This window comes from Dysgonomonas termitidis (genome assembly GCF_042654545.1).
In the GTDB taxonomy this organism is placed as follows: Bacteria; Bacteroidota; Bacteroidia; order Bacteroidales; family Dysgonomonadaceae; genus Dysgonomonas; species Dysgonomonas termitidis.
The window spans coordinates 1-57,671 of record NZ_JBHSGN010000045.1 but is presented as its reverse complement, the minus strand read 5'-3'; the positions used below and the strand labels follow the sequence as shown (position 1 = coordinate 57,671).

Below are 57,671 nucleotides of genomic sequence, written 5' to 3'. Positions count from 1 at the left end.
TACAAACAATGAAACCGTCTATACCTACCGGGTGACCGGACTGACCGGATTCGATGAGACAGGGCCTTGTAGTGAAGAAGTCAGCGGAAAAGGAGAAAAAGCTTTAAGTTGTATCCCTTATATTTACAGTGGGGATTTCATAGGAAAAGACCGCGCGAAGATTTATTGGGAATTTGAATGTGAGGACAGCAGCCTGATCGATAAGTTCAGCCTGTCGGTATCAAAAGATATAGACGGGGAATACCAGTCTCTATTAGACAATATCCCGTTGGATAAAAGGGAACTGGATTTTCCGTTAACCGATGCCAGATCGTATGTTAAGTTACAGGTAAAAGCCAATGATGGGCGTAAAACGGAGTCTTTCCCGTTTTTGCTGAGGCAGGTAGATTCCATTCCTCCTGCTGTCCCGACAGGATTGAAAGTCGGGATAGACTCTACGGGAGTTGCCCGTTTATCCTGGGTTGAGAATCAGGAACCGGACTTATTGGGTTACCGCATCCTGCGTTCTTTTACGGAAAACGAGGAGAAATCATCCGTAACACCGGAATTTATTCCCCGAAACCATTATGCCGATACGCTTTCCCTTGATTTGGGTAATAGCTATGTCTATTATAGCTTGACAGCTATCGATGAGCGCTATAATGAATCGGCGCCATGTATGCCGGTCAAAGCCGTCAAGCCCAATAATAAGACCCCGGACGAGCCTGTTATTACCGGGTATAAATTATTGCCGGATAATAAAGTTGCTATTGAATGGACCCCAAACCCCGGACATCCGGATATAACCTATAAACTGATCCGGACGAATTTTGACAACCCGGAATATACCAGGACAGTATTTTCAGGTGATTATAATACAACGTCTTACTCGGATGAAATCCCTGTAGCGGGAAAATACCGTTACAGTCTGGTCGCTTATGGCGCTGACGGGAAGAAATCTTTTTCTCCGCAGCCCCTTGAAATTGAAATCAAGTCGAATACAGCATCCAATGAAGTCTCAGGATTGACCTATTATGCTGATTCCAATAAAGGTTATATCGAATTATCATGGAAAAAACATGAAAAAGCAAAATTGTACAGGATATACAAAGCTACCGAAGATGAAAAGATGGCTTTATGGAAAGAATTGGAGCCGGATGAAACACGGGTTACGGATGAGAATGTGTCCGCAGGGAATAATTATACTTATACGATTCTATATATTACCGATGAGGGCAGGCCATCGAAAACAAAGACAATTGTTGTAAATTATTAAAACCTTAAAAACCTGACACAAAATATATGAAAAAGATAATATTCTTTCTCTTTTTTCTGACTTCGGCTTTTCTCAGGGGGCAAGTAGGTACTTATGAAATTAAATTCTATATAAGCCAACTTGATGTTTATGCGAGCATATCAGGTAATTGCGGAAGCTATGTGCATACAAAATTGCGGTTCAGCAACGGTTCCGAAGAAGAATATTTTAACCAGCCGGTAGGAGATGGAGAAAACCTTCCACGGACATGGACAAAGACTTTTACCGCAGACAAGCGCTTGTCAAGCATTTGGGTAAATTCGCAACCGAGGAAGTGGAACGGCAGTCTGTTTGGAGGAAAATGTGAGAATAATCAGGGATATACAGGATATGTTTATATTTCTTATGGCTATTATACGAGTAGTACCGGTACGCGGTTTTGTCAGAACTTTGGTTTTAACGGATATCGTAGCATACTTCCAAGATTAACAATTATTCAAGAGACCAATTATCTTCCAACGGAAGACAGGATTACGATTAAATCCCATACTAATTTCAGATATGAAGAATATAACTGGCAATACCGTATAAGCGGTTCAGGCTGGACTCCCCTGCCTCAATACGATGGGCAATCATCTATTTTAGCTAATGCCAAAGATATATTGGGTAACAATGCAGATAATTATGCCGGACAATATGTCGATTTTCGGCAGGTTGCTTATAATAATAATTCTGTTTCGAATATTGTATCCTATAATATCCGTAAATCCTCTCCCCGTATTCTGAGTACTACAGCTACAGATAAGATTTGTTATGGAGCGGCAAACGGGAAATTGAAAGTACAGTTGGACAGAGCCTTGTTATCCGGTGAACGGTTGATCATAGATTATAAGAATCTTACAACCTTATCTATCGGTAATATTCCAGATCCGGTAGTAGGTAGCGATAATAGTTTTTACCTTGAAAACCTTGATGCAGGCAACTATGAGATCCAGGTATCCGGTTTTTATAATGGCCTTACGACTTACTCAAATAGCCCGGATCATAAAAAAACGGGGAAGATAGAAAGCTTCCTGCCTCTTACCTATTCCACTGCTGGCAAAACAGATATCGCTTGTTTTGGAGCTGATAACGGCTCGATTACCGTCGCGGCTTCCGGCGGTGATGGCAGTTATACCCTTCACTGGCGCGCACAGGGCGGGAGCTATACGGCAACAGCTTTTACTTCTTCCACCCAAACCATCCTGTCCAATCTGCAACCCGGAACTTACGAATACTATGTCACAGACAGTCATAACTGCGAACTTCGTGATATAGACGGCATCATTATCCGGACAGTAACCCTTACCCAGCCAGCTAAGGCGCTGGATTTTGTTTTCCAGGCTTCCACGGAACCTTCAGGTTATAGCAGGAGCGACGGCTCGGTGACACTGGAAGGCGATGGGGGAACACCTTTATCCGGCAATACTTATACCGTTATCTGGAAAAATAAACAAACAAACCAAACAGTTACAAGTGTAGAGAACGATCCTTCGGGAGCGAAATTCCGGACAATAGCGAAAAACCTCCCAGCCGGGACGTATACGGTGGAAATCAAAGACGCCAACAATTGTACATTTACGGATGAGATAACAATCGGCCAGCCCGAAGAATTGGTTGTAACCATTGAAAATACGCAGCAGATACTATGCAATGGTAATACAAACGGAGAATTAGTTGCCCACGCCCGCGGGGGAGTACTGGAACCCGGACAGGTTTATACCTACCAATGGTATAAAAAGACCGGAACCGCATACCAAACCATACCTGTGACCGACAGCATTGCCCCGAACCTGGGTACAGGAGACTATAAGGTCGAAGTCAAAGACCGTAGCCGGATTGTAAATATAGCCGGAAAAGAGTTTATCCTAAACGAACCGGCAGTGTTAACCACTACTCTGGCAAAACAGGATGTGACATGCTTCGGAGACAATAACGGATCGATCCGTATTGAAGTATCCGGTGGTGCCGGAGGATATAAGCTCTATTATAAATTGAAAAACGACGCGGCCTATGGCCAGCCGTTAAACCCGCAAGGAAGCGTATTTACCCTGAATAGCCTTACGGCTAACGAATATTGGATATACATTACCGATGCAAATGGGTGCATTGCTCCGGTAGGAGGAAACGACGTTGCGCAAATCACCATCAGCCAGCCCCCACAGGCTTTGGAGATAAGCAATGCTGTAGTAAAACCTGTCAGCGGTTTCAGCCGTTCTGACGGAAGCATCACGATAAAAGTAAAAGGAGGAACGCCGAATCCGGGAAATCCTGCTTATATTGTAACATGGAAAAATGCTTCGGGAACAACGATAGCAAGCAGTGAATCGACAGGGACGGACAATATCTTCGCCTCGAAGATAGAAAACCTAACCAATGGCATTTATACGGTAGAAATAAAAGACAGGAATTACACAGGTGTGACCAATGCCTGTTATGTAACTGCAGGTTTTACGGTTATCCAACCGGAAGCATTGACTTTACAGTTGGAAAATACAAATGGAGTCTATTGTTTTGGAGAAGAAACGGGGAAGCTCGTGGCTCATGTAAGAGGCGGCGTATCCGGAAGTTTCTCAGGCATGCCCTATAACTATAAATGGTATAAGGTCACAAGCGGAAATGCTACGCTTATCCCGAATCAGAATGACAGCATCCTGTCAAACCGTCCCGCCGGGTTTTACAAGGTAAGGATCGAGGATGCCAGCAGCCCGGCCAATACAATCGAGTCGGCAGTTTTTGAAATCACACAACCCGTATTGCTTACCACAACGCTTACAACCCGGAATATAGGGTGTTATGGCGAAAACACAGGTTTTATCCGGATAAGTGTATCCGGAGGGACGGGAGACTATAAACTTTTCTGTAAAAAGGAAGGGACAGATGCCACATACAGGGAATATCCGGTTAATACGGGAGATAATACGTTTTATCTTGATAACCTCTATTATGGGAAATATAATGTATATATTCTTGATGCAAATAATTGCTATGCAAAAATAAATGGAAATAATGTCCATGAAATTATATTGACCCAGCCAATGACTCCTTTATCCATTACAGAAACAAACCAGACCAATGTATCCGGATTTGGACGTTCTGATGGAGAAATAGCAATCAAAGTATCCGGAGGAACGATGAATGCCTCCGCACCGTACTACGATATTGTCTGGAAAAATAGCTCAGGTACAGTAATAACAAGCACTGACACTTTTGATGCCTACGGCGTATTTACCTCAAAGATACAAAACCAACCCAAAGGAACATACACCGTAGAGATCAGGGACAACAATTATGGAAGTACGGCTAATACCTGCTATGCGACAGCTACTTATATCCTTACCCAGCCCGATCCCCTGCTTGTACAACTGATACAGGCAGACAGCATCTACTGTCACGGAGAAACTACAGGAACGCTGGTTGCCCATGCAAAAGGGGGAGTGCCTAACCTCCAGACAATCTACCCATATACCTATAAATGGTACAAAATAGAAAACGGTAACGCAGCGCTTATCCCGAATGAAACAGACAGCATTTTAGAACAGCGTCCGGCAGGATTCTATAAGGTAAGGATCGAAGACTTCAGCCGCACCGCCAATACCATCGAATCCGGAATTTTTGAAATTTCCCAGCCAACATTGCTGACCACCGTATTAACCACACGGGATATTTCCTGCCACGGACTGAACGACGGCTTTATCAGGATAGAGGTAGCAGGCGGAACAGGAAGTTACAGGCTCTTCTGTAAAAAGGCGGGAACAGATACCAACTATATAGAATACCCAGTCAATCCGGATCATAAGACCTTCCTGATAGACAACCTTTATTCCGGAACCTATAGTGTCTATATACAGGATGCCAACGGATGTTATGCTCAGATAAAGTCGGAAGACATACACGAAATCACCTTGGCTCAACCTGCCATACCATTAGCGATCTCAGGCATGTCTAAAACCGATGCTTCGGGCTTCGGCCGCTCCGACGGGAATATAAAGATTACAATAGAAGGAGGTGCGCCAAATGTGGACAACACTTATAATGTGGATTGGAAGAATAATACAGGTCAAACCTTGTCTGCAACAGGTTCCATTGAAAATGGTAAATATGTTTCATTGCTGAATAATATACCGAAAGGAAACTATACTGTAGAAGTAAAAGACAAGAATTATGCGGGAGCCTATCCGGAGGCCAATGCTACCTGTATAGTTACGGAGCTATATATCATCTCCGAACCCGATAAGTTGCTGGCAGGCGTGGAAGAATCCCATTTTATATCCTGCCACGGCATGTTCGACGGGCAGCTTACTGTTCACGCCACAGGAGGCATCCAAAATCCGGTAGCTGGACGCCTGCCTTATATCTATAAATGGTATAAGGAAGAACCGGGAACAGGATATGCCCTGCTTGCCAACGAACGGGACAGCATCCTCTCCAATATATCCACAGGTAATTACAAAGTTGAAATAGAAGACTACAGCCGCACTGTAAATACTGTTTCGGTTGATTATAACCTTAGCCAGCCGGAATTGTTACAAGCTTCAGCAACCGATATACAAATAATATGCGGGCAGACTGCTGAAATTTCCGTCAGCGTCACAGGCGGTACAGCCCCATACAGCTACCAGTGGAGCACCGGGGATAAGATTGCGTCAGTTAATAATATTACTCCGGGCCGCTATTTTGTCTTTGTTACCGACAGCAGGGGATGTGAAACCACAGCTATCGCAAAAGTTTCGACACCGGCAGATTTACAGGTTACTGCCGTAACAACAAACCCTGTATGCTACGGGGCAGATAACGGAAGTATTAAGCTACAGGTAACGGGCGGTACGGCTCCATATACTTATAAATGGAATAACGGAGCGGTAACCAAAGACCTGGACAATATCAAGGCAGGATCATATACTGTACTTGTTACCGATAAGGACGGATGTACATATACCGATAACTTTATCTTGTCCGATCCTGAGCCGTTAACGGTATATCTGGGAGAAGACCGTACTTTGTGTAACGGGCAGAGCCTTACTTTAACTTCCGCTGTTGCTGATACGAAAACAAAATTCAGTTGGACCGGCCCGAATTCATTCAATGCTGTTTCGTCTGAAATTACAGTCGATAAAGCGGGAACTTATAAACTTACAATAACCGATAGTAAAGGATGTCAGGCTACGGATGAAATAAAAATCAACGTAAAGGATGTAGACATCAGCTCCGAGATATTTGTAGCTACAGAAGTCTTTGCGGGGGATACGATAGTAATAGCCAATATCAGCAATCCGAACCCTGACAGTGTGGAATGGCTGATTGAAGACTCCGACTCGCTAAAAGTCGTTGAGATGGATGAACATTATGCCAGGGTTCTGTTTTCTGAAACAGGATATTACAAGATCGGCTTCAGGGCACATAAAGGGGATTGTTTCCAGGAGATATTCAAGACAATTACTGTTGTAGACAGGGACGGCACAGGGGATGATTCGTTCGGGGAGTCTATTATTGAAAAATATTATGTATATCCTAACCCGAACGACGGCAATTTTAATGTAAAGATCACATTGAATAAGACCAGTGCCATCCGCCTGCGTATAATCAATATTGGTACGGGCAATACTGTCAGTGATAAAAAGTATGCAGGACAGAAGGAATACGACATTCCTTACAATAAGTCTATTGCTCCGGGAGCCTATGTCATTATACTGGAAACGACATCCGGGCATATGAACCTTAAAATGATTGTCAGGTAAGAACCCGAAAGAATAAGTGATAATAACAGGAATAGCAAATAATAAAACAAAAATACAGATGAACCGGCAGTGTAATAGGCAACAGATTATAAACAGCGTATTCCTTCGTTGTATGTATATCCTGATCATGTGTCTGGTAAGTGTGGGAATATACGGACAGCAGCAGACCTATCCGGTACAGGTGTACACCCAGCTGGCGCCCCCATACACACCTCATATACCGGCTTACTATACCGGGACGCAGGCAAAGCTGAAAGTGATGCTTATCAATACCGATATGCAGCAGCCGACGGTCAATGTCTATTTGAGGATGAAGATACTTTCTTCTTCGTTTTCAGCGGTTACCCCGCCGGAGGTCTATACTCCGCAAATAGAGCTTCAGGCAGGTATGCTTGTAACCTTGTCGCTGAATGACCTGGAACCTTATTTCAAAAAGGAGAACCTGCGTGTGAGCGGAGGGCAGAGTGAGTTTTACCGGACACAGATGCTCCCCGATAATTTTTACCGGTTTCATTTTGAAGTCTATGAGGTAGGGACAAACCGCCTCGTCAGCAATACGAAAACGGGCTTTGCCCAGGCTATGATTGCTTCGGGGGAACCGCCCATACTGAACCTCCCGCAAAAAGGCTCGGTAATAAAAGAAAGCAATATCCCGTCCATTATGTTCTCATGGACGCCTAAGCATATGAACTCCATAGCGGCAGCTTACGGGACGGAATACGATATATCGCTGGTCGAAATCTATGACAAACAGGTCGCGCCTGAAGCTGCCTTTGATTATTCGAGGGTTCTTTATACCGAAACCACCAAATCCACATCCTTTATACATACCGTTGCGCAACCATTATTGATTCCGGGCATGCGTTATGCCTGGAGGGTACAGGCCAAAGCCCGTGAAGGCGTAGATGAGATAAGTGTTTTTAAAAATAATGGTTATAGTCCGGTATCCTGGTTTGATTACACCGCCGACTGCAAAACCGTGCAAAGCTGCGGGGCTATTTATGAGAACGGGCATGTCGATATCAGCTGGCAGGATGCCGGGGCGATGGAATATACTGTCGAATACCGTAAAAAGGGAACAAGTAGATGGTATACCGGAACTATAAATAAACCATTGTTAAGCCAACTGTATAACTTGCAGGCGGGAAAAGATTATGAATACCGCATCGGATCGCGTTGTGTGGCAGGAGATGCCTTCCAGTATAATGATCTTCAGGCTTTCCATATACCCGACAGACAGGAAAACGGGCCTAATTGCGGGCTGATGCCGGATATCAGCCTGACCAACCGGACCCCTGCGCGCGAACTGCAATCAGGCATGCCTGTATTGGTGGGCGATTTCCCTGTGTTTATCACAAAGGTAAGCGGTTCGGGACGGTTCACCGGCGAGGGGTATGTGGGCATTCCGTACTTACAGGGAGCTCAGATAGCGGTAACTTTCAAAGATATTGTTGTCAATACCGATAACCGGCTGGTAGAAGGTTTCTTCGAAACGAAAAACGACACGAAGAACAATAACCTGCTGTTCGATGCCGACCAGTACCAGACAGGCGGCAAAGGCGTGGGCGATATCCGCAGCGGTGAAGAACAGGCGGCCTTTAAGGTAGACTATACAATCAATCCGGACATTAAAGCCCTGCCGTTAAAAGCAGATGGGACAAAGGATGAAATAAAAGAAGGAACCGACTATACTATATCTAAGGGCGAGAACGGCAAATACACCTTTATCCTGACCGACAGCGAAGGTAAGGAGCATAAGGTAGAAGCGGATACCATGCCAGCTACTATCGAGGATAAGGAAGGCAATACCTACGAAGTAAACGAAAAGGGAGAGGTTAAACCTGTATCCAAAGTTTCGGATATCAAGCTTGACTCTTCAACAAAAGACACGCAAAGCAAGCTCGGCACACTATCATTCAAGGCAACCAAAAACACAAAATATGCTTTGGACGAGTATAATAGCATTTATGAAAAGGTAACTGAGTATAACGACCAGTATAAGCCGGAAGGCACAGCCATAACAGCCTCTGCCAAGTTTATGCTGCCGGGTGCGAGTGATGAAATAGCCGTATATATTAAAGAAAATAAGGATAATAAGCTTATTCCTGAGAAAGTACGCTTTGTAACGGGTAAAGGCAGGGAATATCCGGCAACATATGATAACCAAACCAAAGAATGGACGCTGACCATCGTCGGCGGACAGGCTAACGACGGGCAGGAACTGTATGCCGTACAGGACACAGGCGACGATAAATATGAGACACTGGGCAAGCTGAATATCTTTACCTATGAACCGTTCAACCGCAGTGTAACCCTTGTTCCTGTCAACGGGGCAATGAATGGTTTGGATAAACAGACCGTGCAAAACGGCCTGAATGAAATATACGGCAAGGTGGGTATTCACTGGACGGTGAATGTGCTGGAGAAACCGTTCAGCTATACACCAAAGAATGGCTCGACCTTTAATGTGACGGGTAGCGGATTGTTGTCGATGTTTACCGATGATATGAAGGCTATTAACGAAGCCTTTAAGCAGTCGGGAGAGTATCAGGAAGATGGTTTGTATCTATTTGTAATAGGAGATAAAGCCAGTGAAAGCGGAACAGAAGGCGATATGCCGCTGGGTTCGCAGTTTGGCTACCTGTTCCCGAATGCGTCAATACGGACTATTGCCCATGAAGTCGGTCACGGTGCATTCAATCTGGAGCATCCGTTCGACAGGCCGGTACGGAACAGTTTCCCTCAAAAGGGTATGCTGGAATATAACCTGATGGATTATCCAACCAAAGATGCTGAAAAGTGGACGGAGTTGGTGAAACTGCAATGGGATCAGACACGGGCTCCGGGACATGTGATAGGGTTGTTCCAGAAGGATAAGAGCGGGATGAGTATGGGAATGCTTGCACAAGAAACAGAGTCAAGCCAACAGATCGATAACCCGGGAGATGAAATAAGTTTCTACATCGGAAACAAAAAATACACCTTCATATTCAGGGACAAGATACAGAACCTGACAAATTCCCAGTTCAACTCAAATAATAAGATATTTGTTGTTGCAAGTTACGTAAAGGACGGGACTTTTGCCGGTTTTTATGAAAAATCAGAGTATCAGAAGTTGCAAGACAAAGATGGTAAAGTTGACCTGTCATCGAATACCATAAAATCACTTCAACAGTTCAAGGCTTATGAACTTAAAGATGTAGAAGAGCTATCAAGCCGGAGTGTGGAGTTAAAAGATGCACTGATTGAAAACAATAACTACGGGAAAGTCAAAGCCATTATCGTATTAAGCCAGGCTATAAGCAATGATGAATATCAAAGTGTATTCAGCGCCGCAAGCAGGGATAATGACTGCCGGATAGAACTGGGTACGAAAAAAGCATATGCGGATGCCTGTCTCGACAAATATATAGATGCTTTGGTTGGTGCCTTGAACAAAGAAGTCGAATATTTTGATCGCAATTGTAATTGTATTGTAAAAAGATCAGGTAGTGAACTGCTTGGTAACTCCGATCCTGATTTCCAGAAATGGTTTACCGATTCTATCGGTGGAGCAGATGCTATAAGAATTTTAGAGAATAGGATATATGAGGCGAATATAGCGCGGTATACGGATAACATAGCCAAGGGTATTTACGGTGCAGATAAATACGGAACAGTTAATATCCCCCAAAGTATAAAGGAAAAAGTAAGAAGGGAAGCTCGTGAAAGTGCATTTCCTGCCATCAAGGCCATGTGGGCAATCGAACGCTCCGGAGCAGATCCTGACGGCTTGTTCTTCAATTTTAGTTCGGTATCGTTCGAGAGGTTTAGCTACTATTATTACCGCGCGCTGACAACTACATCGAATGAAGATGCCAAAGAGATTCTAACCGATGTAGGTTTGCAGGTTGCCATACAATGGGCTTTTGAAGTAATCCCGGCTGTTAAAACAGCAAAAGGCAACCTTGCCAAATGGACGGAAGCAAAGGTTAAGCCTGCTGACCTGATTTCCGAAATAGAGGGCAAAGGCTATTATATCATAGATGGGAACGAAGAAGCCATTATCCTTAAAAATGGCTCGAATCAGGAAGGAAAGGTATCTATTACTGCACGGAATCTGGATAATGTGCAATGGCTAAATATTACCGATGACCTTTTATCTCAAATGAAAGTGAAAGGTTATTCCCTGTTTGATGAAGTAGACGGATTTATTATATTTAAGGATGCAAGTGGACAAGTAGGAAAGATTTCAAGCAAGGCCGCAAATCTGGATGGAATAACTTGGTTTAAGCCGAAGGCTGGTAATACTTGGCAAATTCATGAGGAAAATGTAACAAACTATTTGAAGTTTAAATATGGTAATAAGGTCTCTACACAAGTAAAAGTACAGATATATCATAAAAACGGACAGGCCGTGGAGGGTTACTTAGATGATTTGGTAGAAACATCTAATAAAGATTTGTTGATTATTGATGCCAAACACAGTCAAAAGGCAGCTATTGTTGATGGAAAAATACCAGGATATACAGCAGGACAGAAGCAATCATATCAGTGGATTACAGATGGAGATGTTGTGAAAATTGAAATCATTGGGGATGGAGCTAATAATATACCTGGTTTAGGACGAAAAATTGATATTTTACCTCGTTTAAAAGGAAAGGTTGGTATAATCACTAATGATGCAAGTGGTCAACTAGTAGAGATATCTGTATATAAAACAACAAAATAAATATATTTAAGATTGATATGAAAAAAGCTGAGATTAGAAATCCATTTTTAAAGATGATTGAATATCATCTCCTACCAGTAGGTTTTGAAAAGAAGAAAACAAATGAAGGTTCTGAATACTTATTAAAAACAAAATCGGGATTTAATTGTGTAACACCCATAATAAATCAGTATGGTAGTGTATTTTATATCTCAATGGCATTTGCAATAAGAATAGATGAAGTTTCAGTAATTCTTTCTTTTATTAATAATATTCACGATGAATTTGAGGAATTTCCAACTATAAATTGTGGATTTTCTCATTTAATAACATATGACGATAATCGTATTAGAGTGGAGAATGAGGAAGAGTTTAATGAGGCACTCAAAATGTTGAGTCATATTCTAGAAAATGAAGCTTTGGATTTTTTTGAAAAATACAAAACAACTGCCGATATAGATAAGGATATGAATAGATTTAATCGTCCTAAAGATGCCTTTTATAATGATAACAGAGAACTTATAGGACTAATTTCTGCTGTTTTAAATAAAAATCCACAAGCAAAATATTGGGAAAACTATTACCGTGAAAGCATACAAAAGATGAATCAATACACAAAAGATCAATATGAAAAATTAGTTAGTTATTTGAAAGAAAATTATCCGGGAGTTTTATAGTAGAAATGTCTGCATCCCGCTTACCACTATGGTTACGGTTATTAACTATAAAAAGTATAAAATTATGACACGTGATGAATTAATAAAGCTTGTAAATGAAATTATAAATGTACAAGGAAAATCAGAAGAACAAATTGATGAATTAATTGATATTTTGATAAAAAATGTACCACATCCTGCTGTGACAGATTTAATTTATTGGAACAATTTGACAGCAGAAGAAATAGTAGATAAAGCATTATCATACAAGCCGATTCAGTTATGATGACCTGCTCGCGCGGACTTCTAGTCCGTGTGTTGCGCAGCAAAAATAGATTATAACTATTATGAGTAGAAGATATAAATTTCATAATCCGGATGGGCTTTACTTTATCAGCTTTGCTGTTAAAGATTGGGTTGATGTTTTTTCTCCGCTACCGAACGGGGGGATTCTACCCTCGTCCATTCAAATACATAGCGGATTATAAATCCTGAAAATAAAAGAATAACAATAAATGAAAAAACTAATATACCTGCTAACACTGATACAATTCTACTCCTGCCACACCGAGCAGACTATCCCTGTTGAGATAGACGTTGCTTTACATATCAAGGATGGCAATCACACTTCGCCCCTGTCCGTAACTATAGAGAACAGAACAAAAAGCGCGAGTAGTTTTCAGTGGACTTTTGAAGGCGGCGAACCTGCTACTTCTACAAAGGAAAATCCGGGAACAGTTGTATTTACGGAACCCGGAGAACACTCCATTACATTAGAAGCCTGGAATGATGGTAATCGTACATCGAAAGGATATACTGTAAGAGTCGACAGTACTGTAACGGCGGGATTTAAGACTGAGGCAGATATAAACAATTACGCTCCTGCGATATACAAAATAACTAACCTTTCAGCAGGTGGAAGTACATATCACTGGACATTTGAGGGAGGCGAACCATCCTCCTATGACGGGCAAAATCCACCGGACATTACTTACGCCAACCAGGGAACATACACTATCCGCCTGACCGTCGGTAACGGCAGCGCCACTTTTACATCGGAACAGGAGATCTCTGTCCGCGAACCGTTGGATGCCTCTTTCAGCATCATCCCTTCCTTTGAGGATATAGACGATATGGAAGCCCCTTTACGTGCAACTTTTGAGTCACAGTTACAAGGCGTTGAAACCCTTTGGTGGGAATGCGCCGATGCTACCATTACAAATAATACTTCAGCCGAAGCCGGTATCCATTTCCCTATGGCAGGTCAATATACTGTTTACCTGAATATGTCTAATGGAAAATATACCAAGCGGGTGTCACAGGATATCACAGTAAAAGCAAATACAAACCTGAGAACCCATAAGGATATAAAGTTGGGTATTAACACGGCCCTGGAAACCATAGGCTTCCTTTACTCAACCAGACTAAGGCGCATCATCAAGACTTCCGAAGTCAACAACAGCAACGGGACATTGATCGATATTGCCTTTTTCGGGCTGAACGCTGATTTTACCTATAACCGGTTTGTTTCACCGGATAAGCTGGATGAAACGCCATTACCCGGAGTCCCGGGTGCAAAACCCACTAAATTCATCAATAAAACAGAATTAGGCTCCGTATCCCTTACTCCCAACCAGTTTAATATAATGACAACAGATGCTTTACTTAAAAACCTACAGATCTCAACAGCAAGCTATGGGGACGAATTCTTCGCCGCTACCCCGTTGCCGCGCGTCGTGTTGTTTGAAACTTCGGATGGCCGTAAAGGTGCGATTTTAATAAAGGCATTGATAAACTCAGGTAAAGAAAGCTCATATATACTAACAGATATCAAAATCCAGAAAAATGATTAGACGCCTCTTTATACCCTTAACGGCTTTATTTATAATAACTACAACAAACTTACAAGCACAGAGCTTTCGTATTGAGGATATGAAAAACCTGTTCGGAAAAGGCAATCCGTTGAAACTGACAGGCGGTTTCTCTGCAAATTCCGTTGTCAATGCAGGGAATGGAGCATCAGGGCGTGACCCTTGGGCCTATTACCTGAATGGTAATGTCAATCTGAATATATACGGGCAGGTCAATCTTCCGTTTTCATTCAGCCTGACCAATTCCGGCAGCAGTTACAAACTGCCGTCAAGCCCCAACCGTTTAAGTATCCATCCTTCGTATAAATGGATTACAGGGCATATCGGGGATGTATCCATGTCCTTTTCGCCTTATACCCTAAACGGGCATATCTTTACCGGGGCCGGAGTGGAACTTACACCCGACGGCTGGGAATTTTCGGCTATGTACGGACGTTTTCAGAAAGCAGTAGAATTTGATGACTCCAATCCGGCTTTCCTTCCAACCTATAAGCGCATGGGTTACGGATTCAAAGCAGGCAGGGTAAGGGAAAAATATCAAGTATCGATCAATGTATTCAGTGCAAAGGATAAAATATCTTCATTGGCTATTCCCCCTGACAGCCTCGGTATAACGCCAATGGAAAATCTGGCCGGAAGCATATCATTCCTGTACAAACCAGTCAATTTTATCGAAGTCAGTGGAGAATACGGATTAAGCATGCTAACTACAGATATGCGCTCAGCAGATGATGATATGGACGGTATGTTAGGTCTATGGGCGGGTAGCAATATGTCTTCAGCAGTTTACCATGCGTTCAAGGCGCAGTTAAGTTATATAGGAGAGACAAACCGTTTCGGTGTAGCTTATGAGCGTATCGATCCGAATTACCGCACATTGGGAGCTTATTACTTTACGAATGATATAGAGAATATAACAGTCAATGCCTGGCAGTCTTTCTGGGAAAATAAGATGAGCGTCAGCCTGAGTGTGGGTTATGAGCATGACGACCTGAAAAAAAGCAAGGCCAGCGCATCTTCGAGGGTTGTGGCTTCCGGAAATATAACAGCCTCTTTCAGTGAAAGAGTGAATGCAAACCTTTCCTATACCAACTTCCAAACTTATACCAATGTTCGTTCCAACTTCGAGCTGATCAATCAGGAGAATAACCTGGACAGGCTGGATACGTTGAATTTTGTACAGCTCAGCCAGTCGGCGAATTTGAATATGAATGTTATTACCAAAAAGAATGAAGTTCAGTTGCATAACCTGAATATCAACCTGTCCTATCAGGATGCCGCCAATAAACAGGGAGGGGTTTATCATCCGGGAAGTGTAACAGAGATGATAAATGCCGGTACTTCTTACTCCTGGACTTTTCTGAAATCAGGTTTATCCCTGAATGGCGCCCTTAATTTTAACAATAGTAGAATACTGAATGGCAGTACCCTGACTTGGGGGCCGACATTGGGAATTTCGAGCCGTTTGTTTAAAAAGAAAGTCAATCTGGCCGGATCATTATCCTATAATACAGGTAGTCTGGAAGGGACAAAACAAAATGAAGTTTTTATGTGCCGTATCAACAGTTCCTATTCACCTATACAGCGGCATTCAATCACCTTAGCCTATAACTTCCAATGGCGGTCAGCCGTGAACCGGCCGGCAACGAATAATTCTTTGGCGACCATAGGATATTCCTGTAGTTTTTGACTCGCAGCAAATAAGGGAACAGACAAAATATAAACTTATATAAAATATAAATTCGCTCACTTAATTATTAATTTAAAACAAAAGAAAATGAAAGAAAGATTAAAAGTTTTATCAATTATGTCGATGGTATTATTCCTGTCATTAACTGTAGTTTCTTGTTCTAATGATGACGAGGAAAAAGAGAATAATTCCATTGTCGGGACATGGAAATTCAAATCCGTGGCAGCCGGAGAAATCAAAACCAATAGTACAGTTAATGATGAAAAAATAAAACCGGAAATCATTGCAGCAGCGACAGATGATTTCAAAGAAACCACGATTACCCTTAAAAGTGATGGAACCTTTATAGAAGAAGATAAGGATGAACCTGAACCAAGTACCGGTACCTATACTTTTTCTGATGGAGTATTAACTTTAATAAATAAGAGTAGTGAATCCTATTCGATGAAGGCATCGGTTGAAAATGGGATATTGACCATTGAACAAGACTATACATTCTATTGCAATGGATTGCAACTGGATAAATTGATTGAACTGGGTATTAGTGATCCTGTGAATTTTCAGGCGACAAAAGCCATTGCAAAAATCAGTTTCAACAGACAGTAAAGAAAGAAATCTTTTTAGATATAAGTCCCTCCAAATACTTCTCTTAAAATGGGATATTTGGAGGGATTTTTTATGAGTATTCCGATAACTGCTTGTTATGGAATACGTAATTTTTGTATTACATATTCAATCTCAGATAACGGCAAAATATTCCATCGGATATGGGTCATATAATATGTCTGATATGGAAAAATATATGGAAGACGCTAAATTTGCCCTTATTATGGAGAATTATTTCCAAGTGTACTTTTTGCAGGAATAAAACTCGGAGAGGAAATCAATCCTGAAAATGATTTGCTAAAAGGAAAAAATCAAAACTTTAATGATACGAGCTTTTCTATATTACCTCAGATTGGGATTCAGTACGATATCATTTCATATACCGGGATATTCTGTTCCGGAGGTTATGATATTGATCTAAGTTCTGAAGTGAAAGAGCTTAATAACAATAAGGTCGATTGGTCAGGATTTGGAATTAGCGGAGGGATTAGTTTGAGTGCGTGGAAGAATTAGTACGAGGCACAAATGGATATAGCCAGGAGTAAAAATTGCCCTTTAACCATATTGTATCAATAAATATATGCTCATAAAAACATTAGTACGGTAAGTTACACATATTTTCTATTTTATCGGTTCCAAACAAATTATATTTGCAGATATAAATTCGATAAAGTATATACATAATACCAATGAAAAATTCAATCTTATTCTTATCTGTACTATCTTTAGTCGGGTGTACCGGTCGGCCTGAAAAAAAACCTAATATCATTGTTATTTTGGCAGACGATCTGGGCTTTGGAGATGTCAGCGCTTATGGGTCTGCAACGATTCACACTCCCAATATTGACAGGCTTGCTCATGGAGGCGTTTGCTTTACCAACGGATATGCTACTTCGGCAACTTCGACACCAAGCCGCTATGCATTAATGACGGGAATGTATCCATGGAAGAATAAAGAAGCTAAAATCCTTCCGGGTGATGCGCCTCTTATTATAGATGAAAACCAGTATACACTTCCTAAAATGATGCAAAACTGTGGTTATGCGACAGGAGCTATCGGTAAATGGCATTTAGGAATGGGTAATGGCAATGTAGATTGGAATAAAACAGTAAAACCGGGAGCAAAAGAGACCGGCTTCGATTATTCATGTCTGATTGCAGCAACAAATGACAGAGTACCCACAGTATATGTTGAAAACGGGGATGTCGTAAGCTTAGATCCTGCTGATCCAATAGAAGTTAGTTATGAAAAAAACTTTGAAGGCGAACCTACGGCTATATCCGATCCGGAAATGCTGAAAATGGGATGGGCACACGGGCACAACAATTCCATCGTTAACGGTATACCGCGAATTGGCTATATGAAAGGAGGAGAAAAAGCCCGTTGGAAAGATGAAGATATGGCCGATTATTTTATTGACAAAGTTAAAGGTTATATAACCGGACACAAAGATAAACCTTTCTTCTTATATTACGGCCTGCACGAACCTCATGTTCCTCGCGTACCTCATAAGCGTTTTGCCGGGAAAACAACGATGGGTCCCCGGGGTGATGCAATTATGGAAGCGGACTGGTGTGTAGGGGAATTATTGTCTCATTTGGAAAAAGAAGGACTTTTGGAAAATACCATCGTCATCTTTTCAAGCGACAACGGTCCGGTTCTGAATGATGGATATAATGACGGAGCAGCCGAACTGGTAGGGACACATTCTCCAAGCGGAGGACTTCGCGGGGGCAAATATAGCTTATTTGATGGAGGAACCCATGTACCTCTGTTTGTATACTGGAAGGGCAAAATCCAACCGGTAAAGTCTGACGCATTAATTTGTCAAATGGACATTCTGGCATCCTTTGGGAATCTGTTGGGTGCATCACTTCCCGAAGGTCTGGATAGCCGTAACTATTTAAGTGCTTTCCTTGGAAAAGAAATCCAGGCTCGCGAAAACCTTGTTGTCGAAGCTCAGGGACGGCTGGCATATCGTTCTGCAGACTGGATTATGATCCCTCCGTATAAAGGTTCTCAAAGAAACCTGACAGGGAACGAACTGGGAAACATAGACGAATTTGGTTTGTTCAATGTAAGATCGGACAAGGGGCAACAGACGAATGTAGCCGCACAGCATCCGGATATTCTTGAAAGATTGAAGCGGGAATTTTTTACACAAGTTGATGGCTTTTACACAAGCGAGGTAGAAGAAGAACCCCTAAAATAAAGTGAGTTATCTTTAGTCGCGATAAATAAAATTTTGTTTTAAACCGTAGATCAGAGAAAGTTCAACTCTGTGTTTACAACATATCCGGATATCATGACCGATTTCCCCACTAAGATATTGAATATAAAAAACACTTATGGAAATATATAATTAAACAATAAAAACATGAAAGCATCTATAGAACTATTACTTGTATTTATCATTCTGGTGTGTGTGAGTTGCAATACAACAAAAGAAAACAAAATATCTATACAACAGAATGAAATAGCGTTTGCCGACCCGACTATATTTGTCGAAAATAACAGATATTACCTTACAGGTACACGAAATGGGATTCCTCAGGGTTTTTCGATGTTGGAATCAACCGATCTGAAGGAGTGGAAAACCGCTAACGGAGATACACTTCAGTTGGTTTTACGCGAAGGCGCCTCTGCGTTTGGAGAGAGAGGTTTTTGGGCACCTCAGGTATTTAAGGAGGGCAGTAAATATTATATGACATATACCGCAAGTGAACACACGGCATTGGCATCTTCGAATTCGATATACGGCCCTTTCCAACAGGAAGAAGTTCGTCCGATCGATGAGAGTGCAAAAAATATAGATTCGTTTCTGTTTAAAGATTCTGATGGAAAATATTATCTCTACCACGTGCGCTTCAATAAAGGTAATTATCTGTGGGTAGCTGAATTCGATTTGCCAAATGGACGTATCAAAGCCGAAACGCTAAAAAAATGCTTTGACAATACCGAGCCTTGGGAAGCGACTCCTAATTATAAATCGGCCCCTGTGATGGAGGGACCTACTGTTGTTAAAATGGATGGAGTCTATTATCTGTTTTATTCTGCGAATCATTTCAAAAATATAGACTATGCAGTTGGCTATGCAACATCCAGATCTCCTTACGGGCCATGGGAGAAATATGCAGGCAATCCTATTATTCATCGAAGCATTGTCAACGAAAACGGCTCAGGACATGGTGATCTGTTCAAGGGCCTGAATGACCGCTATTATTATGTGTACCATGTACATAATTCCGACAGTGTAGTTCAACCCCGTAAAACACGCATTGTCCCTCTTATTATGAAAAAGAACCCCGAGAGAGGGATATATGATATATCTGTTGACCAATTAAATATTATTACTCCTAGAACCAATTAATTATTTTATCAGATTATTATGAGGAAAAACATAATTCTACCTTTAGCATTGGGGGGAGCGGTCTCTCCGCTGGCCACTACATACGCGCAGCAAACAACAGATAAGCCAAATATCGTACTGATTCTATTGGATGATGTCGGTTACTCGGATTTTGGATGCTATGGTTCCGAAATTGAAACTCCTAATATCGATAGGCTGGCTGAAAATGGAATTCGGTTACGTCATTTCTATAATCAGGCTCGCAGCGCACCTACCCGGGCTTCATTGATGACAGGATTATATCCACATCAGGTCGGGAATGGTGCCCTGGGCAAGATTCCGGGCTATAGTGCATATCAGGGGCATCCTAACGAAGAAAATGTGTTTATACCCGAAGTACTGAAATCTGCCGGATATTTTAATGTAATGACAGGTAAATGGCATCTGGGGCATTATCAGGGAGTAACGCCGATAAAACGTGGTTTCGACCGTTCATTAAATGCACCTTTCGGCGGTTTTTACTTCTCTACGGACGTTAAGAACCCCAAAAAGGCTAACGGAAATACTTTATTCCTGAATGATGAAAGGGTGGCTTTCGATGATCCACGCCTTCCCCCAAAGTGGTATTCTACGCATTTATGGACTAAATTCGGACTGGAGTTCATAGATGAAGCGATCGATAAGAAACAACCTTTCTTTTGGTATATGGCGCACAATGGCGCGCACTTCCCATTACAAGCTCCACAAAAAACTATTGATAAATATAAAGGGAAATATATGAAAGGTTGGGAAGAAATACGCAATGTACGCTTCAGAAAACAATTGGAAATGGGATTGTTTGAGCGACCTGACCAACTAACACCACGTAACCCAAAAGTCCCTGACTGGGAATCTTTGACACTGGAAGAAAAAGAACGCTATGATTTACAGATGGCCATTTATGCAGCTGTAATAGAAGAAGTAGACCGAAGTATCGGGGATGTGGTTAACCACCTGAAGAAGAAAGGCGTATTAGAAAATACATTGATCATTCTGCTCTCCGATAATGGAGGGAATGGAGAACCGGGTATAGAAGGTCGTTTTGCAGGCAAAAAGCCAGGTGCAGTGAATAGTACCGTTTTTCTTGGCGCTGCCTGGGCGGATGTCGCCAATACACCTTTTTTCCTCTATAAACATCACGGACATGAGGGTGGTTGTAATACTCCGTATATTATTTCCTATCCGAAGGGAATCGATAAAAGTTTGAACAATACCATCCGGAAAGATAGTTACGGTCATGTTATCGATATAATGCCTACGCTGGTCGAACTAACCCGTGCTGTTTACCCTGCTTCACGAGACGGACATAAAGTCCCACCGATGGAAGGTGAATCATTATTGCCTCTATTAAAAGGGCAGCAAGTAAATCAACTCAAACCGGTTATCGTCGAGCATGAAGGCAACAAAATGCTCCGTGAAGGTGACTGGAAGATCGTACAGGAATACAAAGAGCCTGATTGGAGATTATACAATCTGAAAAACGATCCTACTGAAATGAAGGACCTTGCAGAAAAAGAACCGGACATTCTGAGACAAATGGTCGGTAATTACACTAAAATGGCAAAACATATCGGAGTCGAAAGTGAAATTGAATTCAAAATCGGCAAATGGTATACTCCTGTAGAAGAATATCTAAAATAAAAACTATCACAATCTTTAATTTATAATATATGAAAAATAAGTATCACAAACTAGTTATTACAATACTCGCTGCTGCATGTTTTATGGGATGTCAGCAAGAAGATATAGTATATCCCGAGCCGAACGCGGAAATGGCTGCGACTTATCTGAATCTTGATGAACTGAGCCAATCGGCAATCGTTGTGCAAGGAACAGAAGGCGGCCATATATTGAAAGTGAAATCCGATGAGAAATGGGCGCTATCCAGTTCTCAGGCATGGTGTAGCCTTTCAGATACAGAGGGCTTCATGTATTCTCAGATATCCCTGTCATTTTCCGAAAATCCGTGGAACGAAGCCCGTACGACTACATTAACTTTCATCATCAATGAGACTCAGGTTCAAAAGAAAGTAACGATAGAGCAAAAAGCCAGTGAAATCACCCTTGCTACGGATGTTCCGGACCTGCAATATAACATAGGAGGAAGTGAGAAAAATATTGAATTGCAAACTAATGCCGTAGAGTGGACGGCGGAAATAATAGATGAAGCCACTAATGCTCCGGCTACATGGGGTTCTGTAACTCCTGCAACGGGAAAAGGCAAAACAACCCTAAAAGTTACTACCGAAAGTAATGGGACAAATACATTACGCAAGGCTAAACTTGTTTTTACAGCTGCCGATAAAACTTTAAGTATTCCAATTGTACAGGTTGAAAAGTTAGAAGCACCTGCCATTGCTCTCGAAGATAATGATGCATTCCTGCTTTCATGGGGTGAAATAACCGGCGTGGACGGCTATAAATTGAAATATACAACAAGCCTGGGTGAAAATACAATAGGCATCCCTTCAGGAACTACATCTTATGATCTCAGCCTCATCGACTGGAACGGATATGTAGGAATGGTTTCCGTGCAATTATTCTCTTATGCAGATGTAGGGGGAGGATCAATATCCCAGATGGGAAGCGAAATAATGGAAGTACACAACTTATTCGACGAGACCAGCGGAAATGGAGAAAAGGGTTCTGAATATATTATTACAAAACCCCGGCACTTGAAGAATGTTAGTAAGTATCTTGATAAACATTACAAACAGACGGCGGATATCGACTTGGCAGGCGTGGATTTTTCCCCTATTAGTGCCGACTTGGCAGCAAATGTCTATGCAGGCAATTTTACCGGAGTATATGATGCGGGTAAAGGTAATATAGTAGACACTGACACAAAACGTTCTTCCGGACAATATAAGATTAAGAACTGGACATTCAACAAGGGTGCTAATACTAATTGCGGTTTATTCGCTTCTATCGGGGCAGAAGGTATTGTACGTAATGTAAGTATTGAGAATCCGGTTATCACGGGAAAAGCAAAAGTCGGCGCTGTAGCAGGGAACTGTTTAGGTAAAGTTATATCCTGCCATACTACAGGCAGTACCGGGCGTCTTAATACAGCAGCAACTGCCGAAGCCGAAGTTCACCTTGGAGGAGTAGTCGGATATCTTTCCGAGAAAGGAGAAGTTTCTTTTTGTTCCAATACAGCGACGATCGAAGGTTCAGCCGGTTGTGTTGCGGGAGTTGTGGGAATGGTGATGCGTGATTCGAATAATGCCCCCTTCATCTCATATTGTATTAACAATGGCAATGTCATTTGCAACAGTAAATCGCCATTAGGAGGTGTTGTCGGCTCCATGGCCGGGACAGTAGGTGCAGAGTTGGTCAAAGTAACCGGTTGTATAAATAATGGAAATGTTTCCGGAAGCCAGGCTAATAACCAGGTCGGCGGCATTGTCGGCCGTTCAACTACCGATACTGAAATATCGCTATCTTACAATACCGGGTCTATTACCGCAGCAGGTTCGGCTGGAGGTATTATCGGCCGTATGGGCGGAACTAATGGGGGAACGATCAGGGATTGCTATAACACAGGCACGATTAAGAGTACGGGCACGGTTACGAATGGTAATAGTAATGCAGCAGGTATTCTTGCCACATGCACCCTGGCTGCAGGAGGAAATATGACTATCGAAAATTGCCATAATACAGGAACTATGCAGACCGCGAGCGGTATTTCCCAATATAACGGATTGTTCCATCGCACTGATGGCAAGCTTTCTCAGATAACGATGACGAGCTGCTATGCATTGAATGAGGAATCCAAACTTCAGAGCAACAGTAGTGATTCATTCCTCTCAGGAGGCGCTTCCGGCTATAAGAACCTGTCGGCAAACGAGATGAAAAACACTTCTTTGTTCACAGGTTGGAATTTCACTGCGGTTTGGAAAATGGGAAATGATTATCCGATATTACAGGCGTTATCAAAATAGAGATTAATAATCAATGAATATAATATTATGAAACAAAAGAATCGATTTAGATTGATAGGTAGGTATTTGGCCTTGTTGATCTGTTTAATAGGGTATGTATCGGCCGCATCAGCACAATCTCATAAAATAACAGGTGTGGTCGTTGATGAAGGGAACATACCTATTATCGGAGCTACGGTTCAAGTTAGAGGAACAACTAACGGGACCATTACAGACCTGGATGGGAATTTCACGTTGGAAGTAAAAAATTCAAAAGCTGTTCTGCAAGTATCATATATCGGATTTACTAATGTAGCTGTCCCGGTACTGTTGAATGAAAAGATGGTAATCACAATGGTAGAAAGTGCCCGCGACCTGAACGAAGTTGTCGTTATTGGTTATGGTACTGTTCGTAAATCGGATCTCTCCGGGTCGGTAAGTGCGATCAGTATGAAAGATGAGGCGGAAATTCTACCTATAACAAGCGTCGACCAGTTTTTACAGGGGCGCGTGTCCGGGGTCAATATTTCGTCCAATAGCGGCGCTCCCGGTGCAGGTATGAACATTCAGATCCGCGGAACTTCGACATTATCGGGTAACACGGCTCCGCTATATGTAGTTGACGGTTTCCCTATCGAAGCTGCTACAGCAAGTGTGAACGGCAGTACCTCCGAATTGAGCCAGCAACCGGCGATGAACCCGTTGGCTGCTATCAACCCAAATGATATTGAATCAATCCAGATTTTGAAAGACGCTTCAGCAACAGCCATTTATGGTTCACGTGCTACAAATGGAGTCATTCTTATTACCACTAAACAGGGGAAAACAGGGAAAATTAATATAAGCTATAATGTACGTCTCGATATTTCCTCTGTTGCCAAGCGCTACAACCTGTTGAACGCATATGAATATGGCCTTTATGAAAATGAACTGGATAGGACTTTTGAAGGATATGATATGCAGGGAAATGTTATTCCGGGCACAAAAGTTCCCAGACATACTGATGATATGCTGGAAAGATACAGGACATATTCAACCGATTGGCAGGATTTAATGTACGAAACTGCATTAACTCACGATCATCAGTTGGTGGTCAATGGAGGCAGTAATACAACCCAGTATAATATTACGGCCGGCTATACCAATCAGGAGGGGATTATAATGAATACCGGACTGGAACGTTATTCTTTCCGTCTCAATCTGAAATCTGAACTTGCCAAACGTTTGGTGTTGCAGGTGAATACAAGCTACTCTCAAACAGATCAGAAACAAACGTCGCATTCTCAGTCAGCCAGTATGAACCAGATGGTACGGCGTATTCTTACTACAAAACCGACATTAATGCCCGGTGATGTTGTTTATGAAGATGAGAATGTAGAATATGTTGCTGTCGACAACCCTTATATAATGGCTACTGAACTAAAGGACATCCTGAAACAAAACTTCTTCATTTTGAACGCATCTTTAAACTATAATCTAGGCAATGGGCTTTCCGCTAAGGCTGCAGGGAGTTTTAACCGTACAGACGGCGCGCGCTCAACCTATTATCCGATAGGTACCAATGCCGGAAACAGTGCCCACGGCCTGGCTTTCAGGGGGCAGGACGATCGACAGAATATTGTAATGGAAACTACTGTTAATTATGATCGCAAGTTCCAACAAAAACACCATATAAATGCTGTTGCGGGATATACCCATGAGAACCGCAAAAGAAATACTTTGGGAATTCAGGTAGGCGATTTTGCCAGCAATGACTTGCTATACCATGCTATAGGGGAAGGAACCAATACTATGGACAAATCCAGTTCTGTGATCCAGAGCAAACTTTCTTCTTTCTTGGGACGTGTGAATTATACATTGTATGACCGCTATATATTTACTGCCACTGGGCGCTACGACGGTTCTTCCCTGTTGGCAAGCGGAAATCAGTGGAGCTTTTTCCCCTCCTTTGCGGCTGCCTGGCGCGTCAATCAGGAAAGTTTCCTGAAAGATATAGAGCCAATTTCTAATATTAAATTCCGCCTGAGTTATGGTGTTACAGGTAATCAAAGTATTGCATATGCAGCTCCTCTGGCGATCATGGACCATGTCCGCTCATATTCGGGAGGTGCGGTAAATCATGGAATGGTAAACGGGAAACTTGAAAACCCCGATTTAGGTTGGGAAAATACGACCACTTATAATGGTGGAATAGACTTTGGTTTTGTAGACAACAGGTTCAGGATCACCGTGGATGCCTATAAACGCGTTACTAAAGATATGTTGATGAACTTCGGCCTGCCTTTGTCTTCCGGATATGGTTCTATACCATATAATATGGGACAAATGACAAACAAAGGTTTTGAATTGGAGGTAAGCGCCGATATCCTGACCGGCCCCGTAAAATGGACACTCGGAGGAAACATATATCTGAACCGCAATAAAGTGGATGAAGTAGGTGGGAATGAATTGTTAGGAACTTCTTATTTGGCAGGAGGCGGAGTATTCAGTCAAAGTATACATATTACCAAGGCGGGTTATCCGGTAGGTAGTTTCTATGGCTATGTAGTAGACGGTGTTTATCAGAATGAAGCGGAGGCAGAATTAGCCCCGTTCGATACTCCTCAGGCTACTCCCGGATCTTTACGATTCAAAGATATTAGCGGTCCTGATGGTCTGCCTGACGGAAAAATAACTTCCGATGATATGACGATTATTGGAAATGCGGAACCAAAGTTCAACTACGGCATTACTTCCGAATTAGCATGGAAGGGACTGTCTTTATCCATGATCTTCACTGGCCGCGCAGGGGGTGATATTGCCAATCTGAACCGTTATTTTCTTGATTCCTACACAGACAGTAGCGACAATATCCGTGCCGAGGCATGGAATGGCAGATGGCAAGGCGAAGGTACAAGCAATTTCTATCCGGCGGTAAACGGTTCGCAGGGCAGTTCTTATTTCAACAAGCGTTTTTCTACTTTCCTGCTGGAAGACGGTTCATATTTCCGCTTAAAAAATCTGACTCTTGCCTATCAGTTTAATGTGAAAAAACTGCAATGGCTACGCAATATACGTGTATTCGGAACCGCTACCAATGTATTTACAATCACCAATTATAGCGGTTATGATCCGGAAGTGAGTATAACCTCAGGGGCAATGTCGCCAAATGTCGATTATGCTGCTTATCCTTCCAGTCGGACTTATTCTTTTGGTGTAAATTTTGCCTTTTAACAATGAAATATTGAAAATATGAAGAAATATATATTATCCTTACTGATAGCGATACTTGCTTTTCCGAGCTGTCTGGACGTAGATATGGTAGACCGTATAGATAAAGAAGACGGTTTCTTCAAAACTGAAGATCACGCTTTGATGGCTATAAATGGAGTATATTCCACATTATATCAGTTCGCTTATCACAAAACGAACTGGCCTCTCATCCTCCCTACTTTCGAAGATGCGATGTTTTCCACAGGAACCGCAGTGCCGGCTACTGCTTCCAACAATACGCATAGTTCCGGTTCTGCCCCGGTCGTAAATTTTTGGGGAACACTTTACGATGGCATTAAAAATGCGAATGAAGTGATAGCAAAAGTTCCTTCTATAGAGTTTAAGAATCAAAATGATAAGAACCGCATTATAGCAGAAGCACATTTTCTGAGAGCACTCTATCATTACGATTTGATGCGCATGTTTGGTGGAGTCAACGGGATTCCTGTTGTTACCCAACCGGTGACCGGGATCGATAATGCCTATATCCCGCAGTCTCCTGCCGATAAGGTTTACGAATCGATTATAAATGATTTCAAATACGCAGCGGGAATGAACGACGATGACACGCCGCGCCTTCCTAAACGTTTAGATTCCGGCTATACAGTCGGACGTGTAACCAATGGAGCAGCCCATGCATTTCTGGCAGAAATATACCTGACTTTGGGAAAATGGAGAGATGCAGCCAATGAAGCACAAATAGTTATTGAATCCGATCAGTATGAACTTGTAAGCGATTACCGGAGCCTGTGGGATGTTGAACAAGAGTCCCTGGCACAAAAAGAGCATGTCTTTTTTGTTCCTTTCTTCCGTGATAAAGAAGCTGCTGCTGACGTATCATTAGGATCTAATATAGCACACTTATTTAATCCTAATGGAGTCGAGGTCGGAGGGAAACTTCTTTCAGGAAACCCTTATGGGAAAGGTGCGGGAGTACACAGGGTACAAAAATGGTTCATCAGATATTTCCAGGATGATCAGGGTAATCTGGGGTATAGCGATCCGCTTGTTGATGCATCGGTTGACGAAGGTAAATTAGTATCTAAAGACTACCGGATTGAAACTTCATTCTGGCGTCGTTTTCAGCAAAAGAATAATAATACAGGGGTATTGGGTAATATTGTGACATCATATCCTGCTGCCGGAGGAAATACACAGGAAAACTGGGGATATATCCGTAAATTCATCGACCCGCAAGGTATAAACAACCGTACAAATGAAAACGATATGCCGCGCTTGCGTTTGTCTGATATGTACCTGATAAAGGCAGAAGCATTGAACGAGCTGGGAGAATATACCGATGCGTGCAAAGCTATAGATATGGTGCGTGAACGCGCACGTAAAGCAAATGGAACTCAACGTAATTATCCTAAATATATAGGGTTGGATAAAGCAGATAACATCGGGCGTACGTTGACTAAACAGGAATTCCGCTGGCTGGTATTTATGGAACGAGGTCTGGAATTTGCAGGGGAACAGAAACGCTGGTTCGACCTCATCCGTATGAAGTATGATGAAAATACATCGATGTATGATTATATGAAAGATACTTTCATCCCGTCTCTACCCGCAGCCGATGTGCAAAAGCAAGGCGTTATGGCCGAAAGGAAAAAGTATTTTCCGGTTCCTTTTGCGGAAATTACCCGTAACGATGGAGTACAGCAGAATCCCGGATATTGATTTTACTGTTGTGAAATAATAAGAATACAACTTTAATAAATTGCTTAATAGTAAAGTAAAAGGACATCTATACGCGATGTCCTTTTGCTTTTTATTTTAAATGTTTGATAAATTCTGTCGGCGTCACATTAAACTCTTTTTTAAAGCATTTGGTAAAATAATTGGGGTCGGTCATTCCCACAGCATAGGACGCTTCCGAAACATTCATGCCATTCTGCAAATGAATCCGGGCTTCTTTCATCCTGATAGTCCTCATAAATTGAGTTATGGAGCATCCGGTCAACGATTTAAGTTTTGTATGCAATAAACTCCGGCTTATTTTCATATGATTGATAATTTCTGTAACTCCAAAGTCTTCATCTTGGATATTAGCCATTATCAGGTCTACCAGTTCTTTCATAAAAACGCCATCACGCGGACTATTCGTAATTTGCGTGATGTTCAGTTTTTCAATCCGCTTGAAATATTCAATATTGCGTTTCCTGTTAGTTCGTATATTCTGAACCAACAATTCCAGATTATGCGCATTGAAAGGTTTTGTAATATACGCATCGGCCCCTTTCATATATCCCTGAGTATGGTCTGCCTCATCTGTCTTTGCCGTCAGCAGAATTACCGGAATATGGCTGGTATTTAGATCCTGCTTGATATGTTCAGTCAGTTCCAGACCATCCACTGTCGGCATCATAACATCGGTGATGATCAGGTCAGGCAATTGCTTTTTTAACAGCTTCATCGCTTCGGCGCCATCGTAAGCCCTGAGTACCTCATAATCTTTGCTGAATATTTCGGTCAGATAATCATTTATTTCTTTATTGTCTTCTACAATAAGGATGCTTTCTCTGACAGTTGCGCCATCTTGTTTCACGGATATCAGTTGATCCGGAATCAGCTCGATGGTTTCTTTCATGTGCAAATTATATTTACGGATTTCTTCAGACGTGATATTCTCCATCGATCTTTCCGAAAGGCTATATGCCGATTCTGAAACATTCAGGTTGACAACGAATTCCGAACCCTTACCGAGTTCACTCTCTACCCTGATATTTCCTTTATGCATCTGGATAAGCGATTTTGTAAGAGACAATCCCACCCCGAAACCCTTTCTGTGATCTTTTTTCTCTACCTGATAATAGCTATCGAAGATTTTGTCCTGTGCCTCCTTTGGAATTCCTCTTCCGCTATCTTTCACTAAAATTTCGACAAAGGTTTCCGATTCTTTTTTTATTAATTTGGCGCTAAGCTTTACGTAATCGCCCGGCTGAGTGTATTTAAAGGCATTGGATAACAGATTGTATATAATGCGTTCCAGTTTGGAGGGAGAGAACCAAACCTCTTCATCTGTTTCCTCGAGGCTAACGATGAAATCAATTTCCTTGTCTTTGGAGATTATATCGAAGATATGGGATAATTCGTCCAGAAAACGCATGATATTCCCTTTTCTGACATTTATCTCCATTTGGTTCATTTCTATCTTGCTGAAAGTGAGTAGTTCGTCGATGAGGTAGTGCATCCTGTTGGCATTATGATAGATCACTTCCAGTTTTTCACGGTGATTGTTACTGATTTGTCCTTGTTCAATAAGTCGCTGGAGAGGCGATAAGATCAGTGTCAACGGAGTTTTCAGATCATGTGAGACATAAGTAAAGAAATTAATCTTCGATCGGTTCATTTCCTCCATATTCACCCTTTGTTCGTGTTCTGTTTTCAATCTCATAAGAAGGATCAAGCGGGCTTTGGTATATTTATAACCCAAATAAATAATACACAGGACCAATGCCGCATATATCAGATATGCCCACGGAGAAAGCCACCATGGAGGAAGTACTTCTATCGCCAATGTTTTCTGCCCCTTTTCATCCCAATTGATGCCATCGCTGCTGGCTTTGATCCTTAATGTATAATTGCCGGAAGGGAGATTCGAAAACCTCACCTGATGCTGGTTCCCGACTAGTTGCCATTCTTTATCAATGCCTTCCAGTATCATGGCATATTGTGTTTTATCTTTATATTGATAATTAAGCCCGGAATATTCGATGCGTATAGATTGCGCCTGTTTATGCGTAAGTATTATCGCGTCACTTTCGGAGATAGAAGCTGGTAATAGTGCATCAGGATTGCTTGGAGACAGGAAATTGTTGTTACTCCATATTTCGGTCAGGGCAATATTGAAGTGCGGTTCTACGGGGTGTACCTGATCGGGATAGAATGAGATCATCCCGTTTATTGTCCCGAAAAATAATTCGCCGTCAGGCGTTTTGCAGACGGAAGAGTAATTGAACTGATTGGTCGGTAATCCATCGGCTATAGTATATATGTTGATCTGTCCGCTTTTAGGTTGAATGTTACATAAGCCGTTATCCGTTCCTAGCCATATACTGTTCTGGTCGTCTTCTATGATACCTTTTATGGCATTCGAACCTAATTCTTTTTTGGAATAGCTCCTTAATTTTTCACCTTTCTTATTCAGAACAAACAGCCCGTCATTATTAGTGCCCATCCAAATGCTTTCTTTCGAATCCATATAAAGGAAAGTCACGTATAGCTTATCATACGAAAATTGCGGAATCGGTGTTTCTTTCTCAGTATATTTATTTATTTGATGGACTCCGTTTATCCGGCTTCCGGTCCATAAAATGCTATCATTCAGATTGAGCATGCAGAAGACAGGGAGGGAGGATATTTTTTTTAGCCGGAATTCGCCGTGCTGCTTTGTCAGTGTAAACAACCCGGAAGGGCCTCCATACCATATTTTACCGGTTTGATCTTCAACAATACAGAATCCGGATGAATTTTCTCCGATGCCACGATTGAATGAAAGAGTTTTATGTTCTTTAGGTATATGGTATTTCATTCCCCTGAGAAACAGGCCAATCCATAGGTTCTGGTGGCTGTCTATCAATAAAGAATGGATATTCCGGTTTTTTATATCCATTTGTTTTTGAATTTGCTCCGATCGTGTAATCTCCCGGTTGCCGTTCAAATAGTTTAGTCCGCCATCTTCGGTAGCTATATAAAGGCCGTTGTCAGGAGCATTGATAATCTGACGCACCGCTTTTCCGCTAAGATGATTGGAAGAGTTGCCGTAAGGGTAAATCCGGAATTGGTCTGAGTTATATACAAAATAATTTACTCCCCCGAAATAGGTCCCGACCCACATATTATTGTTCGAATCTTCGAAAAGGCTATAAATAGGAGAGTCGTTCAGATTGCTTAGATCGCTCTCAGACTGCTTGTAATTAGCGATTAGCCGGAAAGTCTGGTCATAAACAAAAATACCGTTTTCGGAGCCTACCCAGATATTATTTAAACAATCGGTAGTTGCACATCTGAACTGCCTGATTTCCTCAGTTGAAGTAAGGGTATATAAGGAGTTATTATTGATATTGTAAATGAAAACCTCTTGGGTTGTTGCGAATAACAACTGGTTATTCGGTAACATAACCAGATTGATGCATTTTTTGAGAAATGGCCTGATAATTGATGATAAGGGTTCGAATTGTTCTTTTTTAAGATTATAACGTTTTAATTCTTTATTGGTATTTATCCATAAAATACCATTTGAGTCTTCTACCAGTCCGCGGATATTCTCGCCTCTATTATCACATAATATAAACGGGATGAACAGGTTGTTTTTTTCATCATATTGAAAGATACCATTGCTGCATCCGGCCAGAAATTTATTAGTGGAAGTATTTAGGAATAAAACGTTATTCCTGCTGTTTCCTTCAATATGGTAGCATGTAAATTTTTCATTTTGCGGATTGTATTTACATATTCCCTGCTCTGTGGAAATCCAGAGGGTATTCCGATAACGATCATTGTATAATCTGGTGATAAAATCATGGCTTATAGAGGAAGAATCACCCTCTTCATGAACAAACTTGGTTATATTATACCCATCGTATCTGCATAGGCCGTTCCTGGTTCCGAACCACATAAACCCTTTACTGTCCTGCGATATGGCGTTGACTGTACTGTGTGCCAGTCCCTCGGTAATACTTAACTGTTTGAACCGTATATTGTTGTATTGTATTTTCCCTTCTGTAGAGGCAGGAAAGAGCAGGAAGAAGATACAAACTGCAGTTAAAATGTGATTCTTGTAAACAATCTTTTCCATCTATAATTATACTCCTTGATTAGACTATCTAAGATAAGGATTTTTACCAGTGTTTTATAGCACAAATATATATTCTACTAGTAATTATGTGTACAATAACGATTTTTCGAACCTGTTAAATACATGATTGCTAACATTGAAGAAAAATTTACGGATACTGACTGCTTGAAATCTTTAAATTTGTGTCATAAATCAAATGACAAAACCATGAAAACAGTTTTTTGCGGAATAACATTGAGTTGCCTGTGCTGTTTTATATTTGCACAGCCAATAGCAGGCCAAACAAATAACATCAATGAGGGTGTTTTGCATATTAACAAAAAAAAGACGACCAAAGTAAGTCCTGTAAAATACGGATTCCATTATGAAGAAATAGGGATGATGGGAGAAGGTGCCCTGCACGCCGAAATGATCCGGAACCGTTCGTTCGAGGAGGCGACTCCCCCTGCAGATTTAGCGGTTAAAAACGGACTATATCAGGATGTACCCAATCCTTTGGGGAAAAATAAAGATGTGTTTCATGCAGATCCTCTAATCGGGTGGATTACCTATCCGTTTTCCTATGCTCCTATATTTATCGAACGCACATCAGAGAATCCGTTAAATGAAGAGAACAAATATTCGATGCTTGTCAATGTGACCGCCGATATTGCGAATGACCCCGAAGCGATGATCTTGAACAGGGGATATTATGGAATGAATCTGCGAAAGGATTCGGTCTATAACATTTCCCTGTATGTAAAAAGCCTGGATTATAAAGCTTCCCTGCAAATAACGCTGGTAGATGAACTGGGAAAACCGGCCAGTGCACCCATTGTTCTGGATGTGAAGAATAAAGAATGGACGAAGGTGAGCGGAGCATTGAAGCCGAACCGGAGTGTAAAACGAGGCATGCTGGCAATCAGGCCGCTGTCTGTTGGAAGATTTCAGTTGGATGTCGTCTCTATGTTTCCTTCCTATACATGGAATAATGGAAAGTCTGTTTTCCGTGCCGATATTGTGCAGAACCTGAAAGAGTATGCTCCCGATTTTATCCGCTTTCCCGGTGGATGTATTGTCCATGGAGTGAATGAGGCTACGATGTATCACTGGAAAAAAACGATAGGGCCGATAGAGAACCGTCCGGGCCAATGGAGCAAATGGGCGCCTTATTACCGTACCGATGGAATCGGTTATCATGAGTTTTACGAACTATGCGAGTATGTAGGAGCCGATGCCATGTATGTGGTTCCTACAGGAATGGTGTGCACGGGCTGGGTAAGACAAAAGTCTCCGTGGAACTTTATACAGCCCGAAGTCGATCTGGATGCTTACATTCAGGATGCACTGGATGCAATAGAATATGCGATTGGCACCACTACAACCAAATGGGGTGCGCTACGTGCCCGGAACGGACATCCTGAGCCTTTTCCTTTAAAATATATCGAAATAGGGAACGAGGATTTCGGCCCTGTCTATTGGGAGCGTTATGAAAAGATTTATCAAGCACTCCACAAAGTATATCCTGATTTGATTTATATAGCAAATAGTATCATTGGTAAAGAAAATGATGATAAGCGCAGCGATATTGCCAGATTTGTAAACCCGAAAAATGTAAAAGTATTCGACGAACACCATTACCAGCCGGTTGAATGGGCTTGTGAACAGCATTATCGTTTTGATAATTATGAACGGGGCGTGGCTGACTTATTTATCGGAGAGTTGGGTATCGACGGAAGATATCCTTACAATTTGCTGGCCAGCGGTGCCGTAAGAATGTCACTGGAACGCAACGGCGATATGAATCCGTTATTGGCAGAGCGTCCGGTGATGCGTCATTGGGATTTTATGGAACAGCGTAATATGCAACCGATGCTAATAAATGGTATAGATTGCAGTATCAAAACGCCTTTCTATTATTTATCGGAAATGTTTAGAGATAACACATTCGATGTTTGCCTGGATGCGGGTATAAGGGGAATGACAGGTTTGCAGGATGTGTTTGTTACTATGGGTTACGATAGTAAGAGTAAAGAATACATACTGAAATTGATTAACTTAAGAAAAAAGGAAGCTGTGCTTCGAACAGAAGTGAATGGCTTCGGGAAAAATATACAGGCACAAAAGATCATATTGAGTTTAGAACCTGATAAAAGCAATACTCCGCAGACACCGGAGGTGGTAAAGCCGGTTCAGTCGGTTACTACACTGAACTTGGACAGGGATTTGAAGATCGAAGCTACTTCCATGGTCGTATACCGTTTTAAATAAATGATGAATATGAAAAATACGGCTTTAAGCATTGCGGGCTTAGCTCTACCGGTTTTGTGCGCGCCACTAATAGCGCAAACAGGAAAACCGAATATTGTTGTAATTATGACAGATCAGCAGCGCGCTGACCTGTGTGGCAGGGAAGGTTTTCCTTTGGATGTAACACCTTTTGTAGACCGATTGGCTAAAGAGGGCGTGTGGTTCGATAAAGCATATACGGTAGCGCCGGCCAGTTCTCCGGCCCGTTGCTCCATGCTTACCGGGCGTTTCCCTTCGGCAACTCATGTACGTACAAATCACAATGTTCCTGATATATACTTCGATAAAGATTTAGCTGGTGTATTGAAGGAAAACGGATATAAGACAGCACTTGTAGGCAAGAACCATTCTTATCTGAAACCTTCCGACTTGTCTTTCTGGTCAGAATACGGACATTGGGGCAAGAATAAAAAGATAACTCCCGGAGATAAAGAAACTGCCCGTTTCTTAAATCAGGAAGCAAAGGGCCAATGGCTGGAACCTTCCCCGATACCTTTAGAGGAGCAGCTGCCAACAAAGATCGTGGATGAAACATTAACCTGGATTGAATCTCAGAAAGACAATCCGTTCTTTGTTTGGGTATCTTTTCCGGAACCTCACAACCCATATCAGGTATGCGAGCCTTATTATTCCATGTTTTCACCGGATAAACTCCCGCTCTTGAAAACATCCCGTAAAGATTTGGAGAAAAAAGGAGAGAAGTACCGTATCCTGGCGCAACTGGAAGATGAATCCTGCCCGAATCTGGAAAAAGACTTACCGAGAATCCGGGCTAACTATATCGGAATGATACGACTGATAGACGATCAGGTAAAAAGGCTGATAGAATCATTAAAGGCAAGCGGTCAATTTGAAAATACCGTATTTGTAATCCTGTCCGATCATGGCGACTATTGGGGAGAATATGGTTTGATTCGTAAGGGAGCCGGACTTTCGGAAAGTCTGAGCCGTATTCCGATGGTATGGGCAGGTTATCAGATAAAGAGACAGATTGCTCCTATGGTTGGTCATGTGTCGATTGCCGATCTTTTTCCAACTTTTTGTTCCGTTATCGGTGCTCAAATCCCGGCGGGTGTTCAGGGACGCAGCCTATGGCCTATGCTGACAGGAAAAACATATCCCAAAGAGGAATTCTCCAGTATTGTAGTACAACAGGGTTTTGGAGGTGCCAATGTTCCATTGGATTCATCACTCACCTTCGAACAGGAAGGTGCTTTAACACCGGGAAAAATAGCACATTTCGATGAACTGAACACATGGACACAAAGCGGTACATCACGGATGATAAGGAAAGGTGACTGGAAACTGGTTATGGATAATTATGGTAAAGGAGAACTATACAACCTGAAAAAAGACCCATCGGAAATACATAATTTATTCGGAGACAAGAAATACAGTATTGTTCAGACAGAACTTCTTGCGGGATTGGTAACCTGGGAATTACGTTTGCAAGACCCGTTGCCTCTTCCACGGAAGCGTTATCATTTTAAGCAAAATCCATATAACTATCTTCTCTCAGATTTGGAATGAATCAAAAGAGTATACATCTACAGATATTAAAAAAGATTATAACATATGAAATTTATTTTACGATCAGCCTTTATCTCAGTAACAGTATTCATCACAGCCTGTACGGCATCGCCGCAATCATACGGTGTTGCCGATACGAAAGCCCCGGAGCTGCATGTTCCTAAGTCCGTCAGACCTGCATTCGATTATTGGATGCGCGATACATGGAGTACACTCGGGCCGGATGGCTATTATTATATCACTGGTACCACTTCTACTCCCGATCGCCAGTTTCCCGGGCAAAGACACTGCTGGGACTGGAACGATGGCTTGTATCTCTGGCGTTCCAAAGACATGAAGTCTTGGGAGGCAATGGGGCGGATTTGGTCGATGGAGAAGGACGGAACATGGCAGAAAGAGCCGAAAGTATATAAAGAGGGCGAAAAATATCAGAAAAAATCTCTTAACGACGATCCTCTCGATAACCGTTTTCATGCAGTATGGGCTCCTGAACTGCACTATATAAAAAGTGCGAAAAACTGGTTTATAGTAGCTTGCCTGAATGAATCGGCGGGAGGAAGAGGTTCTTTTATTTTGCAGAGTACTACCGGCAAACCGGAAGGACCTTATGAGAATATAGAAGGCAATAAGGATAGAGCAATCTATCCGAATATTGACGGAAGCTTATTCGAAGACACCGATGGCACTGTCTATTTTGTAGGGCACAACCATTATATAGCACGTATGAAGCCGGATATGAGTGGTCTAGATGAAGAAATTGTAATGCTGAAAGAGACAAAATTCGAACCTGAACCATATTGTGAGGGAGCGTTTATTTTCAGGCACGATGGAAAATACCATTTGGTACAGGCTATCTGGGCACACCGTACGGCGGAAGGAGACACATATGTGGAAAAAGAAGGCCTGACAAATAAGAAAACCCGTTATAGCTACGATTGTGTCATCGCTACTGCCGACAATGTATACGGGCCTTATGGTAAGCGTTATAACGCCATTACAGGCGGGGGACACAACAATTTGTTTCAAGATAAGGACGGTAACTGGTGGGCGACTATGTTTTTCAATCCGCGCGGAGCACAAGCTGCCGAATACGATGTAACCTGCCGCCCCGGACTGATCCCGATGCTTTACGAAAACGGCAAGTTCAAACCCAATCATAATTATCAGGAAAAATGAAAATACCATTATTAATTACCGGAGGACTAGTCTTGGGAGCAATGGCTTACGCACAGGATAAACCTAATATCATCATTATATTAGCGGACGATGTGGGTTTTTCTGATATTGGTTGCTTTGGAGGCGAGATACAGACTCCTGTCCTCGACAAAATGGCAAAGGAGGGTATGAGGATGACCCAGATGTATAACAGTGCGCGCAGTTGCCCGTCACGGGCAAATCTGCTGACAGGACTTTACCCGCACCAGACAGGATTAGGGCACATGGATGCTATTCGTCCTGCATGGCCGAAAGGATACGCGGGTTTCCGCTCCAACTCGGACAATGTTACTATTGCCGAGGTACTTAAGGATGCCGGATACTTTACCGCAATGTCTGGCAAATGGCACCTGGGAAGAACGGCTGATCCGGTAGAACGGGGTTTTCAGGAGTATTACGGACTGCTGGGCGGCTTCAATTCCTTTTGGAATCCTGAAGTATACTCACGTTTGCCGGAAGGCCGGATACTCCGCCAGTACAAAGATGGGGAGTTTTATGCTACGAATGTAATAACCGACTATGCTATAGACTTCATAAATCAGGCGCATCAGGAGGAAAAGCCGTTATTTATGTATCTGGCTTATAATGCTCCGCATTTTCCCTTGCACGCTCCCAAAGAAGTGACCGACAAGTATATGCAAACCTATTTGCAGGGCTGGGATAAAATCCGGGACCAACGTTGGAAGCGGATCGTGGATATGAAACTAATGCAGGGAAAACCGGAACTTAGTCCAAGAGGCATTGTTCCTGAGAGTCTGTTCGAAGATGAGACACATCCGCTGCCGGCATGGAATTCACTGACTAAAGAACAGCAGGCCGATCTGGCGCGCCGCATGGCCATCTATGCGGCAATGGTAGATATTATGGATGCCAATATCGGCCGGGTACTGGAAACCCTGCAAAAGAACGGGGCACTGGATAATACATTTATCATGTTTATGTCCGACAACGGAGCTTGCGCCGAATGGCATGAGTTTGGGTTTGACAAACAGACCGGAACGGAATACCACACACATACAGGTGAAGAATTGGACCGGATGGGGCTTCCCGGTACCTATCATCACTATGGAACCGGTTGGGCGAATGTATGTTGTACTCCATTCTCTCTTTACAAGCATTATGCACATGAAGGAGGCATTTCTACACCTTGTATTATCCGATGGGGTGACAATATTAAATCCAAAGGAGGAATAGACCACCAACCGGCGCAATTCTCAGATATTATGTCAACTTGTATCGAATTGGCCGGAACAACATATCCCGATGAGTACGAAGGCAGAAAGATCATACCGACACCGGGTAGATCCGTTCTTCCGATAATACGGGGCACAGATATGCCGGAACGCTATATTTATGCAGAGCATGAAGGTAACCGCATGGTGCGAAAAGGTGATTGGAAACTTGTTTCAGCGAACTTTAAAGGCGACGAATGGGAACTCTATAACATCAAGGAAGACCGGACTGAACTGCATAATCTGATAAAGACGTATCCCAAAATGGCGGAAGAACTTGAAAATGCCTATTTTAAATGGGCGGATAAAAGCGATGTGCTCTACTTCCCTAAAGTATGGAATACATATAACAAGGGACGCCAGAAAGACTTTAGGGAAAATAAACTAAAATAAACGTGATGAATAAAAAGTGTCTATTGGCCTTACACGGCGGATGCGCGAAAATTGGCAACTATGTTAAAATCTGACACTTCTGACATTTTTCAGCTTTTATCTGATAGCGGTAATCAGTTAACAGTAAACAGTTAGCAGTCAACAGTAAACCAACTTGTAACTCGTAACTTTCTTAAAAAGTAACAAAGGTAACACTTTTTTCAGTGAACAATAAACAGTATTAACAGTAAACAGTCATCAGTATCGTGGTCTGTCATGCTGAGGGAAACGAAGCATCTCGTCAGGGAGTAGTTAACTCCCGCTGGCGCGGACTTCCAGTCCGTGTCTTGTTGACAGTTCAAAAATGTTTGCTACGCAACACACAGACGAGACGTCTGCGCGAGCGGGTGAGAGAAACGAAGCATCCCGTCAGAGAGTAGTAAACAACCTGTCTCTCGTATCTTTCTCCCAAAAGGTAACAAAGGTAACAGTATTTTCAGTCATCAGTCAACAACTCGTAAGATGTAAAACTTTGCGCCTTTGCGTCTTTGCGTGAAACAAAACAAAACGTCAGCCAACTTGTAACTCGTAACTACCCGAAGGGCGAAGAAATAACATTCGCCGAAGCGAAGGCGAGGCAAACTCGTAACTACTTTAATCAATACTTCAAAGAACTATAAGCTAACAGCCAAAGGTTATAGGCTCTAATTATATAGATAAAGTTTTCAAGAGATATTACTATTCATTCTGCATATTACATCTTTGATTTAAACCTTAAAATATCTATCTTTGAAAATCTGATTTTTAAAATTTGATCAAAATGATAAACACCCGTCAATTATTAGTGGCAAGTGCTTTGCTGCTGTTTACATGTGTAAATATGAATGCTCAGAAGATCGTGAAATTGTGGGAAACAAATCCCCCGACAAGTAATGAAATAACAGAGGCCGAAAGGTATGAGAGAAACGGAGGCTGGGTTACAAATGTGTCTGCTCCCGATCTGACTATCTATCAGCCGGATAAAGCAAAAAACACAGGTATGACAGTTGTGATATGTCCCGGAGGGGGCTATTCCGGGCTGGCTATAGAACACGAGGGGGTGATGTTTGCTAAATGGCTGAATGAGCAGGGTATAACCGCCGCCATTCTTAAATACCGGATGCCGAACAAACATAAGGAAATACCATTGGATGATGCGCAACAGGCGATACGTTATGTGCGCGAACATGCCGGCGATCTGGGTATTGACGCCGATAAAGTCGGTATTGCAGGCTTTTCTGCGGGCGGACATCTGGCCGCGACGGCTTCTACTCATTATGCAATAAAGGGAACAAGCACAAGGCCTGATTTTTCAATCCTTTTTTATCCGGTAATAACAATGGAAGTAGCTACCCATGGAGGGTCCAAATTAAATTTATTGGGAGATAAACCTTCGGCTGCCGATATGCATACTTTTTCGAACGAAAAACAGATAAATGTGAACACTCCGCCTGCAATATTGTTATTGAGTGATGACGATAGGACCGTACCGCCGGCTAATAGTACATCATATTACAATGCCCTGAAGCAGAATAATGTACCTGCCGCCATGTATATATTCCCCGAAGGCGGTCATGGCTGGGGTATGAGAGAAAATTTCAAATATCATACACAGATGCTGGACCTGTTGGGTACATGGCTGAAAGATATACAAAACAAACAGTAATATTTTATACAAAACCAGTATTAATAAAATAAGATGCAGAAAATAAAAGTAGCGAATCCTGTTGTAGAGATGGACGGGGATGAAATGACCCGTATTATCTGGCAGTATATTAAAGACAAACTTATTCTTCCGTACGTAGACGTAGATCTGAAATACTATGACCTCAGTATTCAAAACCGTGATGCAACGGACGATCAGATAACGATAGACAGCGCCGAGGCTACAAAGAAATATAAGGTAGCCGTAAAATGTGCGACTATCACCCCCGATGAAGCGCGTGTTACAGAATTCGGGCTCAAGAAAATGTGGAAATCGCCTAACGGGACTATCCGTAATATAATAGGGGGGACAGTTTTCCGCGAACCGATTATTATCAGCAATATCCCCCGTTTGGTGAATACATGGACTCAACCGATCATTATCGGGCGTCATGCGCATGCCGACCAATATAAAGCCACCGATTTTGTTACCAAAGGGAAAGGGACATTAACCCTAACCTTTACGCCAGAGGAGGGTGAACCCCAGTCATATACTGTCTACAACTACAGTGGAGACGGTGTGGCTATGGGAATGTATAATACGGATGAATCAATATACGGGTTTGCTCACTCTTGTTTCAGGCTGGCCCTGCAAAAGAAATATCCGTTATACCTGTCAACAAAGAATACAATATTGAAGGCTTATGACGGACGTTTCAAAGACATATTTCAGGAAGTTTATGATAACGAATACAAGGCTGAATATGAAAAAGCCGGCATTACTTACGAACATCGCCTGATTGACGATATGGTGGCCTCTGCCCTGAAATGGAACGGAGGTTTTGTCTGGGCCTGCAAAAATTATGACGGAGATGTGCAATCCGATACTGTAGCACAGGGATTCGGATCTCTCGGCCTGATGACTTCGGTACTGCTTACTCCTGACGGGCAGATAATGGAAGCGGAAGCCGCCCACGGAACAGTGACCCGTCACTATCGTCAGCATCAGCAAGGTAAAGAGACATCGACAAATCCGATCGCTTCTATTTTTGCATGGACTAGAGGTTTGGCTCATCGTGGTAAACTGGACGGGAATCAACCTCTGATCGATTTTGCGAATAAACTGGAAGAAACCTGTGTAGAGGTGGTGGAGCAGGGTAAAATGACAAAGGATCTTGCCATGCTTGTGTATGGAGATAAAATAGAGCGTTCGAATTATCTGAATACGGAAGACTTCCTGGATGCGGTCAGCCAGGGATTACAGATGAAATTGGCATAATCATCAGATAAAAAGATGTATAAAAAACACTTGCGGACAGTTCCGCAAGTGTTTTTTTATCTGGTAGGAAAGAAATCTTCATGCAGGATAGCGTCTTTTCTGCAAAAGATCATATCAGTGTTAATGTCAATAAGCCTGTATATACCTTCCTATTCCGCAAATTTAAGCCCTTGCAGTTTGTTCCATCCTCCACGGGTAAAATCCGGGATTTCGACAGGTGCTGAATTATTATCGAGAGAAATCGCTGTTAATGGAATCAGGCAACACCATTCGGCAAGGTCATACACGTCCATATCCAGGGGTAAGCCTTTTTGCAGGCAATATATCAGGCGGTAATCCATTACGAAGTCCATACCTCCGTGACCTCCAACTTCTTTGGCCTTGTCTTCTATATCCCTAACGATAGGATGCTTGTATTTTTCCATCAGCGCTTTCCTTACATCATCCGGAACAAAGCTATGAGCGTTCAGGTTTTCGTGATTGGCGGCAACCGCTGGGTCTATTGCACCTCCATCGAGAGCATAACCTTGAGTCGGATACTTATTGGCAAAACCTTTTGTGCCGGTAAGCTGGTACATACGGCTATAAGGGCGCGGTGAATTTACATTGTGCTCGATAAGGATGGATTTGCCTTTTTCGGTAGAGATAAGGGTAGATGTATGCTCCCCGTTGCGGAAGTCCTTTACATCTTCACCGGTTTTGTCTTTTATATAATTGATACTTGATATTTGCTTGGCATCTACAGATACAAGATAATTCATCTTGTCGCCACGGTGTATATTCATCGCCTGACATACCGGCCCAAGCCCGTGTGTAGGATATAAGTCTCCTCTGTGTTTCCTGTTGTAATCCATGCGCCAGTTTTCCCAGTATTGATCCCAGAAAGGCTGTAAACCATGTATATATGCACCTTCGCCGTGTACTATTTCTCCCAGCAGTCCTTGTTGAACCATGTTGAGGGTGGTCAGCTCGAAGAAGTCATATACGCAGTTTTCGAGTTGCATGCAATGTTTCCGGGTTTGTTCCGAGGTATTTATTAATGCCCATATTTCATCCATGGTCATTGCCGAAGGTACCTCAATGGCGACATGCTTGCCATCCTTCATGGCCTGCACACCTATTGTTGCATGACTTTTCCAGTCTGTAGCTACATAGATGAGATCCACATTGGGTAAAGCCGTGACCTTGCGCCATACGGAAGTATCTCCGTAGAATTCCTGAGCCTTGGGGAAACCTCTCTCCTCCACAAGCATCTTATTTACTTTCTCCGTATTCTTTTGTTCCACATCGCACAGAGCGACTATTTCTACACCAGGTATATGTGTCATGCGTTGCACAGCCCCCGGGCCACGCATCCCCAAACCAATGAAAGCCACACGGACAGTCGGTAGCGGATCGGTTTTCAACTCTAAAACGTCAGTTTGTCCCGCCGGACGTGCCGGAACATCTGTTTTTATAACAAATGACTGTTCTTTTACTTTTTGCTGTCCGCAACTAATAAGCAGAAAGCCAATGGTAAATAAGGAAAGAATTTTCTTCATGGATTAGAATGTTTATAGGTCTATATATAGTTAGTATTTTAAAGTACCTGTGTTTGATAATAGACGATCGATACAAAAATAAGAATTTAAGCTTAAAATGAAGTCCTTTACGATTAGTAATTCCTTATATCTCTATATTTGTGAGAGGCATTTTTACTGTGGGTTATATTGTGGGAACGGAAAAATCTTTTAATAAAGCTTCTTCGTTGTCTTTGAAAAATGCCATAGTCAACTCGTATCCTGCCCGATATATTTCTTCTACATGGTCGAGGTCGAACATCGAATACCAGGAGAGTGATACCGATTCTATCAGGTAATCGCATAAGTTGCGGTCGAGTAGCGTATTTGAGCCTGACATGTAGTGAAACGAGCGTTCTGCGATATACTTTATAGAACTGCGGAATTCTGATTTAGTGATCGGACTTACATTTACCCCGATTATTTTTGCGCATTCACGGCGTATTATCGAAACGGGAAAGTTTTTGAATAGTCCGCCATCTACATAGTAATGCTTATTGATTTCCACAGGTCTGAATATGATGGGAACGGAGCACGAGGCTATTACTGCCGGTATTAACGGACCGGACATGAAAACTTTGCTTTCGCCATGTTCTATGTCCGTAGCTACCACATGTAAGGGTATTTTTAAATCTTCAAAGTTTTTTGATCTTAAATGCCTTTTCAGAAAGGACTGAAAGCCTTCACTTTTAAAAAAACCTCCATGAGGGATTGTAAATTCGGCGAACTCCCGGAAAACTTTTTTCTTGAAGAATGATATTATCTCTTCGGGAGTATGCCCGTCAGCATATAATACTCCGGCAAAAGCTCCGGCGCTCGTACCTGATATAACCTCCGGATAAAGCCCTTTTTCATTGAGCGCCTGTAACACGCCGAGGTGGGCAAAGCCTTTCGCTCCTCCTCCACTCAGAGCTATTCCCAGCTTATATATGTTTTTTTCGGAGCTCATTATTGAGTGACGCCAAATTTAGTTCAGAGCAAATTTAGTCATAATCCTTTTACTGATGAAACTGTTGGTATAATAAATTTAATTCCGGTAGGATTAATGTGCCTGTAGCCGGGTTTAGTGCCAGTTCCCCCCGGAAGACACTGTAATTTGTAATTTCGGAGAGCTTAAATTCTATTTTAATTAAAAACCCTAAAAATGACAGGATTATCACCCGATATTTTACATTGTAGTGCCTTTTTTATCATTATTTTAACGAATAAACAATTATCTTTGTCTAAATCCTGAAAAAGGAAACACTAAATAAAACGGCAGTTTCTCCGTTGATATTGAGTATGGCTTATTGTTAGCCCTAAAAAATATAGTATGAGATTTCTCTTGATTGCGCTCCTGCTGATTCTGTCTTTAGCGGCTTTGGCTCAAAACAGGTATACGATAAAAGGCCGGATAAATAATGCCGATAATGGGGAAACTCTTGTCGGGGTTTCTGTCGGGGTGAAAGAACGACCTCAGCAGGGAAGCTTTGGGGATGAATCGGGGTATTACACCCTGACCCTTCCGCAAGGAGAATATAACCTGATCTTTAAACTTATCGGATATAATACCAGGCAGCTTAAAATTAAACTAAATGAGGACAAGACGCTCAATGTAGATCTTGACCCGGAAGTGGTTTCGCTTGGAGAAGTGGAAATATCTGCCCGAAGAACGAATGAGAATGTAAAGAATGTTCAGTCGGGAGTGGACAAACTGGAGATAGAAACGATAAATAAGATACCCGTTCTGCTGGGTGAACGGGATATCCTGAAAACCATCCAGTTATTACCCGGAGTAATAAGTGCCGGGGAGGGAAATACCGGATTTTATGTACGGGGCGGTAGTAACGACCAGAATCTGATAATGCTGGATAATGCCACAGTATATAACCCGTCGCATCTTTTCGGTTTCTTTTCCACATTTAACTCCAGCGCAGTAGATAACATGACTATTTACAAGGGCTCCATGCCAGCGCAATACGGAGGCCGGTTGTCCTCCACATTGGATGTAAGTATGAAGGATGGAGACCTAAAGAGCTATCATGCTAACGGAGGTATCGGGCTTATATCATCAAACCTTACATTCGAAGGGCCTATCCAGAAAGAACGTTCCTCTTTTATTGTTTCTGCCAGGCGTACTTATGCAGATGCTCTGGCACGTGTAATCGGAGTAGAGCAGGTAAAAGATTCGAAGCTGTACTTCTACGACCTGAACGCCAAACTAAGCTATGTATTGTCGGACAGGAACAAACTTACTTTAACGGCTTATCTGGGGAAGGATAAATTAGGATTGAATAAAGTTGCGATGATAGACTGGGGAAATACAATCGCCAGTCTGAAATGGAATCATATATTCAATGCAAAAGCAGCCTCGGCTACAACCTTATCATATACCGACTATACTTATAATGTAAGTGTAGATCTCACAACTGGCCTGAATGTAGCTTCCCATATCAAAGACTTTAACCTGAATCAGGAATTCAGCTTTTATCCGGATAATAAGAATGCAATAAAGGCAGGCTTTACATCCATCTATCATCAGGTTGTACCCGGTGATCTGAGCAGTAAGGACCCATCTCAATTACAGATCTCCCCTTACGAACACCGTGAATCATGGGAAAATGCCATCTTTGCCTCGAACAGTATGAAGCTGCATGATAAAATGGAACTGAGCTACGGTTTGCGCCTGTCGTCTTTCAGCGTACTGGGGGGAGGCGACTATTATGAATTCGAGAATCATACTATTACGGATACTGTATCCACAAAGAAAGGCCAGTTCCTTAAAACGTATTGGAACATAGAACCCCGCTTGTCGGCTGCTTATCAGCTGGACGGCGTGTCTTCCGTCAAAGCGGCATATACACGCACTACCCAGCACTTACATTTGCTTTCCACATCTAATCTTTCCAGCCCTACCGACAGGTGGATTGCCAATACCAATTATATAAAGCCGGAAATAGCGAATCAGGTTTCAGTAGGTTATTTCCGTAACTTTTCAAATAACATGTTTGAGTTCAGCGCCGAACTATATTATAAAGACCTGAGAAACCAGATAGATTATAAGGACGGCGCAGACGTTCGTACCAAAGAGATAATAGAGACTGAGTTACTATTTGGAAAAGGGCGGACATATGGTCTGGAACTATTCCTGAAGAAGAGATTCGGGAAGTTTAACGGCTGGGTTGGATACACTCTTGCCCGCAGTGAGAAGAAAATAAATGGCATTAACGATGGGAAATGGTATGTGGCAAATCAGGATCGCACACACGATGTTTCCATAGTAGGTATCTATGACCTTAATAAGAAATGGACGCTATCTGCGACATGGGTGTTTGCAACAGGTAACCCACTGACATTTCCATCGGGAAAATACATTGTTGACGGCCATGCGATATATTATTACGAAGACCGGAATAGTTATAGGGCTCCATCGTTTCACCGGCTCGACCTGGGGGCGATATGCACACTGAAGAAAACAAAGAAGTACTCCTCGGAACTGGTCTTTAGTGTATATAACGCGTATGGACGAAAAAATCCCTATATGTTTGGTTTCAGACAGAATGAAGACGAACGGATGGTATCGGAATCATATATGATTTATCTATTCAGTGTTATTCCTTCCATATCGTGGAATTTTAAATTTTGAACGACATGAAAATTATATATAAACTTCTGTTAGCCACAATCGTTGTGATACTATTCACAACCTGTGAGAAGATTGTGGATTTGGATTTACGTACAGCTACATCCAAGCTTGTGATAAATGCTGCTATTACGGAAGGTTCACCGTGTACGGTCTACCTCACAAAATCACAGGCCTTTAATGACAACAGCTCGTTCAAAACGGTTGCAGGCGCGGAGATAATATTAACTGATGAAGATGGGAATTCCGAGATTTTAAGGGAAGCTCAGAATATGTCGGGTCTTTATCTTTCCAATATGTTAGGCAAAGTGAATAAGAGATATCATATAGCTGTGATAGCAGAAGGCAACATGCACGAAGCCAGTGTTGTTATCCCGAATGCTGTACCTATTGAAAAGACCTATATCTATGAGATAAAGGCGGGGAAAGATTCCTGGTATTCGCCGTCCTTCATTTTCTATGATCCTGTAGATGAAGTGAATTATTATTATACAATTCTCTATGTGAACGATAATGCCATGAAGAGTATATATCTGGATGATGATGAATTCAGAAACGGATTAAAAGTTCACCGCATACTATACTTCGACAAAGATGACAACAACGATCAGGATCTGAAGACAGGAGACCAGATCAGAATAGAAATGCAAACACTGGATAAGGGCATGTACACATTTTACAAATCCTTGTTCTCAATTGCTGCCGATGGCGGGACCAATCCGATAACAAACTTTACGGGAGATGTATTAGGCTGTTTTAAAGGATATAATACAAGTGTCGCATATTTTGTAGTAAGTCCGGATGCCATATATTCCGAATCTGATGAATAATCAGTATATTTGCTTATCCAATTAAGTAAAAGATAGTATTTAATGATACATTATTACAATCTAACTACTTATTGTACTTTAATTTAATGAAGCAACAAAAAGGTCTGTGACCTTAATATCTGAAATTCAATTGTCGTATGTTTAAGTTTCTTGGCTTTCTGTTAATATTGGGTCTATTCGGTTTTCTGGTAATAGGTGTCCTTCTGGGACGTATCATACGCTTTTTGGGCCCTGAAGATAGGGGGAAATCTAATAAAAAACGGCCGGGTACAAAATCTCAAAGTTCGAAATCACCGAATGTCTCACAAAAAAAATTTTCAAAGAACGAGGGGGAATATATCAGCTATGAAGAGGTGAAAGATGACAAATAAGATCATATCATACCTTCCACGAAATCCCATGTGCGGAGAAACTCGTAGCCTTTGCTCTTTCCCCATTCGATAAGCTTTCCAAATCTTTCTATCATCTTTGCATCCGTATTTTTTGTCACATAGAACGGAAAATTATACTTCTTTTTCGGCCCTATATCCATAAATTCCCACGGATGAAAATAGACATTCAGGTATCCGTCTTTTTTCAAAGTCCGGTTTGCCAGGCTTGTATAGATACTTAAAGGCAGATTATGGAAAGAAATCCAGAATAGCGGAAAACGGAGTGCCGGGGTTACCGATGCCGGTAGTTGCCACACTCCTTCACGCATAAAGCATGTACGCGGTTCGCTCAATTTGTTATATCTGCCCGGCAAATATGTAGGGTTGATAGATGAATTGTATATATACCCCGCTTTGAAGACTTCTTCCTCGGGCACAGGTGCCATGCGTGCCATACGGTAACCACGTACAGGTACCCCTCCGATTTCTTCCAAAATATCTTTCGACATCTTTAGATGCGGGGGTTCGAAATGGTCATGTACATATCCGTGCGAAGCCAGTTCGTGCCCTTCGCTAACTATCCTGCTTACTATATCTTTAGCATGGCTGGCGAAATTGGCTGTGGTATAAAATGTTGCCTTTACGCCATGTTTAGCCAGCAAATCGAGTATCCGGGCAGTGCCTTTTATGGAAACTTCCATTTGCAGGTCAAGCGGGATAGGGTCTCCATATTCACGGGGCATTTCGAATTCCTCTATATCGAAACTTAATAATATTTTTGAACTCATTTGCCAGTAATATTTGTACTTCGGATAATATACGGAGGAAAACCTTTAGTCTGCGAAAATATCCGTCCTATATATAATCCGATAATTCCAAGAATAAATAATTGCAATCCGCCAAGGAATCCGACAGTAATTATCAATGATACCCAGCCTGCCATTACATGTCCTGTCCAAAGGCTGATAATAGCGTATGGTACCAGTAATAAGGATAATAAGGCTATGCCGAAACCAAGGTATAAGGCAAGGTGGAGAGGCTTGGTACTGAAAGATAATATCCCTTGCACAGCAAGGTTGCGCATTTTCTTGAACGTATACTTCGTTTGTCCCGACAGCCGCTTATCGGGCATATAATCCAATGCATATTGTTTAAAACCTATCCAGTGAACGATGCCTCTTATAAACAAATCACTACCCTTGATATTGATAAGGATATTTGCCGCGCGCCTGTCCATCAACCGGAAATCGGCAACACCTTGTTCCAGGTGTATATCGGATACCATATTCAGAAACTTGTAAAAAAGGCTCGAGCTTCCGCGTTTCCTTTTCGACAGGGCCGGATCATCCATACGCCGGGTATATACTATATCGTAGCCCTCTTCCCACTTCCTGATAAAATCGGGCAACATACGCGGCGGATGCTGCATGTCGGCGTCCATGGATATGATACAATCGCCTGTGGCATTGTCCAGTCCTGCTTTCAGGGCATTCTGATGTCCGAAATTACGGGAAAATTCGATGTAGAAAAGCTGCGGATCTCCGGCACACATTTTCTCCAGTAAAGCCTGGCTTGTATCGCTGCTGCCATCGTTGACGGCGATAATCTCATACTGGTAACCTGTCGTATCCATGCTTTCATGAATTGATTTTATCACTGTGGGAATATTAGATTCCTCATTATAACAACAGATTACGATCGAGACTTTTTTGTTTAATATCATTTTTATTCTTAATCTTACGTAAAGATAAGGCTCTTATTTTAACTAAAGATAAAGTTGTCCGGATTTCATAATTATGTCCGGTTAATCTGCCAACAGGTAAATAGAATCACTCGTATATGTATTGTCCGGGGAATATATAATCCAGTCTGTAAGCAGGTCGAAAGGATATGTTTTTATATCTCCTTCGTTCAGCCCCGATATCCAGTAAGGCTGATTGAGAAGTTTGCCTTCTATTTTCCCATCATCTACAGATATCACATCATACCACAAGTGTTCCTTTTCACTGCCCGATTCGGGATTATCCACAGTCAATCCCAATTTTACAAGGAAAGTCCATCCGGGTTGTTCCTCTTCTTTTTTCGAACCGAAAATATTCTTGAGGAACGATTTCTTTTCCGGTTGTTTGTGTTCTTTCCTGAATACTCTCTCGAATGAAGAAAAGCGTTCTTTTGCCAACGCGCTCATTCTTTCGGTTTCCTCATTTGTTATATAATAAATTGGATTTTCGGCCAATGTAGGCGCGTATATTTCGGGAGAAACCATATTGCCATCTTCCACAGCAAAGAGAATTCCGGAAGGTTCGGCATGCACATTATCTACTTCGTCACGATCCGCCACGCTTCCGAGTATGTCATTAGGCAAATCTTTCAGAGCTTCCTCCCATCGGAGCCAACACAGGTTGATTCCCATACCGTCATAACCGATGGTAAACCGTTCTTTTTCCTTTGCGGGATGCGACAGAAATTTCTTTACTGTCATATTTATCAATGTATTCATCTGCTCCGCCCCCTGACTGAAATTAAGGATCTCCAGTTCTACAGATGCGCAGCGATGTAACCCATGCGTATGGAACCAATATCTGCGATTACCGTTCTCCCCGTTTTCGTCATATACACAATGCAATGTGTACAGATAATCCGGCGAAGGGGGCGTCGGTGATTTAGCGGTCATACTCAGCCATTTGGCAGACAGTAGCCTGTAAGACATAAAGTCTACTACAAGACTGGCTTCGGGGACAATAGCATCCATTATTTTCAGTTGCAAATGGAATGAAGTCAGGGGCTCCAGTTCGAAATACATGGACGTCTCCATATATTGATCCTGCTCCATTGCTGTTTGCAATGACTCTTCATCTATCGAATTTGCAAAACTGTAATCACTCAGGTTTATATTTTTGGCTTCACAAACATACATATCCACATTAAATACAGTGTCCTGATATTCAATTTCTGCTGCGAAACTCATAATTGAAAACTCTATATCAACTTCAGTCTTATTAAAAGATATAAGTTTGAAATCTTTTCGAGAAGATAGTGATTTTTCTATCTGTGCAGCATCGAACTTAAAGCTTTTGCTACGGGGGTAAATACCCATTCCTGAAGCCAGCCCGGTTTCGCCTTCAGCCAGCAGGTCATATTTCTCGTTGTTGTCCATATATGAGGTTGATCAGATATATTTATAAAGATATGTTTATAATCTGCTTAGCTTTTTTATATATACAAACGTAATGAAAAAAAACGGTATATTATAAAATAAGCAAATCTTAAATATATGCCGGTTCCCGTATGCACAGAGGCATATAATATATTGGGGGTAAGTTCTGATTATCAGAACTTATGTATCCCCATTATTTCCCTTACTTCGTTTATCGTTTTCCGTGCGCTCTCCCGTGCTTTTTCCGCCCCTTCGGTGGCAACTTTATGCAAGTACGCATCATCGTTCTTAATATTAATGATACGTTCGCGTATAGGAGCCGTAACCTTTATAATGTCTTCGGCCAGCTGTTTCTTCAGGTCTCCGTAGCGTATCTCGCAAGTATTCCACTTGTCTTCGAAATGTTGAACAACATCTTCTGTTGATACTACCTTCAATATTGTAAACAGGTTTTCTATATATTCCGGCTTTTCGGAGTTCGGAGCCTTAGGTCCTTCATCAGTCAGGGCGCGCTTTACTTTTTTCTCTATACTTTTCGGGTCCTCGTCCAGATAGATACAGTTGCCTTCCGATTTTCCCATCTTACCACTGCCGTCCAGACCCGGTATTTTTATCAGCTCCTGTCCGAAGTTATAGGCTACAGGTTCTTTGAAGTATTCCACGCCATAAAGGTTATTGAAACGGCGGGCAAACTTACGGGTCATCTCCAGATGCTGCTCCTGATCTTTACCAACAGGCACTTTATCTGCATTGTGCAGTAATATATCGGCAGCCATAAGAGTAGGGTAAGTCAGTAGCCCTGCATTTACATTATCCTGATGTTTTCTTGCCTTTTCCTTGAATGAAACGGTTTTGGACAGTTCGCCCAAATACGCGTGCATATTCAAAAGCAAGTATAATTCACAGACTTCGGTTACATCACTTTGTATATATATAGTCGATATTTCGGGGTCTATACCTGCTGCAAGGTATTCTGTCAATACACCCTTTACATTGCCGTGCAATATCTTTGGATCGGGATGCGTGGTCAGTGAATGATAATCTGCTATGAAAAAGAAGCATTTGTTTTCATGCTGCATTCTTGTAAAATTCCTGAGTGCACCGAAATAATTTCCAAGATGCAGGTTCCCTGTAGAGCGGATACCGCTTAAAACTGTTTCCATATGTGTTTATATTCTGTTTTTGATATGCAAAGATAGTCAAAATCTGCAAAATGCCGGATATATCTTACTTATTGTATCCGGACCGGTTAACAGTTAATGAGGGATTCGGCCAAAAGGTAACAGTTTTTTTCAGTTAACAGTAAACAGTTAGCAGTAAACAGTATTTCAGGCAGAGATGCTAAAGGCGCAAAAGGTAACAAAGGTAACAGATATGTCAGTAAACAGTCATCAGTTAACAACTTGTATCTCCTATCTCGTTTACTCGTATCTTGTTTACTTGTAACTCATAACTACTTTAATCAGTACTTCAAAGAGCTAACAGCTAATAGTCTACCGCTAACAGCTATCTACCCTATAGATAAACTTTCCCCGAAAAGCTAAAACTTTATTTATTCCGATTACTTTCTGTTCATTATTTGTTTTATATACTCGGATGGCACCAGGCCGAATTCTTCTTTGAAGCATTGACGGAAATATGTAACACTGTTCATTCCTACCATATAGGATATTTCGGAGATAGTATATTTCCCCGTCAGAAGGAGTTGTTCCGCATTGCGTATTCTCACCTTCCTTATAAACTCATTTGCAGACATGCCGGTGAGGGCCTTGACTTTTCTGTATAGCGTGGAGTGGCTCATATTCATCTTATCCGCGATAAATGCAACATCTACATTGTCCGAATCCAGATTCTGCTCAATAATAGATGTTACTTTTTCTATAAACTCATTATCTATTTTGCTTATAGAGTCTATTATGATGGCATTCTTATTTGCAGTATTGTTATTTATCAATTCTGCGACCTTCCGCCGGGCTTCCAGCAGATTGGCGACACGGCTATGCAGCAGGCTGGCGCTGAACGGTTTTGTTATATACGACTCTACTCCAATTGTGTACCCTTCTGTCCGGTCCTGAATCGTATCCTTTGCAGTAAGCAGGATGATTGGTATATGGCTTGTCCTGACATCTGCTTTCAACGTTCTGCTCAGTTCGAAGCCATCCATCCCGGGCATCATAATATCACTGATAATAATATCCGGTATGTGCGCATAAGCTACGTCTAACCCTTTTTCCCCGTTAGAAGCAGTATATACCTTGTATTGTTCGGATAGTGAGTTGTGGATATAATCCCTGATATCGTCATTATCTTCGATAACCAGAATGACTTGTTTTGTGTCATTCGTTTCCGTTCTTTCTTTCTCTCTGTTTTCTTCTATGGCATCTTTGGCTGTCTTATCCATATGCAAGGCATCGGGGTAAGTATTGTCCTCGACGATTCTGAAACGGAAAGAAGTTCCTTCACCCGGTTTGCTTTCAACAGCTATTTCTCCCTGATGTATGGACGCCAGATTGTGCACAAGGGCCAGTCCGATGCCCGTACCGGATACCTGTTGCTCCCTTTCGGCCTGATAATACCTGTCGAATATTTTGGAAATCGATTCAGGAGGAATGCCTCTTCCCGTATCTCTGACCTCTATTTCGGTATAGTTTACACCTTTATCCCCAACAGATCTCAATATGAGCGAAATACTTCCTTTTTGCGTATATTTATAATAAGTTTTCCAGGATGGTCGTTATTACATCCGGATCGAAGAAAATATTCACGTCCTGAGTTTCTATGCTGATATTGAATGATATGCGCTTGTTGGTGTTAAGCTCTTTATATTTTAAACCTACTTCATGTATCAGTTGTGAAATATCGCTTTTATATACACTAAGTCTTTTATTTTGGGTCTCTGTTTTCCGGAATTCCAGAATCTGGTTTATAAGACTCAATAGCCGTGTCGCACTCCTGTAAATGGCAGATATTTTGGAAGAATGCTTTTCTATGAGGTTTGGATCGCTGTGGAGATCCTCCAAAGGGCCCAGTATGAGAGTCAGAGGAGTACGCAGTTCATGGGTTATATTCGTAAAAAAGCGGAGCCTTTCGTTATTTAATTCCTGTTCTTGCAGATGGTTTTTCTTTTCTAAAGTAAGGGAATTCTCTAAGTCGAGTTTACGCTTATAGAAACGGAGTATAAGAATCACTATGCAGAAAACCGCTATAATATACAGTGCTTTAGCCCACCATGTGAGCCACAATGGCGGATTGATATTGATTTTCAGAGAGGTGATATTTTCCGACCAGTCCTGATTTTTCACCCGGGATTTAATTACCAGTTCGTATGTGCCGGGAGGAATGTTGCGGAAGGTAACCGAGTTTTCTCCCTGTGTATTGTACCATAAATCCTCCAGGCCTTTGAGCATATAAGTATATTCAACCAGATGATTGAGCGAATAATCCAATACATTGAATGATATATTGAATGTATTCTGGTTATAGCTTAACTCAATATCGGACGTAACCGGTATATCCGTATCCTTATCCGATATTTTCAGCTGATCGCTATATATTTTGAAACTGGTGATAGCTGTAGGCGGTAAATCTATTCGGGTAGGCACAGCCTCCGGATTGAAATAGCATACGCCGTTTTGCGAGCCGAAGAATATTGTTCCATTGGAGTCTTTGGTAACCGAACCACTCATAAAATCACCCAGGGGAACCCCATTGTAATGGTCGTAATTATCGAACTTGTTATTGTTGTGCATAAAACGGCTGATCCCTCCGTTGGTGCTAATCCATATGTTTCCATCCTTATCTTCGGTAATGGCGCGGATATGGCTGTTTATTAACCCGTCTTTCTCGTCGAAAACGATATATTCATCCATTTTATCGGGAGATTTGAAATAGACAAGCCCCTCTCCCGTGGCCACCCACATTTGCCCCTTTGTGTCTTTATATATATGATCTACGGTATTGGACGGGAAGCCCCGGTCTGTTTTCAGAGTCTTGATAACTTTCAAATTCTTGTCGAGAACAGCCAGTCCTTCCCCGAAAAAACCAATCCATATTTGCCCTTTGTTGTCTCTCGATATGGCACGTACCAGATTGTTGGGCAGTTCGGAATTCCCGGTAGAGAACAACTGCCCTTTCTTTGTCTCAATATTGTATTGGTATAATCCATAGGTACAACCTATCCACATATTCTTTTCGTTGTCTTCATAAAAACACCTGACATCGGTGTTTTTCCCTTCTATCATAAATTCCGAAACGGCTTTCCTCTGTGAATCGAATATGTTCACGCCACCCCGGAACGTGCCGAACCATAGATTGTTCTTTGAGTCTCTGATTGCGGCTAAGATAGCATCATCGGTTATCTTATTGCTCTTTTTATCTAAAATCCACGTCCTTTCCCCATTCTCGAAAACATTGATTCCCCCGCCATCGGTACCTATCCATACACGGTCTTTCTCATCGGTACATATTCCCCATGCTATAGGGTTATTTAAAGAATTATTCAGAGTTTGTATAGGTGAGTACGACCATGTATCGAAAAAAGGCGAATAATGGCTGATGAAGTTTATCCCTCCTCCATATGTGGCAAACCAGGAATTGTTGAAAGAGTCCTGATAAATGCACCGGATCGTCGGATTCGAAAATCCTTTGCTATCGTCCCGGTAAGAAATATTATTGAACGAAACATGCTGAGGGGTCAGGAACATGCTTTGCTTTATATCGAGGATGCTTACCCCGCCTTTTTCTGTTCCGACCCATAATTTCCCGTCGCTGAGCTGATTAATGGTGTATATGTAGTTCGAGATCAGGGAAGCCTTGTTTTGGGGATCGTGGCTGAATACTATAAATGATTCTTTCTCGGCATTGAAAAGAGCCAGCCCATTGTTCGTTCCTATCCACACATTATCATTTTTATCTACATAGATAGTCCTTACTTCATCCCCCGGCAAGCTTTCCTTATCATCCGGATCGTTTCTGAAATTCCTTATCTTTTTGTCTTTCAATGATAGTATGCTCAGTCCTGACGACACATGTCCTATATATAGCAATCCCTTATTATCCTCATTTACAGACCAGACATTATCACTGACCATCCCCGGAATTGTAGACTGATTATAGTGTTCGAACGTCTTATTCTTTTTGTTGAAATACTCGACACCCCTGTAATATGTAGACAGCCATAGGTTTCCGTCTTTAGAGTTGGTTATATCGGTAATGTCGTTTGTTATAATTCCCGATGGATTGGCGGCGTCATGTTTATAATGGGTAAATGTTTCTGAATAGCAGTCAAACATATTTAGCCCTTCCCGTTGTGTCGCGATCCATACCACATTATCATGTTGATCGGCATATACTTTGTTCAGTTCGTTGCCGCTTACGCTGTTACTGCCCTCAATGTTATTCTTTTTATAGATTCTGCATTTATTTCCGTCAAACCTGTTTAATCCGGATTCGGTGGCAAACCACAAGAATCCTCTTTTATCCTGCGTAATGCTCACAATATAATTGTTTGAAACACCATGTTCTATACCCAGCCTTTTTATCGTATAGGACTGAGCGTGAGATGATGAGGGTATAGACAGAATAATAATTAATTCAAGTTGCTATTTATAGAATTATCCAATAAAAAAGGTCAATCCCTTAACTT

31 protein-coding genes and 1 pseudogene (1 of these 32 running past the window's edge) are annotated in these 57,671 nt (G+C 41.9%); 24 read left to right on the top strand and 8 right to left on the bottom strand.

Annotation, left to right across the window (positions count from 1 at the left end):
* From ACFO6W_RS05300 to ACFO6W_RS05230, 15 genes are all read left to right on the top strand, one after another.
* Positions 1-1,255, top strand: partial view of a fibronectin type III domain-containing protein gene (locus ACFO6W_RS05300; protein ID WP_379994333.1) — the 3' portion only. The gene continues 824 nt to the left of window position 1, outside the view; 1,255 of the gene's 2,079 nt are visible here — the last part of the coding sequence; its start codon lies beyond the left edge, outside the window; the stop codon is at positions 1,253-1,255.
* 26 nt (positions 1,256-1,281) lie between these two features.
* A complete protein-coding gene (locus ACFO6W_RS05295) occupies positions 1,282-7,011 on the top strand; it encodes a hypothetical protein (RefSeq protein ID WP_379994332.1) in 5,730 nt (1,909 codons plus the stop codon).
* A gap of 58 nt (positions 7,012-7,069) precedes the next feature.
* Positions 7,070-11,722: a hypothetical protein gene (locus ACFO6W_RS05290; protein WP_379994331.1), complete on the top strand. Its 4,653-nt coding sequence runs from the start codon at positions 7,070-7,072 to the stop codon at positions 11,720-11,722.
* A gap of 17 nt (positions 11,723-11,739) precedes the next feature.
* Positions 11,740-12,378: a hypothetical protein gene (locus tag ACFO6W_RS05285; RefSeq protein WP_379994330.1), complete on the top strand. Its 639-nt coding sequence runs from the start codon at positions 11,740-11,742 to the stop codon at positions 12,376-12,378.
* Positions 12,379-12,406: 28 nt separating this feature from the next.
* On the top strand, positions 12,407-12,643 hold the full coding sequence (locus tag ACFO6W_RS05280; RefSeq protein WP_379994329.1) for a bacteriocin immunity protein: 237 nt from the start codon (positions 12,407-12,409) through the stop codon (positions 12,641-12,643).
* A 229-nt stretch (positions 12,644-12,872) separates the two neighbouring features.
* Complete coding sequence (locus ACFO6W_RS05275) at positions 12,873-14,210, top strand: PKD domain-containing protein (RefSeq protein ID WP_379994328.1); 1,338 nt, start codon at positions 12,873-12,875, stop codon at positions 14,208-14,210.
* Positions 14,211-14,289: 79 nt separating this feature from the next.
* Positions 14,290-15,918 (top strand): hypothetical protein, encoded by a 1,629-nt coding sequence (locus tag ACFO6W_RS05270; RefSeq protein ID WP_379994327.1) that lies wholly within the window; start codon positions 14,290-14,292, stop codon positions 15,916-15,918.
* Positions 15,919-16,005: 87 nt separating this feature from the next.
* Entirely contained in the window at positions 16,006-16,524 is a 519-nt protein-coding gene (locus tag ACFO6W_RS05265) for a lipocalin family protein (protein WP_379994326.1), read from the top strand.
* A gap of 97 nt (positions 16,525-16,621) precedes the next feature.
* Positions 16,622-16,786 carry a hypothetical protein gene (locus tag ACFO6W_RS05260; RefSeq protein ID WP_379994325.1) on the top strand — a complete coding sequence of 55 codons (165 nt, stop codon included), beginning with the start codon at positions 16,622-16,624 and terminating at the stop codon, positions 16,784-16,786.
* A 427-nt stretch (positions 16,787-17,213) separates the two neighbouring features.
* Complete coding sequence (locus tag ACFO6W_RS05255) at positions 17,214-18,737, top strand: sulfatase-like hydrolase/transferase (RefSeq protein WP_379994324.1); 1,524 nt, start codon at positions 17,214-17,216, stop codon at positions 18,735-18,737.
* A 165-nt stretch (positions 18,738-18,902) separates the two neighbouring features.
* Positions 18,903-19,895, top strand: coding sequence for a glycoside hydrolase family 43 protein (locus ACFO6W_RS05250; RefSeq protein ID WP_379994323.1), 993 nt, complete (start codon positions 18,903-18,905; stop codon positions 19,893-19,895).
* 18 nt (positions 19,896-19,913) lie between these two features.
* Positions 19,914-21,554 (top strand): arylsulfatase, encoded by a 1,641-nt coding sequence (locus ACFO6W_RS05245; protein ID WP_379994322.1) that lies wholly within the window; start codon positions 19,914-19,916, stop codon positions 21,552-21,554.
* Positions 21,555-21,583: 29 nt separating this feature from the next.
* Positions 21,584-23,857 (top strand): BACON domain-containing protein, encoded by a 2,274-nt coding sequence (locus ACFO6W_RS05240; RefSeq protein ID WP_379994321.1) that lies wholly within the window; start codon positions 21,584-21,586, stop codon positions 23,855-23,857.
* A gap of 27 nt (positions 23,858-23,884) precedes the next feature.
* The gene (locus tag ACFO6W_RS05235; RefSeq protein WP_379994320.1) at positions 23,885-27,049 is read left to right on the top strand and encodes a SusC/RagA family TonB-linked outer membrane protein; all 3,165 of its coding nucleotides are present in this window, start codon (positions 23,885-23,887) and stop codon (positions 27,047-27,049) included.
* An 18-nt stretch (positions 27,050-27,067) separates the two neighbouring features.
* Positions 27,068-28,768, top strand: coding sequence for a RagB/SusD family nutrient uptake outer membrane protein (locus ACFO6W_RS05230; protein ID WP_379994319.1), 1,701 nt, complete (start codon positions 27,068-27,070; stop codon positions 28,766-28,768).
* Positions 28,769-28,859: 91 nt separating this feature from the next.
* Here the strand turns inward: ACFO6W_RS05230 and ACFO6W_RS05225 are convergent, their stop codons facing one another.
* Positions 28,860-32,888 carry a hybrid sensor histidine kinase/response regulator transcription factor gene (locus ACFO6W_RS05225; protein ID WP_379994318.1) on the bottom strand — a complete coding sequence of 1,343 codons (4,029 nt, stop codon included), beginning with the start codon at positions 32,886-32,888 and terminating at the stop codon, positions 28,860-28,862.
* 207 nt (positions 32,889-33,095) lie between these two features.
* On the opposite strand from ACFO6W_RS05225, the gene ACFO6W_RS05220 reads away from it, so the two are divergent.
* From ACFO6W_RS05220 to ACFO6W_RS05195, 6 genes are all read left to right on the top strand, one after another.
* The gene (locus tag ACFO6W_RS05220) at positions 33,096-35,138 is read left to right on the top strand and encodes an alpha-L-arabinofuranosidase C-terminal domain-containing protein (protein ID WP_379994317.1); all 2,043 of its coding nucleotides are present in this window, start codon (positions 33,096-33,098) and stop codon (positions 35,136-35,138) included.
* Positions 35,139-35,147: 9 nt separating this feature from the next.
* Positions 35,148-36,707: a sulfatase family protein gene (locus ACFO6W_RS05215; protein WP_379994316.1), complete on the top strand. Its 1,560-nt coding sequence runs from the start codon at positions 35,148-35,150 to the stop codon at positions 36,705-36,707.
* 45 nt (positions 36,708-36,752) lie between these two features.
* Positions 36,753-37,883, top strand: a complete 1,131-nt coding sequence (locus ACFO6W_RS05210) for a family 43 glycosylhydrolase (protein WP_379994315.1) — start codon at positions 36,753-36,755, stop codon at positions 37,881-37,883.
* Positions 37,880-39,547: an arylsulfatase gene (locus ACFO6W_RS05205; protein ID WP_379994314.1), complete on the top strand. Its 1,668-nt coding sequence runs from the start codon at positions 37,880-37,882 to the stop codon at positions 39,545-39,547. The genes ACFO6W_RS05210 and ACFO6W_RS05205 overlap by 4 nt, the downstream gene beginning before the upstream one ends.
* Before the next feature lie 799 nt (positions 39,548-40,346).
* The gene (locus ACFO6W_RS05200; protein ID WP_379994313.1) at positions 40,347-41,231 is read left to right on the top strand and encodes an alpha/beta hydrolase; all 885 of its coding nucleotides are present in this window, start codon (positions 40,347-40,349) and stop codon (positions 41,229-41,231) included.
* A 33-nt stretch (positions 41,232-41,264) separates the two neighbouring features.
* Entirely contained in the window at positions 41,265-42,488 is a 1,224-nt protein-coding gene (locus tag ACFO6W_RS05195) for an isocitrate dehydrogenase (NADP(+)) (protein ID WP_379994312.1), read from the top strand.
* Positions 42,489-42,637: 149 nt separating this feature from the next.
* Here the strand turns inward: ACFO6W_RS05195 and ACFO6W_RS05190 are convergent, their stop codons facing one another.
* Positions 42,638-44,029, bottom strand: a complete 1,392-nt coding sequence (locus ACFO6W_RS05190; RefSeq protein ID WP_379994311.1) for a Gfo/Idh/MocA family protein — start codon at positions 44,027-44,029, stop codon at positions 42,638-42,640.
* A 163-nt stretch (positions 44,030-44,192) separates the two neighbouring features.
* A complete protein-coding gene (locus tag ACFO6W_RS05185) occupies positions 44,193-44,996 on the bottom strand; it encodes a patatin-like phospholipase family protein (RefSeq protein WP_379994309.1) in 804 nt (267 codons plus the stop codon).
* A gap of 363 nt (positions 44,997-45,359) precedes the next feature.
* Here ACFO6W_RS05185 and ACFO6W_RS05180 point away from each other — a divergent pair, with 363 nt between their 5' ends.
* The 3 genes from ACFO6W_RS05180 (at position 45,360) to ACFO6W_RS05170 (ending at position 48,870) form a co-directional block, all read left to right on the top strand.
* Positions 45,360-47,672, top strand: coding sequence for a TonB-dependent receptor (locus tag ACFO6W_RS05180; protein WP_379994308.1), 2,313 nt, complete (start codon positions 45,360-45,362; stop codon positions 47,670-47,672).
* Positions 47,673-47,677: 5 nt separating this feature from the next.
* Positions 47,678-48,499: a DUF4249 domain-containing protein gene (locus ACFO6W_RS05175; protein ID WP_379994307.1), complete on the top strand. Its 822-nt coding sequence runs from the start codon at positions 47,678-47,680 to the stop codon at positions 48,497-48,499.
* Positions 48,500-48,636: 137 nt separating this feature from the next.
* Positions 48,637-48,870: a DUF4834 family protein gene (locus ACFO6W_RS05170; protein WP_379994306.1), complete on the top strand. Its 234-nt coding sequence runs from the start codon at positions 48,637-48,639 to the stop codon at positions 48,868-48,870.
* A 2-nt stretch (positions 48,871-48,872) separates the two neighbouring features.
* Here the strand turns inward: ACFO6W_RS05170 and ACFO6W_RS05165 are convergent, their stop codons facing one another.
* The 5 genes and pseudogenes from ACFO6W_RS05165 to ACFO6W_RS05145 form a co-directional block, all read right to left on the bottom strand.
* Positions 48,873-49,658 (bottom strand): polysaccharide deacetylase family protein, encoded by a 786-nt coding sequence (locus ACFO6W_RS05165; protein ID WP_379994304.1) that lies wholly within the window; start codon positions 49,656-49,658, stop codon positions 48,873-48,875.
* Entirely contained in the window at positions 49,655-50,593 is a 939-nt protein-coding gene (locus ACFO6W_RS05160) for a glycosyltransferase family 2 protein (protein WP_379994303.1), read from the bottom strand. Before ACFO6W_RS05160 ends, ACFO6W_RS05165 begins: the two co-directional genes overlap by 4 nt.
* Positions 50,594-50,674: 81 nt before the next feature.
* Positions 50,675-52,027 carry a DUF4026 domain-containing protein gene (locus tag ACFO6W_RS05155; RefSeq protein ID WP_379994302.1) on the bottom strand — a complete coding sequence of 451 codons (1,353 nt, stop codon included), beginning with the start codon at positions 52,025-52,027 and terminating at the stop codon, positions 50,675-50,677.
* 173 nt (positions 52,028-52,200) lie between these two features.
* Positions 52,201-53,190 (bottom strand): tryptophan--tRNA ligase, encoded by a 990-nt coding sequence (gene trpS, locus ACFO6W_RS05150; RefSeq protein ID WP_379994301.1) that lies wholly within the window; start codon positions 53,188-53,190, stop codon positions 52,201-52,203.
* A 398-nt stretch (positions 53,191-53,588) separates the two neighbouring features.
* A pseudogene (locus ACFO6W_RS05145) lies at positions 53,589-57,615 on the bottom strand (hybrid sensor histidine kinase/response regulator transcription factor).
* Positions 57,616-57,671 lie beyond the last annotated feature (56 nt).

Bases quoted from the DNA above. Each gene is read 5' to 3' on its own strand.
- ACFO6W_RS05155 (WP_379994302.1), bottom strand. From the start codon at position 52,027: ATGGACAACAACGAGAAATATGACCTGCTGGCTGAAGGCGAAACCGGG.
- ACFO6W_RS05230 (WP_379994319.1), top strand. From the start codon at position 27,068: ATGAAGAAATATATATTATCCTTACTGATAGCGATACTTGCTTTTCCG.
- ACFO6W_RS05225 (WP_379994318.1), bottom strand. From the start codon at position 32,888: ATGGAAAAGATTGTTTACAAGAATCACATTTTAACTGCAGTTTGTATC.
- ACFO6W_RS05255 (WP_379994324.1), top strand. From the start codon at position 17,214: ATGAAAAATTCAATCTTATTCTTATCTGTACTATCTTTAGTCGGGTGT.
- ACFO6W_RS05200 (WP_379994313.1), top strand. From the start codon at position 40,347: ATGATAAACACCCGTCAATTATTAGTGGCAAGTGCTTTGCTGCTGTTT.
- ACFO6W_RS05165 (WP_379994304.1), bottom strand. From the start codon at position 49,658: ATGAGTTCAAAAATATTATTAAGTTTCGATATAGAGGAATTCGAAATG.
- ACFO6W_RS05170 (WP_379994306.1), top strand. From the start codon at position 48,637: ATGTTTAAGTTTCTTGGCTTTCTGTTAATATTGGGTCTATTCGGTTTT.
- ACFO6W_RS05210 (WP_379994315.1), top strand. From the start codon at position 36,753: ATGAAATTTATTTTACGATCAGCCTTTATCTCAGTAACAGTATTCATC.
- ACFO6W_RS05245 (WP_379994322.1), top strand. From the start codon at position 19,914: ATGAGGAAAAACATAATTCTACCTTTAGCATTGGGGGGAGCGGTCTCT.
- ACFO6W_RS05250 (WP_379994323.1), top strand. From the start codon at position 18,903: ATGAAAGCATCTATAGAACTATTACTTGTATTTATCATTCTGGTGTGT.
- ACFO6W_RS05180 (WP_379994308.1), top strand. From the start codon at position 45,360: ATGAGATTTCTCTTGATTGCGCTCCTGCTGATTCTGTCTTTAGCGGCT.
- ACFO6W_RS05185 (WP_379994309.1), bottom strand. From the start codon at position 44,996: ATGAGCTCCGAAAAAAACATATATAAGCTGGGAATAGCTCTGAGTGGA.
- ACFO6W_RS05215 (WP_379994316.1), top strand. From the start codon at position 35,148: ATGAAAAATACGGCTTTAAGCATTGCGGGCTTAGCTCTACCGGTTTTG.
- ACFO6W_RS05265 (WP_379994326.1), top strand. From the start codon at position 16,006: ATGAAAGAAAGATTAAAAGTTTTATCAATTATGTCGATGGTATTATTC.
- ACFO6W_RS05285 (WP_379994330.1), top strand. From the start codon at position 11,740: ATGAAAAAAGCTGAGATTAGAAATCCATTTTTAAAGATGATTGAATAT.
- ACFO6W_RS05205 (WP_379994314.1), top strand. From the start codon at position 37,880: ATGAAAATACCATTATTAATTACCGGAGGACTAGTCTTGGGAGCAATG.
- ACFO6W_RS05270 (WP_379994327.1), top strand. From the start codon at position 14,290: ATGAAAAACCTGTTCGGAAAAGGCAATCCGTTGAAACTGACAGGCGGT.
- ACFO6W_RS05220 (WP_379994317.1), top strand. From the start codon at position 33,096: ATGAAAACAGTTTTTTGCGGAATAACATTGAGTTGCCTGTGCTGTTTT.
- ACFO6W_RS05280 (WP_379994329.1), top strand. From the start codon at position 12,407: ATGGTTACGGTTATTAACTATAAAAAGTATAAAATTATGACACGTGAT.
- ACFO6W_RS05240 (WP_379994321.1), top strand. From the start codon at position 21,584: ATGAAAAATAAGTATCACAAACTAGTTATTACAATACTCGCTGCTGCA.
- trpS (WP_379994301.1), bottom strand. From the start codon at position 53,190: ATGGAAACAGTTTTAAGCGGTATCCGCTCTACAGGGAACCTGCATCTT.
- ACFO6W_RS05260 (WP_379994325.1), top strand. From the start codon at position 16,622: ATGGAATACGTAATTTTTGTATTACATATTCAATCTCAGATAACGGCA.
- ACFO6W_RS05295 (WP_379994332.1), top strand. From the start codon at position 1,282: ATGAAAAAGATAATATTCTTTCTCTTTTTTCTGACTTCGGCTTTTCTC.
- ACFO6W_RS05290 (WP_379994331.1), top strand. From the start codon at position 7,070: ATGAACCGGCAGTGTAATAGGCAACAGATTATAAACAGCGTATTCCTT.
- ACFO6W_RS05175 (WP_379994307.1), top strand. From the start codon at position 47,678: ATGAAAATTATATATAAACTTCTGTTAGCCACAATCGTTGTGATACTA.
- ACFO6W_RS05190 (WP_379994311.1), bottom strand. From the start codon at position 44,029: ATGAAGAAAATTCTTTCCTTATTTACCATTGGCTTTCTGCTTATTAGT.
- ACFO6W_RS05195 (WP_379994312.1), top strand. From the start codon at position 41,265: ATGCAGAAAATAAAAGTAGCGAATCCTGTTGTAGAGATGGACGGGGAT.
- ACFO6W_RS05275 (WP_379994328.1), top strand. From the start codon at position 12,873: ATGAAAAAACTAATATACCTGCTAACACTGATACAATTCTACTCCTGC.
- ACFO6W_RS05235 (WP_379994320.1), top strand. From the start codon at position 23,885: ATGAAACAAAAGAATCGATTTAGATTGATAGGTAGGTATTTGGCCTTG.
- ACFO6W_RS05160 (WP_379994303.1), bottom strand. From the start codon at position 50,593: ATGATATTAAACAAAAAAGTCTCGATCGTAATCTGTTGTTATAATGAG.